The sequence below is a fragment of the Streptomyces shinuiensis genome, assembly GCF_043660855.1.
GTDB lineage: Bacteria > Actinomycetota > Actinomycetes > Streptomycetales > Streptomycetaceae > Streptomyces.
Genome location: NZ_JBIHML010000001.1, coordinates 57,672 through 115,342 on the forward strand (window position 1 = coordinate 57,672; position 57,671 = coordinate 115,342).

The 57,671-nt window shown below is 72.7% G+C and carries 43 protein-coding genes and 3 pseudogenes (2 of these 46 cut by a window edge); 19 read left to right on the plus strand and 27 right to left on the minus strand.

The features are described 5' to 3' along the window. The 3 genes in view from ACGRHY_RS00215 to ACGRHY_RS00225 are tightly spaced (each overlapping or abutting the next) and all read right to left on the minus strand, a layout consistent with a single transcriptional unit that may run on beyond the window. Window positions 1–951 carry the 5' portion of an MFS transporter gene (locus ACGRHY_RS00215; protein ID WP_394633336.1) on the minus strand. It extends 429 nt beyond the left edge of the window, so only the first 951 of its 1,380 coding nucleotides appear in the window; its start codon is at window positions 949–951; its stop codon lies beyond the left edge, outside the window. After that, entirely contained in the window at window positions 948–1,847 is a 900-nt protein-coding gene (locus tag ACGRHY_RS00220; RefSeq protein WP_394633337.1) for an SDR family NAD(P)-dependent oxidoreductase, read from the minus strand. Before ACGRHY_RS00220 ends, ACGRHY_RS00215 begins: the two co-directional genes overlap by 4 nt. Next, complete coding sequence (locus ACGRHY_RS00225; protein WP_394633338.1) at window positions 1,844–3,280, minus strand: flavin-containing monooxygenase; 1,437 nt, start codon at window positions 3,278–3,280, stop codon at window positions 1,844–1,846. The genes ACGRHY_RS00220 and ACGRHY_RS00225 overlap by 4 nt, the downstream gene beginning before the upstream one ends. A 236-nt stretch (window positions 3,281–3,516) precedes the next feature. On the opposite strand from ACGRHY_RS00225, the gene ACGRHY_RS00230 reads away from it, so the two are divergent. Together ACGRHY_RS00230 and ACGRHY_RS00235 are read left to right on the plus strand one after the other, a co-directional pair. Further along, window positions 3,517–4,665: a helix-turn-helix domain-containing protein gene (locus ACGRHY_RS00230; RefSeq protein ID WP_394633339.1), complete on the plus strand. Its 1,149-nt coding sequence runs from the start codon at window positions 3,517–3,519 to the stop codon at window positions 4,663–4,665. Window positions 4,666–4,789: 124 nt separating this feature from the next. Next, on the plus strand, window positions 4,790–4,921 hold the full coding sequence (locus ACGRHY_RS00235) for a hypothetical protein (RefSeq protein WP_394633340.1): 132 nt from the start codon (window positions 4,790–4,792) through the stop codon (window positions 4,919–4,921). Window positions 4,922–5,097: 176 nt separating this feature from the next. Here ACGRHY_RS00235 and ACGRHY_RS00240 read toward each other — a convergent pair whose 3' ends face one another. The 3 genes and pseudogenes from ACGRHY_RS00240 to ACGRHY_RS00250 form a co-directional block, all read right to left on the minus strand. Further along, entirely contained in the window at window positions 5,098–5,226 is a 129-nt protein-coding gene (locus tag ACGRHY_RS00240; protein WP_394633341.1) for a hypothetical protein, read from the minus strand. A gap of 111 nt (window positions 5,227–5,337) precedes the next feature. Beyond that, a complete protein-coding gene (locus tag ACGRHY_RS00245) occupies window positions 5,338–5,967 on the minus strand; it encodes an esterase/lipase family protein (protein ID WP_394633342.1) in 630 nt (209 codons plus the stop codon). 356 nt (window positions 5,968–6,323) lie between these two features. Further along, window positions 6,324–6,484: pseudogene (locus tag ACGRHY_RS00250) on the minus strand (imine reductase family protein); the annotation flags it as partial. Window positions 6,485–6,781: 297 nt separating this feature from the next. On the opposite strand from ACGRHY_RS00250, the gene ACGRHY_RS00255 reads away from it, so the two are divergent. Both ACGRHY_RS00255 and ACGRHY_RS00260 read left to right on the plus strand, forming a co-directional pair. Further along, window positions 6,782–7,306 (plus strand): RICIN domain-containing protein, encoded by a 525-nt coding sequence (locus ACGRHY_RS00255; RefSeq protein WP_394633343.1) that lies wholly within the window; start codon window positions 6,782–6,784, stop codon window positions 7,304–7,306. A gap of 626 nt (window positions 7,307–7,932) precedes the next feature. Further along, window positions 7,933–8,577 (plus strand): hypothetical protein, encoded by a 645-nt coding sequence (locus ACGRHY_RS00260; RefSeq protein ID WP_394633344.1) that lies wholly within the window; start codon window positions 7,933–7,935, stop codon window positions 8,575–8,577. 20 nt (window positions 8,578–8,597) lie between these two features. Here the strand turns inward: ACGRHY_RS00260 and uppS are convergent, their stop codons facing one another. Then, on the minus strand, window positions 8,598–10,214 hold the full coding sequence (uppS, locus tag ACGRHY_RS00265) for a polyprenyl diphosphate synthase (RefSeq protein WP_394633345.1): 1,617 nt from the start codon (window positions 10,212–10,214) through the stop codon (window positions 8,598–8,600). 499 nt (window positions 10,215–10,713) lie between these two features. Here uppS and heR point away from each other — a divergent pair, with 499 nt between their 5' ends. Further along, window positions 10,714–11,496: a heliorhodopsin HeR gene (gene heR, locus ACGRHY_RS00270; RefSeq protein WP_394633346.1), complete on the plus strand. Its 783-nt coding sequence runs from the start codon at window positions 10,714–10,716 to the stop codon at window positions 11,494–11,496. 100 nt (window positions 11,497–11,596) lie between these two features. Here heR and ACGRHY_RS00275 read toward each other — a convergent pair whose 3' ends face one another. Beyond that, complete coding sequence (locus ACGRHY_RS00275; protein WP_394633347.1) at window positions 11,597–14,311, minus strand: cation-translocating P-type ATPase; 2,715 nt, start codon at window positions 14,309–14,311, stop codon at window positions 11,597–11,599. Between the two features lie 6 nt (window positions 14,312–14,317). Beyond that, entirely contained in the window at window positions 14,318–14,503 is a 186-nt protein-coding gene (locus tag ACGRHY_RS00280) for a hypothetical protein (RefSeq protein ID WP_394633348.1), read from the minus strand. An 839-nt stretch (window positions 14,504–15,342) separates the two neighbouring features. On the opposite strand from ACGRHY_RS00280, the gene ACGRHY_RS00285 reads away from it, so the two are divergent. Genes ACGRHY_RS00285 through ACGRHY_RS00295 form a run of 3 tightly spaced genes read left to right on the plus strand, consistent with a single transcriptional unit; the run spans window position 15,343 to window position 18,804 of the window. Continuing rightward, a complete protein-coding gene (locus tag ACGRHY_RS00285) occupies window positions 15,343–16,188 on the plus strand; it encodes a carotenoid biosynthesis protein (protein ID WP_394633349.1) in 846 nt (281 codons plus the stop codon). After that, complete coding sequence (locus ACGRHY_RS00290) at window positions 16,185–17,309, plus strand: glycosyltransferase family 2 protein (RefSeq protein WP_394633350.1); 1,125 nt, start codon at window positions 16,185–16,187, stop codon at window positions 17,307–17,309. Before ACGRHY_RS00285 ends, ACGRHY_RS00290 begins: the two co-directional genes overlap by 4 nt. 1 nt (window position 17,310) lies before the next feature. Beyond that, window positions 17,311–18,804 (plus strand): phytoene desaturase family protein, encoded by a 1,494-nt coding sequence (locus ACGRHY_RS00295; RefSeq protein ID WP_394633351.1) that lies wholly within the window; start codon window positions 17,311–17,313, stop codon window positions 18,802–18,804. Between the two features lie 13 nt (window positions 18,805–18,817). On the opposite strand, the gene ACGRHY_RS00300 is transcribed toward ACGRHY_RS00295, so the two are convergent. After that, complete coding sequence (locus ACGRHY_RS00300; RefSeq protein ID WP_491630949.1) at window positions 18,818–20,881, minus strand: YhjD/YihY/BrkB family envelope integrity protein; 2,064 nt, start codon at window positions 20,879–20,881, stop codon at window positions 18,818–18,820. 219 nt (window positions 20,882–21,100) lie between these two features. Between ACGRHY_RS00300 and ACGRHY_RS00305 the strand changes: the two genes are divergently transcribed. Then, window positions 21,101–21,256, plus strand: coding sequence for a DUF6131 family protein (locus ACGRHY_RS00305; protein ID WP_394637867.1), 156 nt, complete (start codon window positions 21,101–21,103; stop codon window positions 21,254–21,256). A gap of 196 nt (window positions 21,257–21,452) precedes the next feature. Here ACGRHY_RS00305 and ACGRHY_RS00310 read toward each other — a convergent pair whose 3' ends face one another. Further along, a complete protein-coding gene (locus ACGRHY_RS00310) occupies window positions 21,453–22,088 on the minus strand; it encodes a TetR family transcriptional regulator (protein WP_394633353.1) in 636 nt (211 codons plus the stop codon). Between the two features lie 253 nt (window positions 22,089–22,341). On the opposite strand from ACGRHY_RS00310, the gene ACGRHY_RS00315 reads away from it, so the two are divergent. Beyond that, entirely contained in the window at window positions 22,342–23,544 is a 1,203-nt protein-coding gene (locus ACGRHY_RS00315; protein ID WP_394633354.1) for an alkane 1-monooxygenase, read from the plus strand. A 70-nt stretch (window positions 23,545–23,614) separates the two neighbouring features. On the opposite strand, the gene ACGRHY_RS00320 is transcribed toward ACGRHY_RS00315, so the two are convergent. The 9 genes from ACGRHY_RS00320 to ACGRHY_RS00360 form a co-directional block, all read right to left on the minus strand. Further along, on the minus strand, window positions 23,615–25,648 hold the full coding sequence (locus ACGRHY_RS00320) for a beta-galactosidase (protein WP_394633355.1): 2,034 nt from the start codon (window positions 25,646–25,648) through the stop codon (window positions 23,615–23,617). Continuing rightward, a complete protein-coding gene (locus tag ACGRHY_RS00325; protein WP_394633356.1) occupies window positions 25,645–26,541 on the minus strand; it encodes a carbohydrate ABC transporter permease in 897 nt (298 codons plus the stop codon). Before ACGRHY_RS00325 ends, ACGRHY_RS00320 begins: the two co-directional genes overlap by 4 nt. Next, window positions 26,538–27,452, minus strand: a complete 915-nt coding sequence (locus ACGRHY_RS00330; protein ID WP_394633357.1) for a carbohydrate ABC transporter permease — start codon at window positions 27,450–27,452, stop codon at window positions 26,538–26,540. Before ACGRHY_RS00330 ends, ACGRHY_RS00325 begins: the two co-directional genes overlap by 4 nt. Before the next feature lie 68 nt (window positions 27,453–27,520). Continuing rightward, the gene (locus ACGRHY_RS00335) at window positions 27,521–28,849 is read right to left on the minus strand and encodes an ABC transporter substrate-binding protein (protein ID WP_394633358.1); all 1,329 of its coding nucleotides are present in this window, start codon (window positions 28,847–28,849) and stop codon (window positions 27,521–27,523) included. 338 nt (window positions 28,850–29,187) lie between these two features. Beyond that, a complete protein-coding gene (locus ACGRHY_RS00340) occupies window positions 29,188–30,180 on the minus strand; it encodes a LacI family DNA-binding transcriptional regulator (RefSeq protein WP_394633359.1) in 993 nt (330 codons plus the stop codon). A 110-nt stretch (window positions 30,181–30,290) separates the two neighbouring features. Further along, window positions 30,291–31,526: an McrC family protein gene (locus ACGRHY_RS00345; protein ID WP_394633360.1), complete on the minus strand. Its 1,236-nt coding sequence runs from the start codon at window positions 31,524–31,526 to the stop codon at window positions 30,291–30,293. After that, window positions 31,523–33,763: an AAA family ATPase gene (locus ACGRHY_RS00350; protein ID WP_394633361.1), complete on the minus strand. Its 2,241-nt coding sequence runs from the start codon at window positions 33,761–33,763 to the stop codon at window positions 31,523–31,525. The genes ACGRHY_RS00345 and ACGRHY_RS00350 overlap by 4 nt, the downstream gene beginning before the upstream one ends. Before the next feature lie 215 nt (window positions 33,764–33,978). Beyond that, the gene (locus tag ACGRHY_RS00355) at window positions 33,979–36,750 is read right to left on the minus strand and encodes a glycoside hydrolase family 9 protein (protein WP_394633362.1); all 2,772 of its coding nucleotides are present in this window, start codon (window positions 36,748–36,750) and stop codon (window positions 33,979–33,981) included. A gap of 204 nt (window positions 36,751–36,954) precedes the next feature. Beyond that, window positions 36,955–39,228, minus strand: coding sequence for a glycoside hydrolase family 44 protein (locus ACGRHY_RS00360; RefSeq protein ID WP_394633363.1), 2,274 nt, complete (start codon window positions 39,226–39,228; stop codon window positions 36,955–36,957). Between the two features lie 1,301 nt (window positions 39,229–40,529). Here ACGRHY_RS00360 and ACGRHY_RS00365 point away from each other — a divergent pair. The 5 genes and pseudogenes from ACGRHY_RS00365 to ACGRHY_RS00385 form a co-directional block, all read left to right on the plus strand. Continuing rightward, entirely contained in the window at window positions 40,530–40,997 is a 468-nt protein-coding gene (locus tag ACGRHY_RS00365; RefSeq protein ID WP_394633364.1) for an SRPBCC family protein, read from the plus strand. A gap of 85 nt (window positions 40,998–41,082) precedes the next feature. Further along, window positions 41,083–41,223 (plus strand): hypothetical protein, encoded by a 141-nt coding sequence (locus ACGRHY_RS00370; protein ID WP_394633365.1) that lies wholly within the window; start codon window positions 41,083–41,085, stop codon window positions 41,221–41,223. Between the two features lie 144 nt (window positions 41,224–41,367). Continuing rightward, the gene (locus ACGRHY_RS00375; RefSeq protein ID WP_394633366.1) at window positions 41,368–41,865 is read left to right on the plus strand and encodes a DUF2975 domain-containing protein; all 498 of its coding nucleotides are present in this window, start codon (window positions 41,368–41,370) and stop codon (window positions 41,863–41,865) included. Beyond that, window positions 41,865–42,119 (plus strand): helix-turn-helix domain-containing protein, encoded by a 255-nt coding sequence (locus ACGRHY_RS00380; protein WP_394633367.1) that lies wholly within the window; start codon window positions 41,865–41,867, stop codon window positions 42,117–42,119. The genes ACGRHY_RS00375 and ACGRHY_RS00380 overlap by 1 nt, the downstream gene beginning before the upstream one ends. A gap of 137 nt (window positions 42,120–42,256) precedes the next feature. Further along, a pseudogene (locus ACGRHY_RS00385) lies at window positions 42,257–42,529 on the plus strand (alpha/beta fold hydrolase); the annotation flags it as partial. A 63-nt stretch (window positions 42,530–42,592) separates the two neighbouring features. Here the strand turns inward: ACGRHY_RS00385 and ACGRHY_RS00390 are convergent. Continuing rightward, window positions 42,593–44,314 (minus strand): acyl-CoA dehydrogenase family protein, encoded by a 1,722-nt coding sequence (locus ACGRHY_RS00390; protein ID WP_394633368.1) that lies wholly within the window; start codon window positions 44,312–44,314, stop codon window positions 42,593–42,595. A 23-nt stretch (window positions 44,315–44,337) separates the two neighbouring features. Next, the gene (locus ACGRHY_RS00395; RefSeq protein ID WP_394633369.1) at window positions 44,338–44,985 is read right to left on the minus strand and encodes a PadR family transcriptional regulator; all 648 of its coding nucleotides are present in this window, start codon (window positions 44,983–44,985) and stop codon (window positions 44,338–44,340) included. Window positions 44,986–45,167: 182 nt separating this feature from the next. Here ACGRHY_RS00395 and ACGRHY_RS00400 point away from each other — a divergent pair, with 182 nt between their 5' ends. After that, complete coding sequence (locus ACGRHY_RS00400) at window positions 45,168–45,908, plus strand: Type 1 glutamine amidotransferase-like domain-containing protein (protein WP_394633370.1); 741 nt, start codon at window positions 45,168–45,170, stop codon at window positions 45,906–45,908. A gap of 56 nt (window positions 45,909–45,964) precedes the next feature. On the opposite strand, the gene ACGRHY_RS00405 is transcribed toward ACGRHY_RS00400, so the two are convergent. Together ACGRHY_RS00405 and ACGRHY_RS00410 are read right to left on the minus strand one after the other, a co-directional pair. Then, the gene (locus ACGRHY_RS00405) at window positions 45,965–46,633 is read right to left on the minus strand and encodes a helix-turn-helix transcriptional regulator (RefSeq protein WP_394633371.1); all 669 of its coding nucleotides are present in this window, start codon (window positions 46,631–46,633) and stop codon (window positions 45,965–45,967) included. A gap of 167 nt (window positions 46,634–46,800) precedes the next feature. Next, on the minus strand, window positions 46,801–47,427 hold the full coding sequence (locus ACGRHY_RS00410) for a helix-turn-helix transcriptional regulator (RefSeq protein WP_394633372.1): 627 nt from the start codon (window positions 47,425–47,427) through the stop codon (window positions 46,801–46,803). 313 nt (window positions 47,428–47,740) lie between these two features. On the opposite strand from ACGRHY_RS00410, the gene ACGRHY_RS00415 reads away from it, so the two are divergent. From ACGRHY_RS00415 to ACGRHY_RS00425, 3 genes are all read left to right on the plus strand, one after another. Next, window positions 47,741–50,938, plus strand: coding sequence for a type 2 lanthipeptide synthetase LanM family protein (locus ACGRHY_RS00415; protein ID WP_394633373.1), 3,198 nt, complete (start codon window positions 47,741–47,743; stop codon window positions 50,936–50,938). A gap of 63 nt (window positions 50,939–51,001) precedes the next feature. Next, the gene (locus ACGRHY_RS00420) at window positions 51,002–51,250 is read left to right on the plus strand and encodes a hypothetical protein (protein WP_394633374.1); all 249 of its coding nucleotides are present in this window, start codon (window positions 51,002–51,004) and stop codon (window positions 51,248–51,250) included. 126 nt (window positions 51,251–51,376) lie between these two features. Beyond that, a complete protein-coding gene (locus tag ACGRHY_RS00425) occupies window positions 51,377–54,280 on the plus strand; it encodes an ATP-binding protein (protein WP_394633375.1) in 2,904 nt (967 codons plus the stop codon). 38 nt (window positions 54,281–54,318) lie between these two features. On the opposite strand, the gene ACGRHY_RS00430 is transcribed toward ACGRHY_RS00425, so the two are convergent. From ACGRHY_RS00430 to ACGRHY_RS00440, 3 genes and pseudogenes are all read right to left on the minus strand, one after another. Next, window positions 54,319–55,587, minus strand: coding sequence for an MFS transporter (locus tag ACGRHY_RS00430; protein WP_394633376.1), 1,269 nt, complete (start codon window positions 55,585–55,587; stop codon window positions 54,319–54,321). 85 nt (window positions 55,588–55,672) lie between these two features. Continuing rightward, window positions 55,673–56,926, minus strand: coding sequence for a cytochrome P450 (locus ACGRHY_RS00435; RefSeq protein WP_394633377.1), 1,254 nt, complete (start codon window positions 56,924–56,926; stop codon window positions 55,673–55,675). Next, window positions 56,923–57,671 (minus strand): annotated as a pseudogene (locus ACGRHY_RS00440) (amino acid adenylation domain-containing protein) (its annotated part continues 6,559 nt past the right edge of the window); the annotation flags it as partial. The pseudogene ACGRHY_RS00440 and the gene ACGRHY_RS00435, both read right to left, overlap by 4 nt.

Consider the following 57,671-nt stretch of genomic DNA (forward strand, 5'->3'; position numbering starts at 1 on the left):
CAGTCCGCGCTGCTTGCCCGTACGCCGCGACAGCCACAGCCAGCCGGGCCCGGCGATCACGGCCGGGGCGAGGAAGCCACCCATGAAGACGGTGGTGAGGCCGCTGTCCCCGAAGACGTACCGGGTGTAGAAGGGCAGCGCCGCGAGGAAGAGATGCGTGGTGGTCCCGGTGAAGAGGTAGGACAGCCCCAGCGACCGGAAGTCGCGGTCCCGCCCGGCCAGGCGCAGATCCCCCAGGACGGAGTGCGCGTGCCCGCCGGGCGGGCGGAAGCCGCAGCGGCCGGTGAGCCGCCGGACACCGGCGAGGCCGATCACCCCGGAGACGGCCATGCCCATCGCCAGCAGCACCGCCATCCGGGAGTAGTCCCCGCGGCCCCCCGACGCGACCAGGGCCGGTGCGGCGACCCCGGAGGCGAGCAGCCCCAGGGTCAGGAAGAGCATCCGGAACATGAAGACCCGGGTGCGCTCGTGGTAGCCGATCCGCAGGTCGGAAGGCGTCGTCAGATACGGCACCTGGAAACACGCGAAGAGCAGGTTGCCGGCGATGAACCAGCCACCGACCCACAGCGCGGCCCCCGGCCCGGTGAGGCCCGCGGGCACGGTGAACAGGGCCGCCAGGGAAAGCGGCAGCAGCAGTCCCCAGCGGAGCATGCCCCGCCGGTGCCCGGCGCGGCGGGCCTGCCGGTCGGAGAGCGTGCCCAGCAGCGGGTGGACCACAGCGTCGACGATCTTCGGCACCAGGAGCGTCAGTCCGGCCAGGAACGGCGAGACGCCCAGCGTGTGGGTGAGGAAGTACAGCAGGAGCAGCCCGGGGACGGTGACCCACACGCCCATACCGACCGAGCCGGTGGCGTACGCCACGAGGTCGTCGGCCCGCGCCCGCCGCAGGTGTCCGGCCCGCTCGGCGGCCTCCCGCGTCGGCGGGTCGGGAACAGCGGGGACGGCGGTCACGGCCGGCCTCCGTGGCGCCGGACGACGCCGGCGGCCGGCTCCGCGCCGTCGAAGGCGCCGGACCGGACGCGGCCGGCCAGGGTGCGGGCGACGATCCGGTCGGTCAGCGACGGCAGATGGCGGGCCAGGAGGAGTTCCACCGCTCCCCGCCGGGTGGTGGCCAGATCGCGGCGGACCCGGTGGCCGAGCCCGGCCCGGAGCACCGCCTCCACCACGCCCTCCAGCGGCTCGTACCTGCTCATCCCCTCCAGGGACAGCCCGGCCGCGGCGGTCGAGTCGTGGATGGGACTGCGCACCGCCGAGGGGTAGACGCAGCTGACTCCGACGTGGGTGCCGATCTCCAGGCGGAGCGCGTCGGCGTACGCCACCAGCGCACGCTTGGAGGCACCGTACGCGGCCGCCAGGGGCAGCTGCATGACGGCCATCCGGGAGGAGACCATGACGACCCGGCCCCGGGAGGCCACGAGGGCGTCCACGCAGGCGGCCGTCACGCGCCAGGTGCCGAGCAGGTTGATGTCGAGCTGGCGGCGGACCTCGGGGCCGGGCGGGAGTTCGGCGGGGGCGGGCCCGCCGATTCCCGCGTTGTTGATCAGCAGGTCCAGGCCGCCGAGCCGGGCGAGGGCCTCGGCCACCGCGCCGGACACGGCGTCGTCGTCGGTGATGTCGCAGGCCAGGACCTCGGCCCGGTCGTCCGGCCCGGGGGCGATGTCCAGGCCGACGACGTGTGCGCCGAGCGCCGCGAGCCGTTCGCAGAGTGCCCGGCCGAAGGTGCCGGAAGCGCCCGTGACGAGAACGCGCAGGCCGCGCGCGTCACGGCGGCCGCCGCCCAGCAGGGCGGCGAGGGCGGCCCCGGGAGAAGTACGGAAGGTCGCGGTGGTACGGGGGCCGGTGTTCATACGGTGCTCTCCTCGGTGTTCTCCGCGCGGGTGGCCGGGGCGGCCCGGCGGCCGGCGGCGCGGCGCACGCGGGCACGTCCGGCCTTCGTCTCCCGGGACAGGTCGGCGAGGTAGCGGTCGAAGTCGATCCGCATCCGCGGCCTCCGGTCGATCCCCCAGCGGGCGGTGGCCTCGCGCAGATCGCGGTCGGTGGAGCGCCGCCGCTCCGCCGCCGGGGGAAGGGCGTAGGCGCCGGACAGGCGGGCGGCGGCCAGTTTGGCCTGTGCCTCGACGACGGGGAGGGCGGCGCCGGTCGACTGCATCAGCCCGACGAAGGCGAGCCCGGGGTCGTCCGGGTGGAACACCCTTTTGTACAGGGGCAACTGCTCGGGGTCCCCGCCCGTCCAGCGGGCCGAGAGGAAGGGGATGGTGACGCGGTACCCGGTGGCCCAGACGACGATGTCGACCGGGTCGGAACGGCCGTCGGTGAAGACGACCCTGTCCCCGTCGAAGCGGTCGATGCCGGGGCGTGCGGCCACCTCGCCGTGGGTGAGGCGGTGCAGGATGGTGTCACTGACGGTGGGGTGGTTCTGGAAGAGGCCGCCGGCGGGGGCGGGGAGCCCGTAGCGCTGCGGGGGGCCCACGGCCAGCGTGAGGAGGGTCTCGGCGATCCGCTGGCGGATCCGCCAGGGCAGGACGGACAGGGCACCGCCGGTCGCGTCGGCCGGACGGCCGAACAGGTACTTGGGGACGATGTGCACCCCGCGGCGGGCCGAGAGCAGCACCGGGCCGCGGGCGGTGTACGAGGCGTCGACGGCGATGTCCATGGCGGAGTTGCCCATGCCGACGACGAGCACCCGGCGATCCCGGAAGGCCTCGGCGGTGCGGTATTCGTGCGCGTGGATGCGGGTTCCGGAGAAGCTTCCGGGATAGCCCGGTTCGGGCAGCCGGGGGTCCCAGTTGTGGCCGTTGGCGACCACGACGGCGTCGTAGCGGGCGGTGTCGCCGGTGTCGGTGGTGACGAGCCAGGCGTGCCCGGTGCCCGGCGGGCCCCCGGCCGCGGGGCGGGCCGGTCGCGGATGCCCCGCGGCGGTTCCCGTCCCGTCCTCGCGTTCGACGGAGACGACCGTGGTGCCGTAGCGGATGTGTGCGATGAGACCGAAGGTCTCCGCATAGTCGGCGAGGTAGCCGGCCACGAGGTCGGCCGACGGGTAGTCCGGCCACGAGGCCGGCATGGGGAAGTCCGCGAACTGGGTGCGGCCCTTGCTGGTGTTGAGGTGGAGCGAGGCATAGGCCGGCGAAAGACCGCTGCTGTTGCCGCGGGCCCACAGCCCTCCGGGCCGGTCGCCCTTCTCGTAGGTGACGGTGTCGAGGCCGGCGTCGAGGAGTGCCTTGGTGGCGGCGAGACCGGCCGCTCCGGCGCCGATCACGGCGACACGGCGGGGAGGGGTCATGGTGGCGTCTCCTGGGGCGGTACTGGAGGGCGGCGGGGGTGAGCGCCGGTTCACCGCGCCCGGTCGGGGAAGCGTCGGCGGGACCGGAGACGTGCCCGGGGCGGGCGGGGCGGTGGTGGCGGCCGGTTTGTGGTGGGACCCAACCGTAGGTGCGGCCCACCGGCCGGAACATGGCGTGCGTCACCCGATTCGGCCCCAGCGTTGTTCCCGGTCACAAGGACGGGCAGGATGGCCGGATGCACACTCGCGGCGACTGGCCCCCGGTGGTCGACCTCATCGAGCGGGTCGTCGGCGAGGACGACCTGCTGCCCTCGGTCGTGGCCGCCGTCCGCACGATGGTGCAGGAGATCGCCGCCCTGCCCGCCGCCGACATCGCCGGGCACACCCGTGCGCTGCTGGCCGCGGCCACCCGGGCGCTGGCGGCCCGCCGGGGGCCGACGGAGGCGGAGCTGTCGTTCGTGGAGGAACTGGCGGTGACGCGCGCCCGCCAGGGCGTGTCCATCGAGGCCGTGCTCGCGGCCGTGCACGTGGCCGAGCGGGCGATCTGGTCCCGCGCCCGGGAACTGGCGGGCGCGGCGGGGGTGGCGCCTGAACGACTCCTGGACGCAAGGGAGTTGTACGACGACTGGGCCGAGGCCGTAAGGGTTCGGCTGATCACCGCCCATCGCGCCACCGGGACCGACCAGGAGCCGCCGAGCAGCGAGCGGGACGCGGCGCTGCTGCGGCGGCTGTTCGCCGGCGGCTCGGCGGCGGCGCTGGCGGCCGCCGAGGCGGGCCTGCCGACGGCGGGCGGGTTGTGGGTGCTGGTCGCCCGGCCGGAGGACGCCCAGGTCGCGGCCGCCCCTGACCGCGCGCCCCGCGCCCCGCGTGGCCGGGCACTGTCCGCGCTGGTGGACGGCCTGCTGGTCGCCGTGCACGCCCGGCGGCCCCCGGCCCGCACCGCCCGCGCCGTGGTCCGGGCGGGAGCGGCGGCCGGGCTCGCCGGCCCCGGTGACCCGGAAGGGCTGGCTCTCGTACGGCGTCTCGCGGTGGACGCTCTCACGGCGGCCGAGTCGGCGGGGCGGTCCGGCGTGGTGCACGTCGCCGAGGTGGCGGCCCTCGCCGCGGTGGTGGACCGGGCCGATCTGGCGACGGTGCTCCTCGACCGCCACGGGGCGGCGCTGGCCGGGCTGGGCGCGAACGCCGAGCCGGTCGCCCTCGCCGTCCGTGCCTGGCTGGAGGCCGACCGGGATGTTTCGGCGGCGGCCGAGCGGCTGTTCGTCCACCCCAATACGGTGCGCAACCGGATTCAGCGCTTCTCCGGCGTCACCGGGATCGACCCGGCCGGGACCTTCGGGGCCGTCGACGCCTGGTGGCTGTGCCGGGCCTGGCTCGACCGGTCCTGACCGCCGCCGGTCCCGTCGGGCCGGGAACGGCGTCGCCCGGTTCGCCCCCGGCGGCCCGGGCCGCCGGGGGCCCTTCACGTTCCAGCCACCGCAGGAGGAGGGCCGGGGCGCCGACGACGGGCCGGTGGACGCATTCGCCGCCGAAGGCACCACCGTCGAGCGGGCGCCGGCCGACAACGCCTGGGCCTACGCCAGTACCACCCGGCAGCAGACCCGTCATGAGCCGGGCATCAGTACTCGCTGGACAAGGCTCTGACGGCCGCGGACGAAGGACGAGGTCGAACGCTTCCACCTCACCCTGCCGGAGGAGTGGGCCTACGTCCGGCCCCACACCTCGGACCACGAGCGACAGGCCGTTCCCGGGCCGACCGGACTGGTACGGCTACCACCGGCCCCAAACCGGCATCGGCGGCCGACCGCCCACCGGCCGCGTCACCGGTCACCGGCGGCCGGTGCGACGCTGTACTCGTCATCGGTCATGTCCTGCATGGCGCCTCCGAAGTGGTCGGGCTCGGCGACCTCCGGCATCAGCGCCGGCTCGTCCGGCCGCTGCGAGAGCACCAGCCGGCAGGCCGGATTCCGGCCCCGGAGAGGAGCACCGGACCGGCCGGCAGCCCGCTCCGGAGCCGGTTCGGCCTCGGAGCGGGCTGACCGCGGTGCGGGCGTACTTACTCAGGAGACGACGTCGCGCACGGCATTGACGACCCCGGTGTTCGAGATCATCCCGATGTGCCCGAGACAGGCGGTCCGGCGGTTGTCGGCGCCGTCGAGGATCGTGCTGCTGATCGGGTAGATGACGAGGTCGCAGGGCGAGCGGAAGGTCGTGTAGCTGACGTTGCCGGGAGTCGGGTCACCGGCGTTGAGGTTCCAGAGGAAGCTCGACCAGGGGTGCATCTCCGCGCAGGAGATGATGAGGAGGCTGCACCATCCGGCGACTGTGGTCCCGTTGTTCGGGCCGCCGATCGATACCCAGTCGTCGACCCGGTTGATGCCGCCGAGGTTCTTTATGTAGTAGCGCGAGGAGAGGCCTCCCATGGAGTGGGTGACGATGTCGACCTTGCTCGCGCCGGTCTGGCGCCGGACGTCGTCGATGTAGTCGGACAGCCGGTGCGCGATGGTCACGTTGGAGAGGTAGGAGTTGTATCCGAAGACGTGCAGCTGGTCGTCGGAGTAGCCGTTCGCTCTGAAGTTGTCGACCATCGTGGAGAACTGGCCGCTCTTGCCGGAGAAGCCGTGCACGAAGACGACGGGTTCGGAGGTGTTGGCTTGTGCGGCGGTCGAGGTGAGAGGTACGGCCAGCACGGCGGCCAACAGAACGCAGAGGGAAGTCAGGGCATGGCGAAGGCGCATCTGAACTCCTGTCAGGCGGGCAATGGGGACTGCTGTGTGGGAGGTTCCAGGGAACGCGCACCCCGTACCAGAAGCAGGTCCGTGCTTCTGCGGACGTCAGGTTACTCACACGTAGCCTGGCGTTGACATCACGGGGACATCACGGTGTGTGATCTACGAAAGCCGCATGAAGGAAGAGATCGTGGAGTCGGCGTAGCCCTACTCCGGGCCGGGTCAGATGCCGGGGCACGGTCCGCCGAGGACGCAAGTGGGCGATGCGGTCCGGGCGGAGTCGCGGCCGAGCGTGTGTTCACCGGTTCCGCGTTCGGTCAGCGCGGTCCTCGGATGCTGTCGATGATGCGGGTCCAGTTGTCGCCGCCGTGTCCGTTCTCGATCGCGCGCCGGCAGTGGGCCTGTACGGCCGGGGGAGCGCGAGGCCGAGGCCGAGTGACGCGCTGGTCTCGACGGTGTGGTCGGACGTCGCGCCCCGGCCGCAGGTTCGGCTCCGGGGACCGGACGCCGGGGTGGCTGGTGGGCCTGGAGGCCGGCTATCACTCGATCGGCGGGATTGATCACCCCGAATGCGCGCCGCCGTGCACAGAGAGTGGCGCGAATGTACTCCCAGCGCGGTCGTCCGCGCTCTGACCGAGGCCGCGTCGGCGAAGGCAGGCTGTTCGCCACGGGGGCTGCACCGGGCAGCCGTCGAAATCGATCTTGGAAGGAGACGGGGAAGATCTTGCTGCTCCGAGGACGTCTTCGGGTTCTGCCGACCGCTGCGGTGGCCGCCGTGACCACCGTGGGACTGTCGGTGTCACCGGCCCACGCCGCGCCCCCGGTGGGCCAGGATGTGATCATCAGCAACTACGCCAGCAACTGGTATCTGTCCACCGACCACCAGACCGTGGCCGAGGGCCAGCGCGTCCAGGTCTGGGACGCCGACCCCATGGCCAACAACGGCGCCGGCAGCATCTGGCGCCTCACCCGCCGCGCGGACGGAAGCCACAGCATCTCCCCCAGCGAGCCGTACGGGAGCGCCCCTCGGTTCTGCCTGACCAACGAGAAGGCCCCGGGCAGCAGCGGCGAGGGGACGGTGTGGGTGAGGCGCTGCGCCGACGGGGACTCACGCCAGTCCTGGTGGATCGACGAGACCAGCAGCCGCTCCTACATCCACACCATCACCCCCGAGAACGACCCCGGCTACGCACTGGGCCCCCACCGCGGCCTGGCCGCGGCCGACGTCCACGTCAACGTCACCCGCCGGCAGGGCGGCACCCCCGCGACCGTCCAGATGTGGAAGATCAATCCCGCCTGAGCCCCGATCACCAGGGCCGCGGCCCGCCACGGCGGGGTTCCGCATCTCCATGGGCACGGAAGTGCGGAACCCCGCCTGTTGGGGCTCGGTACGGCTCAGGCCTCCGGGGCTCCGCGAGCACTCGTAGGTCGGTGACGGAGACACGCCGGACATGACGGAACCTTGTACGCCCTCGCCGTCCGGGGTGCGAGGTGCTGACGGGAAGACGACGGGCGCCACGCGCGCCGGCGCGCGTGGCGCCCGTCGTCTCCACCAGCGGCCCGTACAGGGCTGTGTCCGGTGACGGGCTCGCCGTACCCGGCGTTCAGGGCCTCCGCCCCGGAGTCGCCGAGGTGAGGAGACGGCCCGCCATGAACTGTCCCCCGGCGGGCCGGCGAGGCGACGCCGGGCCCAGCGCGGCACGGTCCTGGGCGCGGTGCGCCCGGGCGGGCTCCGCTTCGCGGCGGCTACGGCGGTCTGGGCGTGCGCTACCACCTCGGGCGTCCCTCAAGTCCGGATACACCCAGCAGGGCGCCCCTATCACCCTTTCAGGTGGTTTCCGGTCGTTCCGCGGCCTGGGCATACCGGCGGTCGGATGATCCTCCTGGGCCGTGCCTGCGGCCCGGGAAGGAATGGTGCGTACAGCGATGAGTGCGACACGACGAACGGTCCTGGGCGCCACCGCGGCCGCGCCCCTGCTGGCCCAGTTCACCGGGACGGCCTCCGCCGCCGCGGACGACAGGTGGGGCACGATCTCCGGCGGCTGGGCCGAGGTCCGCTGGACCGAGCAGGTTCAGGCGGAGCTGGGCCGGTTGAAGGCCGTGGTGGAGGCAGTGGCCCCAGCCCGGATGGTTGAGGACTCCCGGGGACAGGCGGTGCGGTTCACCGCACCGTCCGGCAAGGGCAGCCTTTCACTGAAACACCTGCCGGAGGCCGCGGGCAGCGGCACCATGGAAGGTGGGATCGCGATCCGCACGCAGGCCGGCGGTTTCCGGGTCGTCAATCCCGAGAGCGTTCTGCGGGATGGGGTGGCCTCCGGAAGGTGCGTTGTCAACGGCGTCGAGGTCGGGCACCGTTCGGTGTTCCGGTGCGCTCTGGCCGAGGGGCTGCTGACCACCGACGGCGCACCGGCGGGCCGGCCGCTGAGGGTCCGGATCGGCGAGGTGCCGCTGCGCCCCACCCCCGAGTTGCTGGAGGTGTACAGCGCCACCTTCGGCACCCCCGTGTTCACCGCCGACACGGTGGTGGCGTATGTGACCGCCGAGGGCCTGTACACCCCGCCGAAGCCGTGAGGCACGGGCCGGCCCCGGGCTCAGGAAGCCGGGGCCGGCTCCCCAGGGCGGTCGTCCTCGGGAAGGCCGCCGCCGAAGCGGCGCCGGCGACCGGCGTACGTGGTGACGGCCTTCCTCAACTGCCCCAGGCCGAAGTCGGGCCAGGGGGCCGGGTCGAAGACCAGCTCGGCGTAGGCCAGATGCCAGGGCAGGAAGTTGCTGATCCGCTGCTCACCGGAGGTGCGGATCAGCAGATCGACGTCGGGAAGGCCGGGCACGTACAGATTCCGGGCCAGGTCGGCGGGGCCGATGTCCTCGGGCCGAATCGCCCCCGCGGCCACTTCGGTCGCCAGCGCGCGGGCGGCTTCGGTCAGTTCTTCCCGTCCGCCGTAGTCGACGCAGACGGTCAGCGACAGCACATCGTTGTTCGAGGTCAGGCTCTCCACCAGCTCCAGCGCGGAGGCGAACGACGGCTCGATGCGGTCGCGCCGCCCGCACCAGCGCACCCGCACACCCAGTTCGTGCAGCCACTCGCTGCCCTGGGTGATCCCGTGGCCCAGGGTGTCGAACAGGGTGGCCAGTTCGCCCTGGGAACGGCTCCAGTTCTCGGTGGAGAACGCGTAGACGCTCAGGTGCCGCACTCCCAGCCGCAGAGCGGCGTTGACCAGGCGCATCGCGGCCCACTCACCCGTCTGATGGCCCTGGGAGGCCGGCAAGCCCTGCCACGCGGCCCAACGCCGGTTACCGTCCATGATCACCGCGACGTGGTCGGGCACCGCACCCGCGTGCGGCCAGGCCGGGCGGCGAACCGTCCCTCCGGCTGACACCAGTGGTTCGACGCCGCCGGTGAAGACCTGGGCCTGCCGGAGCACGACCTCGTCGAACTGCATTTGTGCGCCCAGGAGCAGGGTGTGCAGGAACGGCCGGTACTCCGGGGCCACCATCCCGGTCACCGGCACCACCCGCCGCATCAGGCCGTGCCAGCGCCCGAGCTGGATGCTCACCAGCTCGTCCAGCGCCTGGCACCGTTCACCGCGTGCGAGATCGCCGACCTCCAGCCCCAACCGCCGCAGGTCGGCGCGCGGCAGGTAGCACCGGCCGGCGGCGAGATCGATCGGCAGGTCCTCGAAGATGTCCACCAGTTGGCACACTTCGCCCAGCAACGAGATCAGCGACGGCACTTCCCGCCTGCTCGGCTCCAGCAGCGGAGCCCACATCTCGAAGACCGTCCCCCCGGCCCCTCGCAGATAGCGCCGCTGTTCGGCGAACGTCTCGAAGTCGGGCGGGGAGGCGCAGTCGGCTTTGATCGCGTCGAGGAACTCCTCGATCACCGCGTGGTCCAGCCCCTTCCCCAGCACGGTGTCCACGAACGCCCTCCGCAGCGGGTGCTCACCGCGCCCCGCACGCAGCTCCCGCAGGGTCTCTGAGCTCCACCGGGCGATCCGCTCCTCCCGGTCCCCCTGCGTCCCACGCTCGTCGGCGAGGCGATCGGTCCGCACCATGAAGCCGTGCACGGCCAGGACGTGGGGACGGATCGCGGCGGGCAGTACCTCGGCCGCCTTCCACATCGGTGCCAGAAACCGTCTGGTCTCGGCCGCGCACAACTCGTAGGACTCACGCAGTCCGGTCGAACCGGAAGCGGGCTCGTTCCCCACCATGTACAGACCTCCCCTTCGGCCGAGCCGCCGTCACGAGATCCGCGGCGCGGCAGACGGTGGCACCCCCCGACCCGTGGTCGGGGACCCCCGCCTTCATCAACGACACGCCGATCGATCGGTACCGGCCGGGGTGACAATCCGCTCGCGGGGTTGACCATCGCCGCCCACGAGAGGATCAGCAGGGCGAGCGCGAGACCGGTGACCGGAACCGTCCGCCCACCGTCCGGCACGTGCCGCGCCGAGTGCGCCCGGGAAGAACGCGACGAGCCCGCGTGCCAGGAAGAGGCCTGCCCGAACAGCCCGCCGAGTGACGCGACGACCTGCCTGCACTCCACAGGCGGGCCGGGGCACTCCTCTGACGGGGGGCGGCGGTCCGGCTGCGGCGGTTCCCTGGGCCACTCCGGTGACTTCCGGCGGGGCGGTGCCGTGACTGCCGTGGTTCTCGCCCGGACCGGTACGACCATGCAGATGTGCGGCGGCGTCGGACCCGGGAGGAACCGTGAGCAGACAGGACGACACACCGGTGGCCACCGGTGTCACCGCCGAACGCCTGGCCGGGCTCCGCGCGTGGAATCTGGGGCTCACGCTGCTGCACCTGATCCAGGCCGTGGCGGTCGTGCTCCTCGCCGGGAGCTTCTCGATCACCGTCACCTCCTCCGTCCCCGAGGGGCCGCCGGGAACGGACGCGCCCGCCCCCGAATCGCTGTTCGACGTGCCGATCGGCTGGGCCGTCGCCGTCTTCCTCGCCCTGGCGGCGCTGGACCACCTGCTGACGGCGACGGTGTTCCGCGGCGTCTACGAGCGCGATCTCAGGCGTGGAATCAACCGGTTCCGGTGGCTGGAGTACGCGCTGAGCGCGACCCTGATGGTGCTCCTCATCGGCTTCTACTCGGGCATCACCACCATCAACGCCGTCATCGCCGTCATCGGAGCCAATGTCGGGATGATCCTGTTCGGCTGGATCGAGGAGATGATGAACCCGCCGGGACGGGTGGCGACCACGATGCTTCCGTTCTGGTTCGGGACGCTGGTGGGCGTGACGCCGTGGATCTCGATCGCGTACAACATCGTCGCGGCCGAGACCGTCCCCGGTTTCGTGTACGGGATCGTCCTCGTCCAGGCCGCTCTCTTCTTCAGCTTCGGTCTCAATCAGTGGCTCCAGTACCGCGGAGTCGGCCGGTGGTCCGACTACGCGTACGGCGAGAGGGCCTATCTGGTCCTCAGCCTCGTGGCGAAGTCACTCCTGGCCTGGCAGATCTTCGCCGGCTCACTGGCCGACTGAGCCCGGAACACCTCGGGGCCGGGGCCCGGCCGGCCCCGTGGGAGAGCAGGACGGCGACGGGGAGAAAGGCCGCGCCGGTGGCCGCCCGGGCTCGGATGTCTCACACGCCGCGCCGCGCCGCGTGGCCCCGCCCCGCCCGCAGGACACGCCAGAGGTGCTCTGTCAGCAGCACGGTGGAGGCGGTGGCCAGGCACACGGCCCACTGGACGGGCGTGAGGGAGACGGTGTCGAAGACGCCGTGGGCGAAGGGGATCTGCACGGCGACGATCTGGAGCGCGAGGACGGCCGCCAGGCTGGCCCACAGGGTGCGGTTGCGCAGTTGGTGGCGGCCGAGGACGGGACCGTCCTCGCTGCGTGCGTTCAGGGCGTTGAACAGCTGGAAGAGTACGAACGTGGTGAAGGCCATGGTCGCGGCGGTCGCGGGATCGGTGAGGTTCCGGGCCACCGCGAAGACGGCCAGTGTGCCGGTGGCCATGACCGCGCCGGCGCGGGCGATGGCACCCAGCCTGCGGGCGCCCAGGATGCGCTCGCCGGGCGGCCGGGGCGGACGGCGCATGATGCCGTCCCGCGGCGGATCGATGCCCAGGGCCATGGCGGGCGGCCCGTCCATGATGATGTTGACCCACAGCAGCTGGATCGCGGTCATGGGGGCGGGCAGCCCGGCCAGCACGGTGGCGAGCAGGGTGAGGATGGCACCGACGTTGGTGGACAGCTGGAAGCGGACGAAGGTGGTGATGTTGTCGTAGATGGAGCGGCCCTCGCGCACCGCCCGGACGATGGTGGAGAAGTCGTCGTCGGTCAGCACCATGTCGGCGGCTTCCTTGGCGACATCGGTGCCGGTGATGCCCATGGCGACACCGATGTGCGCGGCGCGCAGGGCGGCGGCGTCGTTGACCCCGTCGCCGGTCATGGCCACGATGTGGCCGCGCTGCGCGAGGGCGCGGACGATGGTGACCTTGTGCTCGGGGGCGACGCGGGCGAAGATGCCGATGCCGTCGATGCGCGACGCGAGTTCCTCGCCGCTCATCCGGGCCAGTTCGGCGCCGGTGACGACGTCACCGGTGATGCCGAGTTCGCGTGCGATGGCGGCGGCGGTGTCGGCGTGGTCCCCGGTGATCATTTTGACGGTGACACCGGCGTCCTGGGCCAGGGCGACGGCGTCGCGGGCCTGTGCTCGGGGCGGGTCGGCGATCCCGGCGACCGCCGTCAGGGTCAGTTCGGCCACCTGTCGCGGGTTCGACCGGCCGGCGGTGGCGGTGGCCGCGCCCAGGACGCGCAGGCCCTGACCGCCCAGCCGGGTGGCGGCGGCGACGACCTCCCGGCGCCGCTCGTCGTCCATGGGGACCGGTCCCTGCTCGGTCAGGACGTGGGTGCAGCGGTCCAGCAGGACGTCGACGGCACCCTTGGCGTGGACACGGGTGGATCCGTCGGCCTCGGTGTGGAAGGTGGCCATGTACTTGGCGGCCGGGTCGAAGGGCACCTCGCCGGTGCGCGGCGTGCGGGTGCGCAGCGTCCCGGGGTCGAGGCCGGTCTTGGCTGCGAGCACGAGTACGGCGGCTTCGGTGGGGTCCCCGATGATGCCGTCGCCGGTGAGGCGGGCGTCGTTGCACAGTGCGAACGGCAGGACCGCGTCCCGTGGGTCCGTGGCCGCCGGTCCTGTGCCGGACGGGCGCACGCTGCCGGCGGTGTCGTAGCCGTCACCGGTCACCTCGTAGAAATGTCCGGCCGACCACAGGGCTCGGGCGGTCATCTCGTTCAGGGTCAGGGTGCCGGTCTTGTCACTGCACACCACGGTCGCGGAGCCGAGGGCCTCCACGGAGGCCAGACGTTTGATGATGGCGCCCCGGCGGGCCATCCGGTGCACGCCCAGGGCCAGGGTGAGCGCGAGGACGGCGGGCAGGCCTTCGGGGATCGCGGCGACCGCCAGTGCGACAGCTCGCAGAGCGAGGTCGGCCAGGTCCTCTCCCCGCACCAGGGACGCGATCGCGTAGGCGGCCACCGCGATGCCGCTGATCAGGGCCAGGCGCCGGCCCAGGCTGTCCATCTGCACCTGCAGCGGGCTGGGCGGTTCGGTGCCGGTGCGCAGGGCCGCGGCGATCCGGCCGACCTCGGTACGCATGCCGGTGGCGGTCACGATCATCTCGGCGCGGCCGCGGGTCACGGCGGTGTTCATGAACAGCATGCCGGTGCGTTCGGCGACGGGCACCGGGTCCTCGGCGTCGGCCGGGGCGGGGGCGGTCGACTTGGCGACGGGGTGGGATTCGCCGGTCAGCGTGGCCTCGGCGGCCTCGACGGACTCCGCGACCACCAGGCGGCCGTCGGCCGGGATGCGGTCGCCGGCTTCGAGCAGGACCACGTCGCCGGGCACCAGGGTGCCGGCCTGGACCACCTGCACCCGGCCGTCACGGCGTACCCGGGCGGTGGGCACCAGCATCTGCCGCAGTGCCTCCAGGCTGCGCTCGGCACGGCGTTCCTGCAGGTAGCCGATGACGGCGTTGAGGACGAGGACGGCGGTGATGACGATGGCGTCCTTGATGTCGCCGATGATGCCGGCGACGACCGCGGCGGCGAGCAGGATGCCGATCAGCCAGCTGCGGAACTGGTCCAGCAGGCGCAGCAACTGCGACCGGCGGGCGGGTTCGGCCAGTGAGTTGGTGCCCCAGACGGTGGCCCGCCGCTGCACCTCAGCCGCGGACAGGCCTGCGGACGGGTCCACGCCGAGGAGCCCGGCCACCTGCGCGGCACCATGCAGGTGAGCGTCGGCCACCGGTTCGAAGGTGTGCGGCGGGGCCGTACCGGGCGGCTGGTGGACCATGATCGGTTACTCCTTCACGCGCAGGGCAGCGGCGGGGGCGTGGTGCGGCAGGACCTGGCCGGCCGGGCGGCGGATGCTTCGAGGGCGGCCGACGGCGTACACGTTCCACGGCGGTGTCGCGCGCAGGCGCGGTTTCCGGGCCACGGCGACCGCGTCAAGGCCGGCGGTGGAACCCTCCCCTTCGGCGGTCATCGGATCGCTCCTCTCGCTCTCCCGTCCCGGAAGGCCGCCGCAAGCGGCATCTCGTCCCCCAGCCTCGGCGACACCGCTCACTTCGGCCAGGGACCAGCAGGCTCATCAAGGGGCCGGTCGGCCCTGTCGGCCCCGAGAGGTCCCAGGCGCCGGCTCCGGCGCGCACCGACCGGGAGAGCGGCGGCGCCGCTGCTCGAATACCCGTCGGCTCCTGCCGGATACCCGTGTGCGGCCCACCGCGGCAGAGGCATCCGGTCCGGTGCGGCCGCGGGCCGGGCCGTCGCGGTTCAGCCGGGGCGGGCTTCTTCCCACGTCTGGAGGAGCGCTGCGGGGACGCGTCCGCGGTCGGGGGGCCGTAGCCGTTGTCGCGGGCCCACGCGCGTACGGGCCGGGAGCCGATGCGCTGCCCGCGGTCGAGGCACGACGCCGGTGTGCCCCGGCGGAGCGGCCGGCCGCACGGGCGAGTGCGGCGTCTTCCCCACCCATGGCACGCGGTCGGCCTCACCGTACGTTCCGCCGCGGCCCGACCGGCCGCCGCGCAGTGGCCGGCTAGCCAGGACTTCGATGCGCGCCTCGGGCCGGAGTGCGGGCGAGGTGCTCGTGCGAGCCCTGTCCGGACGCCTGTGCGGCGAGACGGTGCGCGTCGGGGGCGTTCCGGACCGCTTTCCCGCCGCTGTCGCCGACCGGACGATGAGGCGCCGTGCGGTTCGCCCGGTCCCGGATCCGTGCGGAGGGCGTTCACGGGTGCCGCGCCGTCGTGTGGTCCGTACCGGTGAAGCCCGTGGTGCCGGTCTCGCCGCCTCGGCGGTGGGACCAGGTCGTCTCCCTATGCTCGTCGCATGGTTCAGGTACAGGAACGGCCGGCGCTGCGCCGTGGGCTCGGAACCGGTCGGCGGACAGCCTGGTCGCTGGCCGCGGCCGCCGTACTGTGCCAGATTCCCTATCCGCTCGTATCCGGCCCGTGGCGCGATGCGCTCACCGTCGTCGGCGTGGTGGTCTTCTGCCTGGCGTCCGTCGCGGCCGCCGCGCTGCGGCACGGTGTGCGGGGCCCGCTGGCGCTGTTCACGGTGGCGGGGCTGGGGGGCCTGGTGGTGGAGGCCGTGGGGGTGCGCACGGGTTTTCCGTTCGGCGCTTACCACTACACGGGCTCTCTGGGTCCGAGCGTGGCGGGGGTGCCGGTGGTGGTGCCTCTCGCCTGGATCATGATGGCCTGGCCCGCCCTGGAGGCGGGGCGTGTGCTGGCCGGGAGCCGGAAGCGTGCCGGGACGATCGCGGCCCGGGTGCGGACGGCGGTGATCGGAGGGTGGGCGCTGGCTTCCTGGGACGTCTTCCTCGACCCGCAGATGGTCGATGCCGGCCGCTGGGTCTGGTCGGACCCGCATCCGGGGCTTCCCGGCGTGGAGGGCGTACCGCTGACCAACTTCGCCGGGTGGGTGGCCGTGTCCGTGGTCATGGTCGCCGCCTTGGACGCCACCTCCCGTCGCTCGGTGCGGCCGCACGCCGGGAACGGCACACCCGGTGGTCCGGCCGTCGTGCTGTACCTGTGGACCTACGCCTCCTCGGTGATGGCCTGCCTGGTGTTCTTCGGCCGCCCACAGGTGGCACTGGCGGGGGGAGTACTGATGGGCCTGGTCGCCGTGCCGCTGGCCGTACGGGTGGTGGGCGCCGCCGGGAGACGGGGGTGAGCCGGCCCGGTTCCGCGCGGATGGCGGTCGCGGCGGGATCGGTGCTGGCGGTCGCCGGTGCCGTGCACAGCGTCTGGAACAGCAGGGCCTTGCGGATTCCGCCGACGGATCCGCCGCCGACGGCCGAGCGCGTGTCCCTCCTGATGCCGGTGCGCAACGAGGCCGGGCGTGTCGGCCCCGCGCTGCGGTCCCTGCTGGCGCAGGAACGGGTGCCCCGGGCAGAGGTCATCGTGCTCGACGACCAGTCCACCGACGACACCGGTGACGTGATCCGCCGTCTGTGCGGGCCGTACCGGCACGCCCGGGTCGTGCGCGGCACGGCACCGAAGCCCGGCTCCCCGGGCAAGGCCCATGCCTGCCAGCAGCTCGCGTCGCTCGCGCGGGGCAGCGTACTGGTCTTCGTGGACGCGGACGTGGTGCTCGCGCCGCATGCGGTGGCGTCCTCGGTGGCCCTGCTGCGCTCGGCCGGACTCGACCTGATCTCCCCCTTCCCCCGCCAGGTCGCCGAGGGATCCGTCAATCGGCTCGTCCAGCCGCTGCTGCAGTGGTCCTGGCTCACGGCGCTGCCGCTGCGGCGGGCGGAGACCTCGCCGCGGCCGGCGCTGTCCGCGGCGAACGGCCAGTTCCTCGTCGTGGACACCACTGCCCTGCACGGCTGCGGCGGCTTCGCCGCGGTCACGGACGAGGTCCTTGAGGACATGGCGCTCATCCGGGCGCTGAAGCTGGCCGGCGGCCGGGGCGGGGTCGTGGACGGCAGCCGGGTAGCGAGATGCCGGATGTACGACGGCTGGCGTGATCTGCGTGAGGGATACGGCAAGTCCCTGTGGGCGGCGTTCGGATCCGGCGTCGGCGCGGCGGCGGTGTGCGCCCTCCTCCTCTGGGCTTATGTGGTGCCCCCGTTGGCGGTGCTGCGGGGGTCGCGCTGGGGTGCGGCCGGATATGCCGCAGCCGTGGCGGGGCGGGCGCTGACCGCGCGGCGCACGGGTGGGCGGTGCTGGCCGGACGCGCTGGCTCACCCGGTGTCCGTGGGCTTGCTGGTGGCGCTGACCGCGCGGTCCTGGATCGGTCACCGCCGCTCCACGTTGACGTGGAAGGGCAGACCGCTGCGAGGGGGGTGCTGAGGTGGCCCGTGTCGCCGTGATCGGTGCCGGTATGGGCGGGCTGGCGGCCGCCGCCCGGCTCGCCGGCCAGGGGCACCAGGTCACCGTGTACGAGCGAGCGGTCGCGTGCGGGGGCAAACTCGGTACCGTGCGCCGGGACGGTTTCGTCTTCGACACCGGGCCGTCGCTGCTGACCCTGCCCGAGGTCTACCGCAGGCTGTTCGCGGACACCGGCGCGCCCATGGAGCGCTGCGTACCGCTGAGGCCGGTGGAGCCGGCCTGCAGCTACCGGTTCGCCGACGGAACCGGCCTGGCGATGCCCGGTGACCCGCGCCTGGTGCCCGGCGCACTGGACGATGCCCTGGGCGAAGGGGCCGGATCGCAGTGGGCCCGGCTGCACGCGGCCTCCGGCGAGCTGTGGCGGCTGGTGGGCGAGAACGTGCTGCGGCGGCCGCTCGACGGCCCGGCGGGACTGCTGCGCCGCTCGGTCCGCCCCGGCGACCTGGCCGCCGTCGCCCCCTGGCGCACCCTGCGGGGCACCGGCCGGCGGTACCTGCGTGACCCCCGGCTGCGCATGTGGCTGGAGCGCTACGCCACCTACAGCGGCTCCGATCCCCGGCGCGCCCCCGGCGTCATGGCGGTGGTCTCGTACGTGGAGCAGCACTACGGCACCTGGTACGTTCCCGGCGGTCTTCGCCTGCTGGCCGAGGCCGTGGAGCAGCGTTGCGCCGAGCTGGGGGTGCGGTTCCGCTACGGCTGCGAGATCGCCGCGGTGGACACCTCGGGCGGGGGCGTCACCGGGGTACGGCCGGCGGACGGCGGCACGGCGGCGGCAGATGTCGTCGTCTCCGGCGTCGACGCCGCGGTCCTCTACGGACGCCTGGCAGCGGACCGGCGCGGGCGCCGGCCCCTCGCCGCCCTTGCACGTGCCCGGTCCTCGCTGGCCGGGTTCGTCCTCCTGCTCGCGCTGCGCGGGCGGGATCCCCGGACACCGCACCACCGGGTTCTGTTTCCGGTGGACTACGACGCGGAGTTCGACGCGGTTTTCGGTACCCCGGCCCGTCCCGCCGCCGACCCGACGGTGTACATCAGCGCGCCGGACGACGCCGCGCTGCGCCCCGGTGACGCGTATGAGGCGTGGTTCGTTCTGGTCAACGCCCCCCGGCACGCACCGCGGGGGGAGCCCGGCACCGTCGACTGGACCGTTCCGGGGCTCAAGGAGTCCTACGCCGAGCGGATCCTGGACATCATGGCCGCCCGCGGCACGAACGTGCGCCCGCGCCTGCTGTGGTACGAGGCCCGCAGCCCCTTCGATCTGGAACGCGAGACCGGGAGCCCGGGCGGCGCCATCTACGGCACCTCGTCCAACGGCGTCCGCGCCGCTTTCCTGCGGCCGGCCAACCGCTCCCCCATCCCCGGGCTCTTCCTCGTCGGCGGGTCCGCCCACCCCGGCGGCGGCCTTCCGCTGGTGGCGCTGTCGGCGGAGATCGCCGCGGCGCAGATCGGCGACGCCTGACCCCGCGGAGCCGCTATCTCAGCGCCCGCGCCACCCCGGCCACCAGTTGCAGAAAGCCGACGGCTCCGGTCGCCGTCCAGCACACCACGCACACCACCGCCCAGTCCCACCCCGTCCCCGGCGTGCCGTCGGGCAGCAGACCGCTTCCCAGGCACGCGACCGCGCACAGCACCACCCGCAGCGGCCGTTCGGCGACGCTCAGCACCCCGACCCCGCGCATTCCCGCCGCGTTGGCCCGGGCCCGCACGTACTCGTGCAGCTGAGCCAGGAACGCGGCCGCCAGGCACCAGGAGGCCGGCGCCCCCAGGACGTACAGGACCGCGACGAGCAGAAGGTCCGCCACCCGGTCGGCCAGGGCGTCCACCACGGCTCCCAGAGGGCGGGCCCGGCCGGTGATCGCGGCGACCGCGCCGTCCAGCCCGTCGAACAGGCCTGACAGGACGACGAGCGCGCAGGAGGCCAGCGGCCATCGGCCGCCCGCGGCCGCCGGTCCCACGGCGGCGGCAACCGCGACGGGTCCTGCCAGCGAGAGGAGATCGGGCGGCAGGGCACGGAGCGGACGCATGGAGGCGCAGCGCTGAACCAGCAGCACCCACATCGAGGCCGGAACGCTGCCGGAGGGGTCGTGCCCCCCGTGGAGCTCGGCCCACCGGGCCAGGGCGTCGTCGCGGCCGTGCCCCCCGGGTCCTGTGGACACCGTCCCGCGTCCGCGGAAGCGCTTCCCCGCGACCGCGGGCGCTCCGGACCGCGGCCGAGAAGCCGGCTCACCGTCCGGGCGATCGCCCGGTACCCGGCTCCTCCGGGGAGGGCGGGGCATCGCGAGAAGGGATCCTGTACGGCTGTCCAGGCGGAGCATCAACTGGTAGCCGACGAGCAGGACCGCGTGCAGCAGGTACAGCCACAGTCCCAGTGCCACGGTGACTCCGGGGGCGACGAGCCCGCCGAACGGCAGGCTCCAGTCGACCGGGATGGCCAGGAACACCACGAAGCCGCAGAGGAAACCGCACAGGAACGCCCCCGTCACGAAGGCGGCCGGGACCACCGCCCGGGGAGCGGCGGCGCCGACGCCGACGAACCGGAAGACCAGGAGCACTTCCGTGGAGAGCAGGACCCACAGCAGGTGGAAGGCCAGAAAGGCGGACAGGGCGGCGTGCCGGCCGCCGGCGTCGGCCAGCCGGGCCAGCGCCGGGCCGGCGGACAGGGCGGTGCCCATCAGAAGCGGGGCCGCCACCAGTGCGGGCACCAGCCCCAGCCTGCCCCGCCAGGCGGTGAACGTGTCGTCCTCCGCCGCCGCCGGGGACAGGTGGAGGAAGCCTCGGCGCAGCCCTTCGCCGTACACGGTGGCGGGCACCAGCACGATGGCGAGAGCGGGCCAGGACAGCCCGACCGCCGCCTCGGCCAGGGTCCGCAGTCCTGTCTGCACTCCGTGCCCCTGGGGAAGCACGTCCGCGATCTGCGCCACGGCCCGCCGAGTGTCGTCCGCACCGAGCACGAACGCGCACAGCCGGAGCAGGAGCAGTGCCAGGGAAACGACGGAGACCATTCCGAAGAAGGAGATTCCCGCAGCCACCAGGGCCACCTGCCTGCCGTGCAGACCACCGCGCACCTCGCGAACGAGTACGCGCAGCGCACCCCGCCTCGTGTGCGTAGCACCAGTCGGCACCGGCCGCTCCCCTACATGCGTTCTGAGGCATATGCGCGCTTCGCGGTGACGATACACAGGACACCGCGCGACAGCGGTCCCCCCATGGGCACACGCGCCTTCGCCGTCACCTCGGCGCGGAATCGCGGAACGTTCGACCCTGTCCCGCACTCTGCCGACCCCGGGCAGAACCGAGGAGTCGCCGGTGCCCGGCGACGAACGCCTGTGACGCCGGTGGCCGTGGCCTTGGCTGTGCCGGGCACTTCCCGGCGGTCGGTTCCCGCACCACCGTCCGACTCCCCCGGGCGGGTACACCGGACGAACGGCAGGAGCTCCACCAGCAGTGCGCCGGCCCGCTCCCGGTCCCCTCCCGTCGCCGCGGCGTGGAGTTCCAGGACCCGTCGCGGGACCAGGACGACGCACCCGCGTCGCCACGCTTGGGCCGGGTTCCCTCTTCCTGATGCGGGGGCGCAGTCACCGCGGCGCGACTGATGGAGCACTTCCTCGCCCAGTGATGAACCGGGACGAGAGGGAGGTCCGCCTTGCCCCGCCACCGGTTCACGCCCTCCTCACCGGCCCCCAGTGGTCGATGAATACCTTTTTCATGAATTTCGATACATAATGATATGAGTAGCTTTGTGCATGGGAGATGTCATGATCATCCTCGGTGTCATTCTGCTCGTCATCGGCTTCGTCGCCGATATATCGATCCTGTGGACCATCGGGATCCTCCTCCTGGTGATCGGCGCGGTCTTGTGGCTCCTGGGCGCCACCGGACACGCCGTGGCAGGACGCCGGCACTATTGGTGACCGGGCTCCGCACAGGCGATGAACAGACGGGAGGCTCTTTCGGTCAGCGGCTGACAGATCAGTCCCGGCCGCCGGGCCGGCCCCGGCCGGCGTCTCGGCGTGCCGTACGTCGGCGTCCGCACGAGGCCCCGCTCGCGCCTCCGCGGACGTGCGGCGGTATCCGCCTCCTCCCGCGCGGCCGCGAACTTCCCGCACCTCAGGGCTCGCGTGCCACGCCCAGCACCGCGCAAGCGGCCCGGGCCACGGTTCCGGGCGCGTCCGCGGTCAGGGAGGAGGGCAGCAGCATGTGGCTGACCGTCAGCCGCACGGCGAGGTCGGCCGCCTCCGCACGCCGATCCTCCGACGCCTCCGGCACCGCCTCGCCCAGCCAGTCCGCCAGCAGGCGCCAGGCGCTCGTGAAGACGGGTTCGGGCCTGCTCGTCAGGAACGGCAGCAGCGCGTCCGTGCCGCCGCGCACCGCGGTCAGCACCGCGCCGACGAAGGGGTTGGCGCCGGCTTCGGCCAGAGCGTGGGCGACCGCGGCCTCCAACGCGGCGGCGACGTCGTTCCGGCGCTCGTCCAGCACCGCGGCAAGGCCCATGAGGAACACCTCCGCCTCAATCCGCACCAGCGCCCGACCTATGCCCGCCCGGTCACCGAACTCCTTGTAGATCGAGGGCCGCGACACCTCCGCCCGCAGGGCGAGATCGGCCACCCGGACACGGTCCCAGCCGCCCTCGGCGGCCAGCGCACGGGCCTCGGCCAGCACCCGCTCCCGCATCTGCTTGCGCCACGCCACCCGGGGTGGATCGGCACGGGGCTCGGGCGGAGGGGGCGAGCGGCGGTTGCGCACAACGGCATTGTGCCATCGCGCCCTTGCTCGGTCACGGCAGCCGCAGCCGCCGTACGCGGAGGACCGGGGTCCACCCGCCTGGTCCCGGGCCGGGAAGTCACCATCGCGCCGGCTGACGCCGAGTCAGAATGTTTACACCGCGCCCCCTTTGTCAGCGCTCTCACGTCATGGCACTTTCGGTCCACCCCTCGTGCGCACTTCCGCCGTTCCGGAGCCGGCGCGCGAAAACGCGTCCCATCGTCAGGGAGGCCCCATGAAGCCAGCACCGTGTGACCCCCGCACCTGGCGGGATCCCAAACGCCGTCTGTGGCCGCTCGCCCTCGCCGTTCCGACCCTGCCCTTCCAGGCAGGCGGCCTCGTCTCCCTCACGGGGATGAACTCGTTCTGGTGGTGGGGGCCGTTCTTCGCCTTCGTCATCATTCCCCTCGTCGACCGGCTGGTCGGGCCGGACGGCTCCAACCCCCCGGACCAGGCCGTGCCGCGTCTGGAAGCCGATCACTACTACCGCTGGTGCACCTACCTGTATCTGCCGATACAGTTCGGCGCCCTGGTGTGGGCGTGCGGCCAGTGGGCGAGCGGCCGTCTGTCGGTCGCCGACGGTCTGGGCCTCGCCGTGACGACGGGGGTCGTGGCGGGCGTCGCCATCAACACCGCCCACGAACTCGGCCACAAGCGGGAGTCGCTGGAAAGGCGCCTGAGCCGTATGGCACTCGCGCAGACGTGGTACGGGCACTTCTACGTCGAGCACAACCACGGCCACCACGTGCGGGTCGCCACACCGGAGGATCCCGCGAGCAGCCGCGTGGGCGAGAGCTTCTGGCGCTTCCTGCCTCGCACCGTCCTGGGCAGCCTGCGTTCGGCATGGCACCTCGAGCGGCGCCGGCTGAGCCGGCGCAAGCGACCGGTGTTCGGCCCGCACAACGACGTCCTGACTGCGTGGGCGCTGTCGGCCGTGCTGTTCACCGCGCTCACCGCGGCGTTCGGCTGGCGGGTCCTGCCCTACCTGGCCCTGCAGGCCGTACTCGGCTTCTGCCTGCTGGAGACGGTCAACTATCTGGAGCACTACGGCCTGCTGCGGCAGCGGCGACCGGACGGCCGTTACGAGCGGGTGGCTCCCCGCCACAGCTGGAACAGCGACAACACGGTCAGCAACCTGTTCCTCTTCCAGTTGCAGCGGCACTCCGACCACCACGCCAATCCGCTGCGCCGCTACCAGACCCTGCGCCACTTCGACGAGGCGCCCCAGCTCCCCTCGGGCTACGCCACCCTGATCGTCCTGGCCTGGTTCCCGCCCCTGTGGCGGAAGGTGATGGATCACCGGCTCCTGGCGCACTACGACGGCGACCTGACCCGGGCCAACATCCATCCGCCCCTGCGACGCCGCCTCCCGGGCGGCGCGGAAGCGGACCGGGACACACCGTCGGACGCCCGGCGGAGTGTCCGGAAGACCGGCTGACCACCGCTCCGGCCCGGTTCCCCGTCCCGCCGCCCCGGACGCTGGTGCGAGCGGGGCGAGGGCGTGCGGGTCAGGACCCGCGCACGGGCGTCTCCTCGCGCACGACGGCCACTCCTCCGGCCGGGATCTGCACACGGGAGCCGTCGACCGCGGCATCCAGGAGCCCGGTCCCCTCGACGGCGGCCTCGACGCTGTCGTCGGTGTGGTTGACGAGGAAGAGGTAGGAGCCGTCCGGGCCGGTCCGGCGCACCGCCTCGACTCCCTCGGGGACGACGGCGGCGGGGCGGAGACCGGCCTCCTGACCGAGGCGCCGGATCAGCTCGCGCAGCGTCGCGACGGACGCGCGGGTGGCCACGTACCAGCCCGTTCCCTCGCCGTAGGCGTGCCGGGTGGCGGCGGCCCCGCCCCGGGCCGGGCCGCCGTCGGGGGCGTCCGCGAAGCGGAGCACCGGGGTGCAGCCGTGCGGCTCGACGCGCTCGGCCCACTGCCGGGCCTTCGAGTCGTCGCTCAGGCGGATCGTCTCCTCCGGCCGCAACGGCAGGTACTCGTCGACGCGGAGCCCGAGTACATCGCGCAGGGCACCGGGGTAGCCCCCCAGGCGCACCCGGTCGCAGGCGTCCACCACACCGCTGAAGCAGCCGACCGCGAGGTGTCCGCCCCGGCGCACGTACCGGGTGAGGTCGTCGGCGTGCTCGTCGGCGAGGAGGTAGAGGTTGGGCGCGACGACCGCCTTGTACGGTTCCAGATCGGTCCCGGGCGCGACCACGTCGCAGGTGGTGTTCGAAGTCCACAGCGCCTCGTACCAGTCGCGCACCGCGTCGAGGTAGCGCATCCGGCCGCAGGGGCGGGCCTCCAGTTCCAGCGCCCACCAGTTGTGCCAGTCGAAGATCAGCGCGACGTCCGCCCGGACCCGCGTTCCGGTCAGCTCGCCGAGCGCCGCCAGGTCCGCGCCCAGCGCGCGCACCTCGCCCCAGATCCGGGTGTCCGTGCCTCCGTGCGGGAGCATCGCGCTGTGCCATTTCTCGGCGCCCGCCCGCGACTGCCGCCACTGGAAGAACATGATGCCGTCCGCGCCCCGCGCCAGGTGTGTCAGGCTGTTGCGGCGGGTCTCTCCGGGTCGCTTCGCCACGTTGACGGGCTGCCAGTTGACGGCGGAGGTGGAGTGCTCCATCAGCAGCCAGGGGCGGCCGGCGGCCATGCCGCGGGCGAGATCCGCGTTCAGGGCCAGGTCGATGTGGCCGTCCGGGTCGGCGGCGGGCAGGTAGTGGTCCAGGGAGACAAGATCGCACTCGGCTGCGAAGGCGTGGGCGTCGACCTTCTTCTCCAGTGTCCCCAGGTGGTTGGTGGTCAGGGGTGTGCCGGGTGCGATGCGGCGCAGCAGGGCCGCCTCGGTGCGGTGGCGGGCCAGGAGGGCGTCGGAGGAGAAGCGGCGGTAGTCCAGGTCCTGCCCCGGGTTACGGAAGGCCGTCGTGTCGCGGGGCGGGTCGATCTCCTCCCAGTCGCCGTACCGCTGGCCCCAGAAGTCGGTGCCCCATGCCTCGTTGAGGGTGTCCAGCGTGGTGTGGCGGGCCTTGAGCCACCGGCGGAACATGGCGGCGCTGGTGTCGCAGTAGCACAGGGCGTTGTGGTTGCCCCACTCGTTGTGGACGTGCCACAGCACGACCGCGGGATGGGCGGCGTAGCGGGTGGCCAGTGCGGTGACGACGGCGTCGGCGGCCGCGGCGTAGGCGGGGTGGCTCGGGCAGAAGGCCTGCCTGCTGCCGTGGGCCAGCCGGACGCCCGCGGCGGTGACCGGCCGGGCGTCGGGGTGCAGTCGCGTGAACCAGGGCGGCGGCGCGGCGGTGGGCGTGGCGAGGTCCACGGCGATGCCGTGGCCGTGGAGCAGGTCGAGCACCTCGTCCAGCAGACTCCAGTCGTAGACGTCCGGGCGCGGCTGGATCCGGGACCAGGAGAACACCCCGACGGTGACGAGGTTGACGCCGGCTTCACGCATCAGCGCGACGTCCTCCCGCCACACCTGCCTCGGCCACTGCTCGGGGTTGTAGTCGCCGCCGTAGGCGATGCCGCCGAGCCGGCGGTTCAGGGCGGTCAGGGGGTGGGTCACGACTTCACCGCCCCGGCGCTGAGCCCGGCGCGCCAGTAGCGCTGGAGTATGAGGAAGGTGAGGACGATGGGCACGACGGAGACCAGGGCTCCCACGATGGTGAGGGTCTGCAGCCCGGGCAGGCGGCTGATCTGCGACTGCCAGGTGAACAGGCCGAGGGTGACGGGGTACAGGGTGTCGTCCTGGAGCATGACCAGAGGCAGCAGGAAGTTGTTCCAGATGACGACGAACTGGAACAGGAAGACGGTCACCAGCGCCGGGGACATCATGCGCAGTGCGATGCCGCAGAAGATGCGCAGCTCCCCCGCGCCGTCCATCCGGGCGGCCTCGACCACCTCGTCCGGGACCGACGCCGCGGCGAAGATGCGGGAGAGGTAGACGCCGAAGGGGCTGACGACGCTGGGCAGGAACACCGACCAGAACGTGTTGGTCGCGTCCACCTCGGCGAAGAGCAGGAACAGGGGCAGGGCCAGGGCGGTCGCCGGCACCAGGACGCCGCCGAGGACGACGGAGAACAGCGCTTCACGCCCTGTGAAGGTGTACTTGGCAAGTGCGTATCCGGCGGCGGCGGCCAGGAAGGTGGCGATGGCCGCGCCGGCCCCGGCGTAGAGGAGGCTGTTGAGGAGCCACCGGCCGAAGACGCCGTCCTGCTGCTCGAAGAGGGCGGTGAGGTTGTCACCGAGGTGCCAGCCGGCGGGCAGTAGCCCGGGGGTCGAGACCAGGTCGCTCTGGCTCTTGGTGGCGGAGACGAGCAGCCAGTAGACCGGCAGCAGCATGTAGCAGGCGGCCAGCGTCATGAAGGTCACGGCGGCGGCCACTGAGAGCCGTCCGGTCGCGGTGTGCCGCCCCGGAGCCGTGGCGTGAGCGCCTTCGGTGCGGGTGAGGAAGCTCATCCCTGCCTCCTGGAGGTGAAGTGCAGAAAGGCGAACGACAGCAGGAACGTCACGGCGGCCAGCAGGACCGACAGGGCCGCCGCCTCGCTGTAGTTGTCGCCGGAGGCAAGGGAGTACGCCGCCAGGTTGGGCGTGTACGTGCTGGTCACGCTGGTGGAGATGGACCGGAAGACCTGCGGTTCGGTGAACAGCTGGAAGGTGCCGATGATGGAGAAGACGCCGGTGAGGACGAGCGCCGGGCGGATCAGCGGCAGCTTGATCCGCAGCGCGATGGCCCAGTTGCCGGCTCCGTCGACACGCGCCGCCTCCCCGATGTCGGCCGGAACGGCCTGCAGAGCGGCGTAGAGGATCAGCATGTTGTAGCCGGTGTACGTCCAGGTGACGACGTTGCCGATGGAGAACAGGATGGTGTCGGCGCCCAGCGGGTCGACCCGGACGCCGGCCGACCCGAACAGGTCCACGATCGGCGAGAGCCGGGGGTCGTACAGGAAGGCCCACATCAGTGCCGCGACCACGCCCGGGATGCCGTACGGGACGAAGTACACCAGGCGGAAGAAGCGCTTGAGCCTGGCCACGGCTGAGTCCAGCAGCAGGGCGAGGGCCAGGGCGAACAGGAGCATCACCGGGATCTGCACCAGGGCGAACAGGCCGACGCGCACGACGCTGTCGGCGAAGAACGGCTCGCGTATGACGTCGGCGTACTGATCGAGTCCGGCGAACACCGAGTGGGTGCGCCCGAAGGTGCCTCCCACCCGCTCGGTCCTGTGCAGGCTCTGCCAGAAGGCGTAACCGACGGGGACGAGGGTGAACAGGACGAACGGGATGAGGAAGGGGGCGAGGAACGCGTAGGGGGCGAGGGTCCGGCGCGGGGGCCTGCGGCGTGTGCGGGGCGGGGCGGCGGTGGGTGTCACGGGAGGGCCTTCGGCGTGGTGCGGTCCCCGCCGCGGGCGCGGCGGGGACGCGGGCGAGAGGTGATCGGTCAGTCGGTCACGTCGAGGGACTGCTTGCGCAGCGAGTCCACGCTCTGGGACTGGGTCCGCTCCAGGACGTCGCCGAGCGTCCCATCGCCGCCGACGGCGCCGGCCGTACCGTCGCTGAGGAAGCGGTAGGTGTCGGTCATGGTCGGCCCCCAGGTGAAATCGGTGTCCACGTCGGCCGACGCCTGCGCGAAGACGTCGAAGATCTTCTGCTCGCCGTAGAAGTCCACCGGCTGCTTCAGTGCCGGCAGGTCGAGGCCCGCCGTGGCCGCCGGGTAGAGGCCGCCTTCGCGGTTGAGGATCTCCAGCGCCTCGGGGTCGGTGTTGAGCCACAGCGCGAACTCGGCCGCCTCCGCCGGGTGTTCGGTGCCGGAGAGCACCGCCGTGGTCGAACCGCCCCAGTTCCCGGCCCGTTGGTCGCCGGCGTTCCACTGCGGCATGGGAGCCACCGCCCACTTGCCCTCGGTCGACTTGGCGTTGTCCCGGATGGTGCTGTAGCCCCAGGCGGCGCTGACCCAGGTGACGACCTCGTCGGAGTTCCATGCCTTGTAGAGGGCGGGTGAGAAGCCCTGGAGGTCCGTGGCGACGAGCTCGTCGTCGATCAGCTTCTGCCAGTAGTCGGCCACCTGGCGGCTCTCCGGCCGGTCGATGGTGACCTTCCAGACGTCGCCGTCCCGTTCGAACATGGTGGCCTGGTTCTGCCACAGCAGGCCGGTGAACCAGTTCGGGTCGGTCTGCGAGAAGTGGGTGATGTACTTGCCGTCCTGCTTGATCTCGCGGGCGGCGGCGGCGTACTCCTCCCAGGTGACGGGAGCCTTGAGGCCGAGCTTGTCGAAGACGTCCTTGCGGTAGAACAGGGCCATGGGACCGGTGTCCTGCGGGACGGCCCAGATACCGTCCTCGCCCCCGGCCCCGAAGTCCACCTGGGAGCGGGTCCAGTCGACGAACTCCTGCTGGGCCTCGCTCACGCCGGGGCACTCGGCTATGTCGCGCAGACCTCCCTTGAGGCGGAAACTGGCCAGGGAGTCGTACTCGATCTGACCGAGGTCCGGTGCCTTGTCGGCCTTCAGGGCGTTGGACATGTTCTGGTAGGTGCCCGCGTTGCCGGCGGGGGTGGTCTTCAGCTTGACCTGGACGTCGGGGTTCCGCCCGTTCCACAGGTCCACCGCTTCCTGCATGCCCGGCACCCAGGACCAGTACCGCAGCGTGACCTTGCCCGAGGACGGCCTGCAGGACGCGTCGGCCGCGGCGTCGTCCCCGCCGCCACCGCCACAGCCGGTGGCCGCTGTGAGGGCCACGACCGCCGCACCGATCATGCAGCGTCTGGCCATGGGTGAAGTGTGATCGCGCATCGCCATGAGGTTGCTCCTTGGGCTGAGAGTCCGCTCCGACGAAGCGGTGGGCGCAACCTTCACAACAGGAATCCGCAGAAGTCAACGGCTCGAACACATTCCGTCGGCTCCGAGTTCGCTTCGTGACCGCCCGGGCCGATGCGAGGAGACCCTTGTTTCCCCGCTTGAACTGCTGTTTCGCTTCGGCCGCCACCTCTGGACCTGTCAGGGTCTCGTCACGCGGAATCGATTACGCTACGGTGGCCCGGCAGACCATGGCGGCGCCGCCCGAGAGGGCGGGAAGGCCGACGAGAAGGAGGACCGGCCGGGAAGGCCGGTCAGGCCGAGGCGCGCGCGACGAACTCCGCCCTCACCCGGACGGTCCGGTGCACGCTCCGTCCGTCGAGTCTTCCCTCGAGCAGCCGGGCGGCGGCCCGGCCGACGTCCTCGGCGGGATAGCGGATCGTCGTCAACCGCGGATGCACCAGAGAGGCGAAGGAGGCGTCGTCGTGCCCCACCAGCGCCACATCACCCGGAATGTCGATGCCCAGTTCGCGCGCTTTGTCCATGGCGCCGACCGCGATGACGTCATTGGCGCAGAACACGGCGTCCGGCCGGTAGCGCCGGCGCATCAGCTCGGCGAATCCCGCGGCCCCCGCCTCCCTCGTGTGCTCGCCCCTGATCACCAGTTCCCCCGGCAGGGAGGTGCCGAACTGCCGGGCGAGCCCTCTGAGGAGCTCCAGCCGCGGATCGCCCCCCGTCGCGTCCCGCGGCCCCGCGATCATCGCGATACGGCGCCGCCGCGCCGCGGTGACCCTCGCCAGCGCCTGCCGGGTCGCGGCCCGCGCGTCGGGGGTCACCAGGTCGACGGGGCCGAACGGAACGTCCGCGCTCACGACGGTGGGGATCCCGGCATCGGTGAGCGTCCGGACGTCCCGGGGCAGCAGCCGGAACGGTGTGATCACGACACCGGCGAAGCGCTGCTGCACCGCCTCGGCCAGCAGCGCGCGCTCCTCCTCCCGGCGAGCGCGGGTGTCGCAGACGACCACATGGATGCCCAGGCCCCGCAGCTCCTCCTGGAGGATCGCCGCGAGCTGCGCGAAGAACGGGTTGGCGATGTCGGGCACGATCAGCGCCACGAGGCTCGACCGGCCCGTCCGCAGGCTGCGGGCGGCCGTGTTCACGGTGAACCCCAGCTCGTCGACTGCGCTCTCCACCGCCGCCCGGGTCGCGGGGGCGACGGGCCTCTTGCCGGACAGGACGTAGGAGACCGTGGCAGAGGAGACTCCCGCCACACGGGCGACGTCCGCCATGGTGACCCGTTCACGCACTGCTCACGCTCCCTTCGCGCCGTCACCCTACTTCAAGGGCGGCATCCGGACGGAAAGCGCTCTCACCCGCCGGGTTCCATCGCCGCTCGTCGATGAACGGTCACCGGCGTTCACGACCCGCGACGAGCGGGACTGGACGCGATGTGCTCGGCGAGCCGGCTCACCTCCCGCAGGATTTCCGCCGGGCGGCGGCTGAGGTCCAGGGCGCGGACGTCGATGGTGATACCCGCCTGCCGGATCTCGTAGGGCCGGGGTACGCCTCCGTTTCCCGCCGTCGCGTGGACCAGATGGGCCTGCCGCACGCCGAGGGCCACGCAGTAACCCACCATCTGGTATATGTCCTCACGCTTGGGGGTCTCCCCGAGGATCTTGTACTTCGCGTCGACGGCCGCCAGGGGGTGCCCGCCCCGGTAGCACAGTACGTCGGGGTTCATCCGCAGGCGTCCACGGGTGTCCAGGTGGTGTGTCTCCTGCATCCTGCATTTGATCCCGTGAGGTTTCGTCGTCTCCCGCAGGGCATGGCCGAGGAAATGCTCGAAGACGGCCGACAGGTCCAGCAGGATGCCGCTGCCGACCAGCGGCGGGGCGGTGGCCCCGTAGTCCGGTGAGAGCGATCGGTCGGTCAGGACCTGCTCGGCCAGCCTTAGGGCCGGGACGTAGCGGGCGTTGAACCGTGTCGGGGTCCAGGGTGGCAGCGGCGTCCCGGTGCGCAGCGGTGTGACATTCGGGAGCCGGTCCACGAGATGCCGCAGTGCGCTCCGAAGCCGCCACGGCACGTCCGGCAGGCGTTCCAGCCGGTGCAGGGCGGTGAGCAGGATGCGGTTCTCCGCGATGTCGGCGGTGAAGTCGTCGTATGCGACCGCTACCGGCAGCGGCAGTCCGGTGCGCCGGGCCTGATCGGTGGTACGCACCCGGCCGCGCACGAAGGGCAGGTCCTCCTCCACAGCCCGGTAACCGTGCAGTACGCCTCCGTTCAGGGACCTGCGCACAGATCTCGCGTACACACCCGCCATGGCGGTCTCCAGGCCGCTCCCCCAGCTCCAGTCGGCTTCCTCCTCCCACCACGGATCGCCTGAGGCATAGCCGATGAGGAACATCAGCTTCGAGATCTTCAGCTTGGGCTCGATGCGCAGGTCGACGGTTCCCCGTCCGTGTCCGAGCCGGACCAGGCCCACCCGCTGTTTGCCCGTGACACGCCAGTCGTCTTCGCCGAGGCGTTCCACTCCGACCACTTTGCCGTACTTCTTCAGCGTCTCGGCCTGGGCGGTGCGCAGCCGGCACCTCACTCCCTGGCCTGTCTCCCGGAGGTGGATGGGCTCCTCGGGGCCGAGTCTGGCCCCGGTCACCACGGGGCCTGCTCCGGGCCGTCCGGGAAGACGGCGGCCCGGAGTGCCTCCAGCCCGTACTCCTGCTCCACGTCCGTGGCCGTCCCGTGGAACTGGTCCTCCAGAAGGGGCAGTATCTGGGTGCTCCACACCAGTTCCAGGCCACCCGGGTCGGCCACGCACCGGTTCATCAGATAGGACGGCCCGATGGCGCGGTCGGGGTCGGCGAGCCGTGCGTTGAGTTCGTCCAGGAGCCGGGCCGGGAGATCGGACAGTCCTTCCCCGGCCAGCCAGCGGCGCAGCAGCCCGGCGACCGGCGGCTGGTCGGGCGAGAGCCGGCGGAAGACGAAGCGGCGTCGCAGTGCGGCGTCGATCAGGGTGATCGACCGGTCGGCGGTGTTCATCGTGCCGATGACGAAGACGTTCTCGGGCAGGTCGAAGTCCTGCTCGGGCGAGTACTGGGTGGTGATCGGCTTGTTCCGGTACTCCAGCAGGAAGTAGAGCTCACCGAAGACCTTGGCGACGTTCGCCCGGTTGATCTCGTCGATGACCAGGACGTAGGGGTTCGCCGGGTCCTGCCGGGCGCGGTCGACCAGCAGCTTGAAGGGGCCGGGTACCACCTCGAAGGTCACGGCACCGCTCTCACCGCGCACCGGGCGCAGCCCCTCGAAGAAGTCCTCGTAGGTGTAGGAGGGGTGGAACTGCACCAGGCGGACGCGGTCCTCACCCGCCATGTGCGCGGCCAGCCGCTGCGCCAGGTAGGTCTTGCCGGTGCCCGGCGGGCCGTAGAAGATCATCTGCCGGGTGTGCTCCAGCTGATGGGCGGTCTGGCGGAGCCAGTCCAGCGGCATCAGCAGTTCGTCCGCCAGTTCCCCGGTGACCGGCGCCGGCTCTACCGTGCCGGTGGCGTCGACCTCGCGCAGATCCTCTTTCACCTCTCCTTCCATACCTGCCGCCGTGGCGAGTTCGGCGGCGACGGCGCTGATGTCGTAGACGGTCGTCTGCCCCTGGAGTTTGCTGCGGGCCTGCCCGGAGAGCCGTTCGCGGCGCAGAGGACGCTGGGCGGTCGCCCATCTCACGGGGCGGCGGCGCGCACGGTCCAGGCCTTCTTGCGGGTCGTACACGGCCGGGCCGTCCACGGTGCCGACGTGGACGTCGTCCTGGGCGACGGTCACCACCACGTCCCCGGGCCGCATCAGGGTCAGGAAGCTGTGGAGCTGGGCGACGGCCTGCCCACGGGCGATGGCGCTGCTGTCCGGCATGCCCCGGGACACCGCCTCCTGGACGACGGACTTGCCGACGCCTGCGGGGATCTGCGGTACCTCTTTCCAGGACACGGAGCAGTAGCCGCGTGCCAGCCAGTCCGGGACGAAATTGCGGCCGTCGACATTCGATCCCCGTACCAGCCAGCCGCGCTGTCCTTCCTCTGCCTGTGCGGTGGGCCGCCACTGGCTCACCCAGGGCTCGGCGAAGAAGTTCACCGGGCGGCCGGACTCCCGTCGCAGCAGGTCTCGGAGCGTCAGCAGGTCCCGGTCCTCGTCTCCGGTGGCCTCGGGCAGCCGCTCGCGGTAGCCGGACAGGATCTGCTGCTTACTCTGTCCGCTGGCGATGGGCAGGAAGGTGTCGGGGAAGAGCAGCGCCTGCAGGACGTGGATCTGGGATCTGGCCGTGTTGTTGCCCATACCGTCACGAACCTTGAGGCACTCGTCCCGGAAGACCCAGGGATCGTCCAGGACAGCCTGGCGTTCGTCCGGGGACAAGCTCGCCAGCCGCTCCACGAGCAGGACCAGGAACTGGAACTGTGCCCACCGGTAGTTGAGGAAGGCCTGTCCGCCCAGGATGAAGCCCGTCAGGGCCGCGTCGAGGTCGTCGGGTACCTCGACCCCGTGCCGGGCCCAGGAAAGAACCTCGGCGAGGATCGACCGCTTCCGGTGGATCCCGATCTGCTCGCGCCGAAGCGGCACCAGGTTGACGTAGAGAAGCTCAGCCGCCAGCACGATCGTCTCATCGGGAGACCCTTCCAGCTGACGCCGCAGCTTCACCAGGAAGGTGTCCGACGAGGTGTCGGGCCGTTCGACGAACCTGGCCCGCAGATCACTCGCCGTCTCCCTGCTCCACGGCACCAGGCCGGGAGCGAAGGACGAGACACCGTTCAGGAGCCCGCCCCTGAAGACACGTTGCACCGCCTCCACCACAGGCACGGCGCCCGGAACCATGTCGTCGTCCCCGCTGCCCCGCCAGACCGCTCCACCAGCCATACGCCCTCCCTGCGGTATGCCAACTCGCTTTACATGCTATGGAGTTGCGGTGGATCGAGCATCTGAACGCGCTGGTCGCCCTTCTGGACGGGAGGCGTCCCCAACGGCCTCTCAAGGAGCCGGACGGTGGTGCGTCGTCCGGGTGGCTCCCGGTCACGTACCGCGGCCTTCCCCGCGAGCGGAGGGCGGACGGCCCGGCGCCTCCTGCCGCGCGGTCAGGCCGGTTCCCGGCCGGCGACCAGGTCACCGTCCACGTAGACGGTGATTCGCGGATTCTCCTGGTAGGACTGCGCGTCCGGCCGGTATGACCAGTGGCCGCTCTGGTCGAAGGAGCGCCAGTCCGCGCGGTTCATCCGCAACTGGATCTCGCCGGTGGAACCGTCGGCCGCCAGGGTGCCGCGCGCGAAGCCCAGCTCCAGACAGCCGTCGGCGTCCGGCCCTGCCGGTACCTCGCGGACCGCGTGGCCGATGGCGCCGCAGTCCATCGCGGCCCAGTCGCAGTGAGTGGTCCACCGGTCGGGGGCCAGACCGTCGCGCTGGAACCAGTAGCGGACGGTGACGCGGGAGAGGTCCACGGCCTCGTCTCCGTCGTTGACCAGGTTCAGCTGGGTCCGGACCGAGGTGGTCACCGGTTCGCCCTGTGTCCGGTGGAGCACGGTGATTCCGCCGTCGGCCGGGTCGGGGTCGCCGTCGCCCGTCCGGGTGGTCACCCGGACCGCGCCGGATGGAGCGGAGACGTTGCCGGCTCCGTCCCTGGCCCGGACGGTGAAGGTGTACTCCGTGCCGGGTTCCAGACCGGAGACGGTGGCGTGCGTACCGGTGGTGGACACCACCGGGTCACCCGAGCCGTCCGCGGAGCCGTGCACCGTGTAGCCGGCCACACGGTGGTCGTCGTCGGCGGGTGTCCAGGCCAGGGTCACGCCGGTGGCGCCCACCTCCTCGGCCGCCGGCGTGCCGGGCGCGGTCGGCGCCCGGGTGTCGGGGGTGACGTCGGGCAGCTGCCCCCACTTCAGGTCCGTGCCGTTGTGGAGGGTGATCCGTCCGGTCCGCACCAGGCCGGTGGAGTCCAGCCCCTGGTGGGACCAGTCGTTGTCCGGATTCCAGCCGGCCCCGCCGGTGATGCGGAACTGCACCTCGGCGCGGTGCTGGGACTGACCGCCGGGGAAGATGTCCCGGCTGCCGCAGTCGATCTCGACGTAGTACAGGTCGCCCTCGGCCTGGAAGGGGCCGCGCAGGGGCGAGGCGCACTCGGAGTACCCGGACGACAGGGTGATGTCCTCCGGCTCCACACCCTCGTCGAGGGTGAACCAGTAGCGGAACCGGCCGTCGTCCAGGTTCTCGGCGGGGAAGCCGGAGCGGTTGCGGACGATGGCCTTGACCTCGGTGAAGCCGGCGCCCGAGGAGTTCAGCCGGGCCTCGACGTACGTCTGCGGCCCGTCGGGCACCTCCTCGGGCGGGAAGTCGGCCAGTGGAGTGCCGCCGTACCGTGCGGTCAGATGGGCCAGGGCTCCGGAGAAACCGGCGTTGTAGTCGGTGGCGACCTCATTGGCCACGTAGTCCTGGCGGCTGTCGGTGTAGGCGTCGTTCGCCGAGCCGGGACCGCCGACGAGGGCTCCGTAGAGCACGTGCCGGGTCTCGGCGGGCGAGGTGATCTGGTCGGTCCACGACCCGTGCGCGGTGCGGTGGTGCGGATTGCGCGGCGGGTTCTCCCCGAAGCCGACCACGTAGCTGGAGCCCCGCGGGTTGTCGCCCAGGGCGTAGTCGATCTGCCGCTCGCCGAACTCCCGGTACCGCTGGGCCCGGGTGGAGTCCCGGGACTGGAGCCAGTCGGAGTACACCAGTGCCGCGAAGGAGGTGTTGGCGGCGTACCTCAGCGAGCCCCAGGTGTCCAGGACCGCCTGTCCGCCCGGGGAGTACGGCACGCGCCGGCCGTCCACGCCCGTCGTCCAGTAGTCCAGCCACCGGTTGGCGTCCTCGACGTACCTGGCGTCACCGGTCTCCATCGCCAGCAGGATGTAGGCCCCGTACTGCTTGTTGTCCCAGGCGAGGGTCCAGCGGTACTGGCGGGTGGTGGTCTGCTGCTCGGTGCCCAGCCGGTCGTACTCGCTCTCGGCCTTGTCCAGGTACGCCCGGTCGCCGGTGGCCCTGTAGAGCCAGTAGGCACCCCAGACCAGTTCGTCCTGGTAGCCGGACCAGGAGCGGTAGAAGTCACCGGCCGGCACGCAGTCGGAGTACTTGCCGCGGTAGGTGTCGGCGAAGGTGTACAGCTGTCTGGCGTGCCGCACCAGAGTGGCCGCGTAGTCCGGGTCGTCCTCGGCGAAGAGCATCGAGGAGGAGGCCATCGCGGCGGCCGTCTCCGCGGCCACGTCCGAGCCGGGGCAGCCCGGATGCACCCGGTAGGCCGGTCTCTCCATCGGCATCACCTCGGCCGGGCCCCACCACTTGTGGTCGGCGTCGCCGTCACCGACCTGGGCGTAGAGGACGTCGGGCTCGGGGTGGGCGCGGATGAAGTAGTCGTTGACCCAGCGGAGGTTGTCCTTGAGGTACTCCGTCTGCCCCGACCGCTCGTAGCCGTCGGCGGCCGCCAGGCCGCCCCAGGCGAGGAGGGTGGCGGTGGCGGCCATCGGCAGACCGAACTTCACATGGTCTCCGGCGTCGTACCAGCCGCCGGTCAGGTCCAGGCCCACGTCGGAGCCGTCGTCCAGCGCCGAGTCCCCGCGCCAGGCGACGCGGTTGTCCTCCGGCAGATCGCCGGAGCGCTGCGCCTCGTAGAAGTACATCGACTTCTGCAGCGCCTCGGCGTAGTCGAACGCCGCGGTGGGCGACGCGGTCTCGTCGGCGTGGGCGACACCGACGGTGGCGGGCAGCAGAAGTCCGGCGGCCGTCAGGAAGGCCGCCGCGGCGGTGGCGATCCGGCGCCGGCCGCGGCCGCGGGGACCGGGGCTCGGCCCGTCGGGAGGTAAGGACATCGTTGCGGAGGTGGGCATGGCACCGTCCTTCTCGAACTGCGGGCAGGGGAGGTCATTGACATGGGAGCGCTCCCATGTGGTGGTCTGTACATGCTCAGCGAGTCGCCGGGAAGCGTCAATCGGTGTGGCACCGTTGTTTGCCGGACGACACCGGAAAGCGGTGCCGCGGGTACCGGGACGGCTCCCTCCCGGTACCCGCGGCCGCGTGGAGCGGGGGCCGGGTCAGCCGCCGCACTCCTGCCCGTTGAGGGTGAACGCGGTCGGTTCCGGGTTGTCCGAGGTGCTGCTGCCGTTGAAACCGATCGTGGTGGACGCGCCCGGCGCGAGTCTGCCGTTCCAGCTGAGGTTCTTCGCGGTCACCGTCGCGTCCTGCTGGCTCCACTGGGCCGACCACCCCTGGTCGACCCGCTGTCCGGCGGTGAAGTCCCAGCGCAGTCGCCAGCCCTCGACGGCCTGGTCACCAGTGTTGGTGATCTTGACATCGGCCGTGAAACCACCGGGCCAGCTGTTGGCCACGGTGTAGTCCACCCAACAGGTCTGTGCGGGCCGGGCCGCCGTGCGCACGACCGCGGCGGGCGATGCCGGTGAGACGTTGCCGGCGGCGTCCCGGGCGGTGACGGTGAAGGTGTACTCGGTGTCCGGCCGCAGCGAGGTGACGGTGTACGAGGTGCCGGTGGTGCTCGCGATCCTGACGGGCTCGCCCCCGTCGAGCCGGTGGATGTCGTAGCCGGTGACGCCCCGGTCGTCGGTCGCCGCCGGCCAGGTCAGTTCGACGCTGTCGGTGGTGACGGCCGAGGCGGCGGGCTTCCCCGGCGCGGTGGGCGCTTCGGTGTCGCCCTCTCCGCCTCCACCGGCCGGCAGGACCAGGTGCGTGATGGAGTCGGCGGGGAAGCTCGCGGTGAACCCGTCGGCGGCCACCGCCTGGTCGGCCTCACGGACGATGCCGTCGAGGTTCGCCGCGCTGTAGCGGTAGACCTCGGCCGATCCGGCGGATGCTCCGGTGACCTTCACGGGGCTGGTGAGGTCCTCGCCGGTCTTGTTGACCACGACCACGGTGAGGGCCTCGTCCGAGTCCCGCCGGGCCGCGTAGACGGCCAGCTCGTCCTGGTCCTCGCTGACCGCGGGGAGCGAGGTCTCACCGAACGCGCCGCCCTCACCGTCGTAGTTGCGGTAGATCCGGAAGGCGTGCGCGACCGGTTCGTCGCTCTCCGGGGCGGTCCACAGCGTGGCGAGGTCCAGGCCCTCCCGGCCGAAGATGCCCAGGACGTCGGACTGGGCCAGTGCGCCGTTGATGTGGCCGTATGCGCCCCAGTTGTACTCGGTGATGGCGAGTTTGGTGCCGGGGTAGTGCTGGTCCACCAGCGACCGCATCCGGGGGATGAACTGGACGGGCCGGTTGATCCAGCTCTCGTCGACGTAGGTCGGGTCCCACAACTGCCGGGTGGAGCGCAGTCGGCGCTCCTGGGTCGGGGCGTCGCCCGCTTCCTTGTTGTGGACGCCGGACTGCTGCGGATAGATGTGGATGTCGAAGTAGTCCAGGATGCGGGTGCCGTGCTGCTCCTCGTAGGCGCGCATCTGGTCCAGGTACCAAGGCCCCAGGTCCTCGCCGCCGTGCGCGGCCTTGTCCGGCGGGTTGCTCCAGCAGCCGGTCCGGCCGCAGACGTCCTGGTCCAGGCCCGAGTAGAAGATGGAGTTCAGGCCCCAGCCGACCGGTCCGAGCGTCTTGGCACCCGGGTCGGCCGCCTTGACCGCGGCCGCGTACTCGTAGGTGAGGTCCCGCAGTTCGTCGTAGCCCAGTCCTCCGGGACGGACGTCGCGGTGCGTGGAGTGCCACAGGTCGGGTTCGTTGTCGAGGTTGTAGAACCGCACACCGCCGTCGGCGGCGCCTCCGTAGCGGCCCTTGAGGTGTTCGATCCAGTCGGTGACGTACTGCGGACCGACCTCGACGCTGGTGTCCGCCGGGTCGTTTCCGGTGATCCTGGTGCCGTCGGGCTTCTTGCCGTTGCCGCAGTCCGGGGACCACGGATCGGTGGACTGCTGCGGGCCGTACTTCTCGACGCTGAAGCCGCACGCCCTGGCCCGTTCCTTGGCCACCCAGCCGATCATGGGAATGGTGAGGATCGTCTGGGTGTCCGTCGCCAGGTTCCGCTCGACGAAGTCGTCGGTCTCCGATCCGTTCGGCAGACTGCCGGGGTCGGGGTTGTCGTTGGGGAGGTTCTCGAAGTACCAGTCCGAGGCCCGGTTGGTGGTGTCGTTGCGGAAGTTGTAGCGGGTGGTGTGGTTGCCGCCCCAGCGGTGGACCGGCAGCCGCAGATCGGCGGCCAGGGCCTCGTCGGCGAAGTTCATGCCGTAGATGTGCGGGCTGATGGAGTGTCCGGCCGCGGTCGCGTCGACGGTGAGAGCGGGACCGGCGGTGACACCCACCGCCGGTGGCGAGAGGGTGGTCGCGATCACCCCCGCGATCGCGACGGGCAGGAGAGAGGTTCTGAGGCGCACGGGTTTCCCTTCGTGGTTACCGTGAGTCATACGGGAGCGCTCCCAGCGTCGAATGACTATCGAACTGTCATGACTCCTTCACGAAGTGTCAAGCATTCCCGCAACCGCTTTCCCCCTGAGGGGGGAACTTCGGCCACGCCGCCGCCCGAGCGCGCGACGCCTTCGCCGACCCGACCCGACCCGACGCGCACGGGCGAACCGTCGGGCGTCGTCCACTCGCCGCGATGACGGCGTCCCGGAGTCAGGGCCGGCGGCCTCGGAGCAGGAGCGCCCGGCCATGAGCGGGGCTCCCGCGGGGAAGCCGGCGACGGCCCCGGCAGGAGAGGGGCACGGCGCAGCCGGGCACCGGGTCCTCACAGCCCCCGCACGCCACGGAAGCCATTCTCCGGATGGCCGAAAAGGATTCATCTCGCCCCGGCGCCAGGCTCGGTCAGCCCGCGAAGCCGAGAGGCAGAGGGACGGCACCGCGCGGTCGCGGAGTTCACGCCCGCCCCTTCCCAGGGGAGGGGCCGCCAAATCGATGCGGCCACAAACATGGAAAATATTCTTGTCCATGAACGCGATGAAGCTGTTCCACAGTTGGCGAGAGGCCGCGTTCAAGGGATTGACCGTCAAACACGGGAACGGGATGTTCGACGGCTCGGGAGAGAAGGTGGAGCAGTTCCGGCGACCACACCGAACGGCCCCTCCAACCGCCCGCCTCCGCAGCACGAACGGGGCCCACCGGAGCGGTCGTCGCACACATCGAGCCACGGTGAATCCGTTTGTGGATGTGCGCGGCGAGAGGCCCGGCGGCTGCCACCGGCCCCGTACCGCGTACCCCGCGCCTCTCAGCCGGTCCGGCGGCCGCCGGACCTCCTTGCGTTCCTTGCCGGGAATATTCCCTCGCGGGAATACTCACTTTCCGTGGACGTACTTCTCACCGCGCTGGCCGACCCGGCCCGCTGGCGGCTGGTGACCCTGCTTGCCGGGCGGCCCGCCCGGTCGGCATCCGGGCCCAGCTCGCGGAGGCGCGCCAGCCGCAGAAGACCAAGCACCTGCAGACCCTGGAACGCACCGGCATCGTCACCTCCCAGCGCACCGGACAGCACCGCGTCTACGCGCTCCGGCCGGCCGCCCTGAGGGACCTGGCGGCCGCGCTCGGCCGACTCGCCGATACCGCGGACCGGGCCGGCGGCCCCCGCACGACCTACGACCGCTACGGACCGGGCCTCCACACGGAGCGGCTCGCCGCGCGGGAGCCGGGGTGGGCCGACGGTCGCTCGTTCAGGTTCATCCAGTCGCTGGTGAGATGCCCCGAATTGGTCTGGCGTCACCTGACCGAGCCGTCCCTGCTCGCCCGGCGGTGGACACCCGACGACCTCCACGTCTCCGAGCCGGCCCTCGATGCACGGCCCGGTGGGCGGATCGTCCACGAATACCGCGATACGGAAGACGCCGACGGATCCACCCCGACCGCCGGACGCGCGGAAGGCGTCGTCGACGACGCACGTCCCGGTGAGCATCTCGCCTACCGGCTCTCCCCGCTGCTTCCCGACGGCAGCCTCGCCTTCACGGCCCACGTGGAGATGGACCTGCGCCCCACCGGCGCCGGTACGGATCTCGGCGTCCGCTACCGGATCACCGACAGCACCGTCGAATCCGCCGACTTCGCCGCGGGCATCGAGGTCGGCTTCGGTCAGAGCCTCGACAAGCTCGCGACGGCCCTCGCCTCGGACTCGCACGGCGCCGACAGCGCTGACAGCACTGACACGAGGAGTACGAAGTGACAGAGCAGACCGCCGGCCGCAGGGTCGTCGCCAACATGGGCCTCTCCCTCGACGGCCGCTACGCCGGGCCGGAAGACCGCTGGACATGAGCTGGGTGACGCCGTACGCCCACAGGGCCACCGAGGGCGGCGACATCCTGGCGCTCTCCGGCACGAGCGTCATCAGGGCACTGCCGACCGCCGACGAGGTCGACCGGCCGGCCCTCGTCCACGACCGGGTCCGCTGAGCAGGGCGGTGCCCGCCGGGTCGGCCACCGAGCGGATCGTCTGGATCCGCTCGCCGGGCACATCGGGCGCCAGGGCGCCGAGCGCCTTGCCGGATCTATCGAGTATCGATAGATTAATATCGTTGCTCGACAAGAGGAGATGTGATGGGAAAGTCGGCGGTACTCGCCCTACGTGCCGTACTCGCGGCGTTGCTCACCGGCTCGGTGTTCGTGCAGGCGGTGATGGTGCCGCTGCTGGCCGTCGACCTGGAGGAGCTCGGCCCGGAAGTCGCCCACCTGCGCGCTCCGTTCCTGGTGATCACGGTCCTGGGCATCGTGACGGTCCAGGTCGTCCTGGTCTGCGTGTGGCGGCTGGTGACGATGGTGCGACGCGGGACGGTGTTCTCCCACGCCGCGTTCCGGTACGTGCACATCGTGATCGGTGCTTTCGTCGCGGCCGCGCTCCTGGTGTTCGCGCTCGGGGTGGTTCTCGCGCCGGGTGAGGCCGTGGCACCGGGCGTCGTCCTCCTGCTGGGCGGGGTCTGCCTGGCCGTCTTCGGAGTGGCACTCGTCGTGCTCGTGCTGCGGATGCTGCTCGCCCAGGCCGTGGCGCGCGATGTCGAGGCGGCGCGGATGCGGGCCGAACTGGAGGAGGTGATCTGATGCCGATCACCGTCGACATCGACGTGATGCTGGCCAGACGGAAGATGTCCGTGGGTGAACTCGCGAACCGCGTCGGGATCACACCCGCCAATCTGGCGGTGCTCAAGAACGGCCGGGCCAAGGCGGTGCGTTTCGCCACACTCGCCGCGCTCTGCGAGGTGCTCGAGTGTCAGCCGGGAGACCTGCTGCGCTGGGAGCCCGCAGAGACCGGGGCCGCCGCGGACGGCGCTGCGCGCGGAGACGGGCACCCGTGACCGGGGACACGGGCCGCCCGCTGCGCGGGACCGCACCGCACGGACCCGCGCTCCCCCGGCCCTCCCCCTCCGCCTGCCGCATACCGCCGTACGCCACGGCGGACCGCGCCGAAGCCCGTCTCCGGCGGCATGGGCGAGCGGGGCGGGCGGCGTTCTACCGTCAGATCGCCCAGGCCGACCAGCGTTTCACCGACGAGATCCAGGGGCTGTACCCCGAGATCACCGTTCCCGTCACCGTGTGCTGGGGCGAACAGGACACCTGGATCCCCGTCGCGAAGGCCCATGAGCTGGCCGCCCTCGTCCCCGGCGCCCGGCTGCGCCTCATCCCCGACGCGGGCCATCTCGTTCCGCTGGACGCGCCCGCCCTGCTCCTGGCCGAGCTGGTCGGCTTCCTCACCGCGGCCGGATGAGAAGGCCGGGACCGGCCGGCGGTCGCACCGCCCGGCCGGGACCGGACCACGGCGCCGTACCGCTTACGGAGCCATCTCGTAGGCACCGGCGAGGGCCTCGACACGCTCCCACACGCGCGCCGACCGGGTGTCGTCGGCGACGGGGCGCCGGACCGCGCCCAGGGCCCAGGTCTGCTGCCGGGCCGTCGCGGAGCCCTTGCCGTGCAGCTCGACCGCGTGCGCGGAGAAGTCGCGGACGAGCACGGCGAACAGCTCGTCGAGCACGTCCTCGTCCACACCCGTCAGGCCCGCCTGCTCCAGGATCAGCTGGCCGTGGACGACCAGGGCGAACAGTTGGCCGACCGCGAGGAGCAGATCGAGGTCGCGGCTCTGCTCCTCGTCGGGGGCGGCGGTGGCGACGAACTCGCACAGGGCGTCCGCCTGCTCGCGGAAGCGGCCGACGTTGGGCAGGTGGGCGCAGGCGTCGAAGGCGGGACGCCAGTCGTGGAAGCGGACGGAGCCCAGACCGCGGGCCGGTCCCTGCCGGAAGAGGAAGGCGTCGTCCGCGGCGTCGAGGCGGGTTGGCACGGGCTCGTAACCGGCCGGTTCCAGCAGGTGGTTGCGCATGAACTTGAGGATCAGCGCGAGGTTGACGTGGACCGTGCCCTCCAGCTTCGGCAGGCTCCGGATCTCGACCGCGGCCTGGGCGAAGTAGGTGTCCTTCTCGAAACCCTTGGCCGCGATGACGTCCCACATCAGGTCGATGACCTTCTCGCCCTCGGTGGTCACCTTCATCTTCGTCATCGGGTTGAAGAGCAGGTAGCGGCGGTCGTCGGGGCCCGCGGAGCGGAAGTAGTCGGCGGCTCGGTCGCTGAACAGCCTCATTCCGGCCAGGCGGACGTACGCGTCCGTCAGCGCCCGCCGTACGTGCGGGAAGTCGGTGACGGGACGGCCGTAGAGGATCCGGTTGCGGGCGTGGGTGACCGCCTCGTACATCGCGTGCTCGCAGATGCCGACCGAGGCGGTGCAGAGGTTGAACTTGCCGACGTTGACGGTGTTGAGCGCGGCGTCGAAGGCGGCCCGCCCGGTGTGCAGGACGTCCTGCGGACCGACCGGGTAGTCCTCGAGGCGGAACTCGCTGACGTACTTCGAGGAGTCGACGACGTTCTTCACGACGCGGTAGGCCGGATGGCGGCTGTCGGCCGCGAAGAAGACATAGGCGTCCGCGCCTTCGACATCGGTACGGCGGCCGAAGACGGAGACGAGGCCGGCGGCGTTCCCGTTGCCGATGTAGTACTTGGAACCGTTCGCCCGGAAGCCGCCCTCGCCGTCGGGCTCCAGCAGCATGTCGGTGGAGTAGATGTCGGCGCCATGGGCCTTCTCCGACAGGCCGAATGCGAACACCTCGCCCTGCGAGAGCAGTTCGGCGGCACGGGCGCGGGCCTCGGCGTTGCCGCTCTGCCAGACCGGTCCGAGGCCGAGGATGGTGACCTGCCAGGCGTACCAGTAGTCGAGGCCGTAGAACCCGAGGATCTCGTTGAGCGCGGCGATCCGCGCGGTGTCCCAACGCACGTCCTGCCGGCCGCCGCTCTCGGAGGCGGGGGTGAGGAAGGTCGCGAACAGCCCCTCCCCGGCTGCGAACGAGAGGAAGTCAGCCAACCAGGCGCGGCTGCGGTAGTCCTCGGTCAGCCTGCGCTTGCCGCGGGACTCGAACCAGTCGACGGTGGCGCGCAGCAGCCTGCGGGCCTCGGGGTCGAAGTGCTCCGGGTCGTAGGTGCGGGGGTTGAACAGCAGCGGGTCGGCCATGGGTGCTCTTTCCGGTTCGGGGTTCAGGGGGCTGGGTCGCGGGCGGGGCCGGTGTCGGCGGGCTGCCCGCCGGCCGGCCCGGGGCGTCGGCGGGAGGCGAGCCGGTGGAGGGTGGCGAGCACGTCGTCGAGCCAGGCGATCATCATCCGCTCGTAGGCGATCCCTCCCCGGAGGACCGCGTGCTGGAGCTCCCGTCCGGCATCGGGAGTTCCGGGGCCGAACGCTCCGGCGCCGGGATCTTCGGCGGTACCGCTCCCGCCGAAATCCCGCCGCTCTCCCGCCCGGTAGTGCGCGAGCCGGTCCCGGTGCGTCCGCTGATGCCGTTCGACCTCGCCGATCAGGGCGGCCGGGTCGCCGAAGGCCGCTCCGCGGACCTTCACCGCGAGTTCGTGCCGGACACTCTCCGGCTGGACCGGCTCGTGAAGCCACCCGGTCAGGGTGGACAGGCCGGCGGCCGAGACCGAGTACTCCTTCTTGTCCGGCCGGCCCTGCTGCCGTACGTCGCGCACATCGACCCAGCCGGCGGCCTCCATGCGCTTGAGAACGCGGTAGATCTGCTGGTGGGTGGCGGTCCAGAAGTATCCGATGGACCGCTCGAACCGCCGCGCCAGCTCATAGCCGGAGCCCGGCTTCTCCAGCAGGGAGACGAGGATCGCGTGTTCGAGCGCCATAACGCGATCCTGATATGCAACAAGTTGCATAGGCAAGCGCGGGCCGCCCGGATGAGACGAAGTTCACGCCTTCGAAAAGATCTTCCGAGCGGCTTCGCGCGCCCGCGGGGGCGGGTCGGGTTCCGGCCACGATCCGCGCCGGGAGGCGGCCGGGACCGGGGCGGTTGCTAGGATCGCGGGCCATGAGCGCCCCGGAGCCCACCATCGTCGCCACCTCCGGCGGACACCGGCCCGGAGGCCGGACCGTGGTCGCGTTCGACTCCCTGGTGCACCATGCCGTGGAACTGTCCGGCGCTCACGGCCGCCGGCCCCGGATCATGTACGTCGGCACCGCCATCGGCGACGCCGAGCACTTCACCGCGCGCATGGCCGAGGCCGCGCGCGTGGCCGGATTCGACCTGACCCCGCTGCATCTGTTCCCCATGCCCAACCTCGACGACATCGAGGGCACGATCCTGGAACAGGACGTCGTCTGGGTCATGGGCGGCTCGGTGGCCAACCTGCTGGCGGTCTGGCGCGTCCACGGGCTCGATCGCGTCCTGCGCCGGGCCTGGCGGACCGGCGTCGTCCTCAGCGGCGTCAGCGCGGGATCGATCTGCTGGTTCCGGGGCGGCACCACCGACTCCTTCGGCCCCGAACTACGGCCGGTGACCAACGCGTTGGACCTTCTCCCCTACGGCAACGGCGTGCACTACGACACCGACCCCGGCCGCCGTCCGCTGGTGCACCGCCTGGTGGCGGACGGCACCCTGCCCACCACGCACTGCACCGACGACGGAGTGGGCCTGGTCTACCGCGGCACCGAACTGGTCGAGGCCGTCACGGAGGCGCCCGGCAAGGGGGCCTACCTCGTCACCCGCGAGGGGGGCGCGGCCGTCGAGGAACGCCTCCAGCCGCGCCGCCTGCCTCCCGTCTCCCACTGACGGCCCCGGACGGCGGCCGGGGCCGCCGCACCCGGACGAGGCAAAAGGCCCTCCGGTCAGACCAGTCCGCACCGCACCGCCCGGGCGACCGCGTGGGCGCGGTTGCGTACCTGGAGGCGGGCCATCAGCTCGTAGATGACGTTCTTGACGGTGTGTTCCGAGCAGGACAGCCTGCGGGCGATGACCGCGTTGCCGTGCCCCTCGGCCATCAGGCCGAGCACCGCCGTCTGGCGCGCGGTGAGGTTGGGCGGGGCCGACGGTGCTCCTCCCCGCCGGGGCCCTTCGGCCCCGCCGAGGAGCTGAACGAGGGTCGTGTAGGGGATGCGGCCGATCCCGTGGTGCGCGTCGTGCACGGCGGCGAGGAGCTGGTCGGGGGTGAGGTCGGCCGAACGCAGGACGGCCAGGGCACCCGCGCCGACGGCACGGCGCAGGGCGGTGGGCGAGACGGTGTCGCACACGGTCAGCAGCCGGTGAGCGGTCGGCGGCGCGGCGGCCAGGGCGTCCTCCACGGTCGCGGCGACGGCCACCACCACGGTGTCCCGGCCGGACACCGCGGTCAGCGGTGCGAGGGCGACCCCGGCCTGGTGCAGCATCGCGGTGAGCCGGGCAGGGGCCGGGCCCATGCGGGCGGCGACGACATGGACCCGCAGGCCGGTCGTCCTCGACACGAGCCGGGGGGCCGCGCCCACAGCGTTCTTCTCGCTCTCCCCCTGTGCCTTCGGCACGGTGGTACCCCCATCTCCGCCCACGCGGCACAACGCGGGCACCGCCACCGACTGCGGCCCGGCAGCCGCGCGTGCGACGCTCACCTTCTCCTCGTGAGCTTCTCCGCCCACGCGGCACAACGCGGGCACCGCCACCGACTGCGGCCCGGCAGCCGCGCGTGCGACGCTCACAGCAGGCCCGCCCGCAGCGCGTAGGCCACCGCGTGGGCGCGGTTGCGGACCCGGAACCTCTGTGTGATGTCGTGCACGATGGTTGTCACCGTGCGCTGCGAGTAGGCCAGGCACCGCGCGATCTCCCCGGTTCCGTGGCCGTCGGCGACCATGCGCAGCACCGAGCGCTCCCGGTCCGACAGGCCCGCGGCGGCCCAGGGGGCCGGCACCCCACCGGAGGACCGGCCGCCGTCGGCGGAACGGTCCAGCAGACTGTCGAGCAGGTCGGGAGGCAGGGTGCAGTCGCCCCGGGCCGCGGCGAGGACGGCGCGTGCCAGCCGGGGGGCGTCGGCCTCCCGGCGGCGCAGCAGACAGCGGGCGCCGGAGGCGAGGGCGTGCAGGGACTCGCCCCGGTCCAGTTCACCGGCGACCAGGACCACCGCGGGCCGGGCCCGGGTGTCGCGGACGGTGCGCAGCACGTCCAGCTCGGCGCGGGCGAACCGGTCGACGGTCATGACAACGACCCGCGGCTCCTCCCCCGGCACCACCACGGAGACCTCCGGGCAGAGGGACAGGGCGCTCACTGTGCCGGCCTCCAGCACCGGGTCGAGTGCGACGACGCTGACAGGTACGGGTTCTCCCACCGGATCCTCCGAAAGTCATCCGCCGCCGGGTCCGCGGCGGGCGGGCGAGCAGGGGCAGTGCACAACAGGCTGCGCCGATGGGGCGGGGACGGCATCGGGTCCTGTCCCCCACCTTTGCCGCCGGCGCCCGCCCACCGTGCGCAACCGGTGCCTCCGGGCCCCGGACGGGCGGGCTCGCCGGGGCTCGCGGAAGGGTCAGGCAGGGGCGCGGCGGGCCCTGCGGCCCTGGGGCAGGGCCCGGTGGGGGCGGCCGGAAAGAATATGGGGGCTCTGCCCCCATGTGGGGGTTCCGAAGCTCTGCGACGTTGGTCCTGTGACTGATTCCGCCGTTCTGCGAGAGACCCCGGCCACGTCCCTGCCGCGCTGGTGGTGGGCGCGGGGGCTGACCCTGCGCGAGCGGCTCGCCGCCCCGGGGCCGCCGGCGGGCGGGCGGGCCGCGGCCGACCGGGGCCGCCGGGCGCCGTGGGCCACGGGGGACGACGCGGGGTTCGCCGCCCGACTGGCGGACCTGGGCCTGGACGGCGGCCTCGCGTGCGCCCTCGGGGAGGAGCTTCCCGAGCGGCTGGGCGCACGGGCCGCGGAACCGGAGTGGGCCGGCTACATCGAGCGTGCGGTCGCCGCGGCCCCCGTGGAGCCGGAGGGCCCGGCCGGCCTCGACGCTGAGGGGCCCGCGGTGTTCCTGCCCGCGCTGCGCCCCCTGCTCTCGCTCGCCTGGTCCCAGGTGGCCGCCCGCACCGGTCGGTCCGCCGCCGAACACTCTCCGGCGCGGGCGGCGTTCGAGGAACGGCTCGGGGACCGGATCGCCCGCCAGGCCGGCCGGACGCTGGTGAGGGAACTGCACCGGGCCCGCGCCGCGGGACGGCTCCCGGGCGCCACCCCGCGGGACCGGTTCGCCTCCTTCACCGCGGACCTGGGCACCCGGCGGGGACTGGCCCGGCTGTTCACCCGCTACCCGGTCCTGGCCCGGATGCTCGGCCAGAGCTGCGCGGACGCCGCCGACGCCATGGCCGAGATGCTCGACAGGCTCGGTGCCGACCGTGCCGTCCTGGTCTCCGAGCTGTTCGCGGGGGACGACCCCGGTCCCCTGGTGCGGATGGACCTCGGTCGCGGCGACGCCCATCAGGGCGGCCGGTCCGTGGCCCTGCTGCACTTCGCCTCCGGTGCCGCCGTCGTCTACAAGCCCCGTCCCCTGGACCAGCACTCCCTGCTGGACGAGGCGGCGGACTGGCTCAACGGCAAGGTGCCGGGCCTGGGCCTGCGCACCCCCCGGTCGGTAAGCGGCGAGGGATACGGCTGGCTGGAGTTCGTCGAGCACCGGTGGTGCGCCTCGGTCACCGAGGCCGACCGGTTCTACCGCCGGCAGGGCGCGTTGCTGGCCCTGCTGTACGCGGTGGACGGCGCGGACATGCACTACGAGAACGTCATCGCCTGCGGCGACCAGCCGGTCCCGGTGGATGCCGAGACCCTCCTCCACTCCGGACTGCCGCAGGCGGAGACCGCGGGGCACGACCCCGCCGCGCGAGCCCTGTACGCGTCGGTGCACCGCACCTGTCTGCTGCCGCACCTGCTGATCGGGGAGGACGGCGCGCTGGACATCTCCGCCCTCGGCCGGGACGGGGCCGGCACGTGCCCCGGCGACGGGGTGCGGTGGGAGGGTGCGGGAACGGACGGGATGCGCGTGGTGCGCGGCCCGGTGGAGAGCTCCGCGGGGCAGAACCAGCCGCTGCCGCCCGGCGGGGGAGCCGGACGGGCCGACCACCGGGCCGCGCTGCTGGAGGGGTTCCGGGCCGGGTACGACGCGATCGCCGGACACCGGGACGAACTCCTCGGCGTCCACGGGCCGCTGGCCCGCTGGGCCCACTGCCCCGCCCGGCTGATCGTGCGCTCCACCCGGCTCTACGCGACCCTCCTGGAGGAGTCCGCCCACCCCGATCTGCTGCGCGACGCACTGGCCAGGGAAGCGGTTTTCGCCTTGCTGTGGACGGAGTCGGCCTGCGACCCGGCCCGGCAGCGGCTGATCGAGCACGAGATCGAGGACCTGTGGCGCGGCGACGTACCGCTGTTCTTCCACCGGCCGGACCGCACGGCGGTGTGGACGTCCCGGGGGGCACGCCTGGACCGGGTGCTGCCCGCCTCGGCCCTGGCGACCGTCCGGGAGAAGATCGCCGCGATGAGCGAGGTGGACCGCTACGACCAGGAGTGGGTCATCTCGGCGGCGCTCGCCGTCACCGGCGCCAACGCGCCGGTGCGCGGGCCGCGTTCGGCACTGGCCGTACGTCCGGCCCCGGCTGTGGTGCCCGAGCCGTCCCGGCTGCTGGCCGCGGCGTGCGGGATCGCCGACGAGATCGCGGCCCGTGCGGTCCGCGACGGCGGCCGGGCCAACTGGCTGGGGCTGGAGCAGGTCACCGGCACGCACTGGGCGGTGCTGCCGATGGGCGGCTCACTCGCACAGGGGTACTGCGGAGTCGCCCTCTTCCTGGCCCAGATCGGCTCGCTCTCCGGAGCCGACCGGTACACGGCACTGGCCCGGGAGGCCGTACGGCCGCTGCCGCCGCTGCTGTCCGCGCTGGCGGCGGACCCCGAGCTGAGCGCCGCGGCCGGCCCGGGCGCCCTCGACGGGCTGGGCGGCATCGTCTACACGCTGGTGCGGCTGACCGCCCTGCTCGACGGCGTCGGTGACTGTCTGCCCGCCGCCCTGACCGCCCTCGGACACGCCGTGGACGCCCGGCCCGAGGGCTCCGGCCACGCGTCACTGGCCGGCGGCCTCGCCGGAGCGCTGCCCGCGGCCGTCCTGGCGCACCGGGTGGCCGACGCTCCCGGAGCGGCCGGACTGGCCCGGCGCGTCGCGGACCGGTTGCTGCCCCTGGCCGGAGGGAAACGGACCGGAGGGCCGGGTTTCGCCCACGGTGACGCCGGCATCGGCTGGGCCCTGCTGCGGTACGCCGCCGCGCTGCCGGAAGCCGGGACGGACGGGCCCCTGCCGTACGCCCGTGCCGGGGCCGGTCTGCTGCGGTCGGCTCTGGACGCGTCGGCAGGTGAACCGTCCTCACCGGCCGGTGAGGACGGCGGGGCCCGTGACCTGTCATGGCACTCGGGACTGGCCGGCGTGGTGTCGTCCGCCGCCGACACGCTGGGCACCGTCGGACCGGCGGTCCCCGACGACGTGCTCGACCACTGTGTGCGGCTGCTGGCCGGCCCGGCGCGTACCGGCGACCTGAGTCTGCGCCACGGCGCCCTGGGCCGCCTGGAGGCGATGGCCGTGCTCGCCGGGCGGCACCACGCCGGCGCCGGGGAATCGCTCGGCCACCGTGCCGGAGAGGTCCTCGGCCTCATCGAGCAGCAGGGCCACCGCTGCGGCACCCCCGACCACGTACCGTCCCCCGGTCTGCTCACCGGCCTGTCCGGCATCGGATACGCCCTGCTCAGGCTGGGCTTTCCGGAGACGGTCCCCTCCGTCCTCCTGTTAGACCACTCCCCCGGGGCCTCGGGCCGTCCGCCCACCGCCCCGTGACCCACAGGCTTCTCCCGCCATTCCGCGTCAGCCCGTGCACAGCGACAGAAGGAGACCGTCCCCATGAACAAGCCGTCCGCCGAAGCCCAGTCGCCGCTCTCCGCCGACACCGACCTGACCACCTGCCCGGACCGGGAGCAGAACGGCCCTGAGCGGGAGGACCGCGAGCAGGACGCGGCGGGCCTGATCAGTCTGTCGGGGCGGAACAGAGCGTGCGCCCGCACCCGCGCGCTGGCCGGAATGGTGCTGACCAGCGGCATCGTGGTCACCCTCAGCTCGATGGACACCTCCGTCTCGGCGCCGGCGCACTGACGAGACCGGCTCCGGGTGCGGGTCCGCTCCGCCGGCGGGCCCGCACCGGCGCGTCACGCGGTGTGCGGCAGCACGTGCGTCGCATGGTCTGCCGCCACCAGCACGTATGAACTAGCATCTGCGTCCATGCGTTCGCATGCGCCGTACGTGGTCGGGCGGGACCCCCAACTGCGCGATCTGGACGAGGCGTTGTCCGACGCGCGGGACCGGCGCGGCGGGGTCGTCTTCCTGACCGGGGAGGCGGGCGTCGGCAAGTCCCGGCTCGCCGCGGAGGCTGTGGGCATGGCCTTCGAGTCCGGAATGCGGGTACTGCGCGGCCGCAGCAGCACGACGGGGCCCACCGTGCCGTTCCGGCCACTGACCGAAGCCCTGATGTCCCTGTTCCGCAGCGGCGAACCGGTGGACGACTCCGCCCTCGGCCCCTACCGGCCGGTGCTCGGGCGGCTCGTACCGGACTGGAACACCGGTGACCACGAGAGCAGTTCGATGGTCATCCTCGGCGAGGCGGTGCTGCGGCTGCTCATCGCCGCCGGCAAGGACCGGGGCCAGCTCCTGCTGCTGGAGGACCTGCACGACGCCGACCCGGAGACCCTCGCGGTGGTCGAGTACCTGGTGGACAACCTGGAGCACACGCCCGTGCTGCTCCTGGCCACCATACGCACCGAGTTCTGCGACGCGCTGGACCTGGCGTCCTCGGCCCGCAGGCGCGGCACGGGCACCGTGCTCGAACTGCCCGCGCTCAGCAGGTCCCAGGTCCGGGACATGGTCGCCGCCCAGCTGGGCACCGAGCCCGACCAGGTGCCGCGGGCGGCTCTGGAGCGCCTGTGGGACGACAGCGCCGGAAGTCCCTTCCTGGTCGAGGAACTGCTGCAGTCCATGATCGGCGGCGGGGCACTGGTGCAGGGCGGCGACGGCTGGCGGGTCGTGGGCGATCCGCGCGGCGACGTGCCCACCGCCCTCGCGCGGGGCATCCTGCGGCGCATCGACCGGCTGGGGCCCCAGGGGCTGACACTGCTGTCCGCCGCGGCCGTGGTCGGGCGGCGCTTCCCGCTGACGGTGCTCCAGCGGATGACCTGCATCGACGACCGGGCCCTGCTGAGCCACCTGCACGCCGGGGTCGCGGCCCAGCTCGTCGTCCCCGACGAGCCCTCCCCCGACTGGTACGCCTTCCGCCACCCGCTGACCGTGGAGGCACTGCTCACCCAGCTCACCCCCGGCAACCGGGCCGATCTGGCGCGGCGGGCCGCGGACGCGGCATCGGAACTCCACCCGGAGCTGGCCGGCCAGTGGTGCCCGCTGGTCGCGGAGCTTCGCTCCCAGGCGGGCGACCCGGCAGAGGCGGGACGCCTGTTCGCACAGGCGGGACGGCGGGCGCTGGCCGACGGCGCGATCGGTTCCGCCGTCACCCTGCTCGACCGGGCCGAGCGGCTGCTGTCGGACACCCGGGACGCCCTGCGCCGGGCCGAGGTCCTGGAGTGCCTGCTGCCCGCGCTCGCCGAGTCGGGCGACTTCGCCCGCGCCTTCGACCTCGCCGACCAGTTGCACACCCTGGGCGGGGCCGGCCTGAGCACGACGCGGCTGGCCGCGCTGCACACCCGGCTCGCCAAGGTGGCCCACACCGCGGGCCGCTGGGCCGACGGCAACCGGCAGGTCGTGCGGGCCCGTGCCGCCCTGGGTCCCGCGCCCGACGAGGCCGCCGCCGCGTCCGTCGACGTGGCCTCGGCCTACCTCGCCCTGGACACACCGGGCACGGACCGCACCCACCAGGCCGAGAAGCTCGCCCGCTCGGCGGTGGAGGCCGCGCAGCGGCACGGCCTGCCCACGGTCGCCTGCCAGGCGTGGGAACTGCTGGCCACCGTGGCCCGCGAACGCGACCCCGCCGAGTCCCAGGCCATGCTGGAGCGCGCCCTGGCCACGGCGGAACGGCACCGGCTCCCGCTGCGGCGCATGTACGCGCTGACCCGGATCGGCGGCAACGCCTGGCTGTCGGAGGGGGACACGGCCGGCCTGAGCGCCGCCCGCGAGGAGGCGCTGCGGCTGGGGTCGGCCACCATCGTCTACACCATCGACGGCATCCTCATCCTGGACTCCGTGCTGCGCGGGGAGTTCGGTGCCGCGCGGGACGCCGCCGAGGAGTGCCTGGCCGTCGTGCGGCGCCTGCGGCTGGCCCCGGCCGTCCGCTACGTGCTGATGGCCAGGGCGGCCCTGGCGGCCCATCAGGGCGAGAGGGCTGCGATGGACGAGGCGCTGGCCGCGTTCGCCGAGTGGGACGGCGCCGGCTCCCAGGAGGAACCGCTCACCGCGGGCCTGGCGAGGGCGTTCTGCGCGCTGCTGGAGGAGGACGGGGAGCTGGCCCGGCGCGAACTGCGGGCCGTCTGCGAACTGGAGCGCGACAATCCCAGCACGTACTACCTCGGCGGGCGCAGCGGTATCGGGTTGCTGCTGGGCGTGCTGACGGGGGACGTCGGCCGCCCCGGGCAGGAGGAGGCCGCCGCCACCGCGCCCGGCCGTCTGCGCTGGAACCGGCAGTTCGTCCTGCTGGCCGATGCCGTGCTGCTGGGCCGGGAGGGCAGACCGCGGGAGGCGTCGGCCGCGGCCGGTGAGGCGCTGCGCGCCGCCGAGCCGTACCCCACCGCCCTCCACCTGGGCATGCGGCTCGTCGCCGAGGCGGCCCACGAGAGCGGGTGGGGTGAACCGGTGGCCTGGCTGCGGCGCGCCGAGCACCACTTCCACCAGCAGGGCGTGCCCGCCGTCGCCAACGCCTGCCGAGCGGCGCTGCGGCGCCTGGGCGCGCCCGTCCACCAGCACCGCAGCGGGACCAGCCGCATCCCCGAGGAACTGCGGGCCCGGGGCGTGACGGTCCGCGAGTACGAGGTGTTCGTGCTGCTGGCCGAGCGGCTGGGCAACAAGGACATCGCCGGCCGCCTCCACATCTCGCCGCGCACCGTCGAGAAGCACATCGCCAGCCTCGTCGCCAAGACCGGCCGGTCCAACCGGGCCGCCCTGTGCGCCCTTTCGGCCTCCCTGTGACCCGGCCCCTCCCGTCCCGGCCCGCCGGAGCACTCCGGTCACCGCATCGCGCGTACGGAGCCGGACGCGAGCACGCCCAGCGCGGTCAGCGCCAGGACCAGGGCGACGCCGGCGAACATCACTCCGGTGCCGATCTGGGCCAGGGCGCCGCAGGCGATCAGTGACACGGGCGCGACGGCGTAGCCGAGGACCATGTCGACCGAGATCACCCGGCCGAGGACCGACTGCGGGATGTTGCGCTGGATCCAGCTCAGTCCGAAGACCCCCTGGAAGCCGATGGCGAACCCCATCACCAGCACCGTCCCCACCGCCGCCGCCGGGTGGTCCAGGACGCCGAGCAGGGCCATGCCCGCGGCCAGCCATCCGGCCAGCCCCGCGATCAGCAGGCCCACCCGGGGCCGCCCCCCGACGGCACCGCCCGCGAGGGTGCCCAGGATGGCCCCTCCCGCCAGCGCCCCGTTGAGCAGGCCCAGGGTCGCCGAGCCGCCGTCCAGGGAGGTCCTGGCCAGGGTGGCGAAGCCGATGGTGAACGGCCCAGCGTAGCAGAAGTTGACGGCCGTGTCGACGGCCAGCATGGTGCGGATGCGCGGGTCCCGCCACGCGTAGCGCACCCCGGCCCGTATCCGGGCGGCCAGCGAGTCCCCGGCGCCGGCCTCCGGCGAGGGGGCACCGGAGTCCGGGTCGGCGGCCTCCTTCTCGCGGGGGGCGGTGCGGATGCGGGCGACGCACAGTCCGCACAGGGCGAAGCACACCGCGTCGACGAGGAAGGCGACGGGCGCCTGGGAGAGGGCGACCACGAGGCCGCCGGTGGCCGGGCCCAGGACGGCGGAGACCCGGGCACCCGCGCCGAGCAGGGCGTTGGCGGAGGTGAGCGTCTCCTTGTCCACCACCGAGGGCAGGATCGAGACCCGGGCGGGCTGGAAGAAGGCGTCGACCGCGCCGAAGGCCGCGGCGGCCGCGCACAGCATCCACAGCTGGAGCGTGCCGGTCAGCCCGCCCAGTCCGACCGCCGCCATCAGGACGGCTCTGGCCCAGCTTGAGCAGACCATCAGGGTACGGGGGGACCAGGTGTCGCCGAGCGAGCCGCCGACCAGGGTCAGCAGGGCTCTGGGCACCGCCTGGAAGGCCAGCACGTAGCCGAGCGCGAGGGTGGAGCCGGTCAGGGTGAGGGTCATCCAGGAGAACGCGATGTAGCTGAATCCGTCGCCGAGCAGCGACAGGGACTGACCCAGCCACAGCAGGCGGAAGGAGCGCTGCCGGGCGGGGGCCCACAGCCGTGGGCCGGCGCCCGTGAGGGTGGTCGCCATCGTGGGACCTGTGCCTTTCGTCGGGCCCTCCCCGGACCGCCGGGCAGGGCGGTCCGGGGAGAGGGTCGGTGGAGTGCGGGCTGTGTCAGTAGCGGACGGGCAGGGCGGTCAGGCTGCGGTTGAGCAGCGAGAGCTGCCAGGTGTGCCGCGTCCCGTCCAGGCGCAGGTCCGGGTAGTCGCGGACGAGGACGCCGACGACCGCGCAGGCCACCAGCCGGGCGAGCGCGGCACCGATGCAGAAGTGGGCGCCGAAACCGAAGCCCAGGTGGGTGCCGCCGGTGCGCCGCACGTCGAAGGCGTCCGGGTCCGGGAAGCGGGCGGGGTCGCGGTTGGCGGCGGCGGTGACCAGGAAGATCCGGTCACCGGCGCGGAGTGTGTGACCGTCCAGCCCGGTGTCGCGGGCGGCGGTCCTGATGGACATCTTCGAGGGCCCGTCCAGGCGCAGGGTCTCCTCGACGGCCGCGGCGACCAGTTCCGGCTCGTCGCGTACCGCCTGGAGCTGGTCGGGTCGGTGCAGCAGGGCGAGCAGGGTGTTGGCGATGAGGTTGCCCGTGGTCTCGCCCCCGGCGAACGCCATCTGGGTGAGCATCCCGACGAACTCCTCCTCGCTGACGCCGTCGCCGATCCGGCCGCCGGCCAGGACGGAGCTGATCAGGTCGTCCTTCGGTTCGGCTCGGCGCTCGGCGACCAGGCCGGCGAGGTACTCCTCCAGGCTGACCAGGGACCGCAGCGAGGTGCGGTACTCGCTCTCCTCCTGGGCGGCGCCCAGGACCAGGTCGCCCACGCGGGCGTTCCAGTACCAGAAGGAGGGGGCGTGCGCCTGCGGTACGCCCAGCCAGCGGGCGAAGACCAGGGCGGGCAGTGGTCTGGCGATGTCCGCGGTGACGTCGCCGGTACGGCCGGGGGCGGCGCGGCGGGTGAGCATCGCGCGGGTGGCCCGCTCGGTGAAGGCGCTGTAGCGGGCGACGGCGCGGGCGGCGAACTGCTCCTGGAACACCTGCCGCAGGCGGCGGTGCCGCGGCGGGTCGTTGAAGACCATCCAGCGCGAGAGGATCGCGAAGGCGCGCTCGGCGTCGTCGCGGGCGCCCTGCGGGACCGCGTCCATCAGGGGGCGGACCCGGTCGGCGGAGACCGCCGGGTCACGCAGGCAGCGCATGACCTGTTCGTGGCCGGTGACCAGCCAGGCCCGGTGCATGGGGCTCCAGTGGACCGGGGCGTGGTCACGCAGGGCGTTGAGGTAACCGTAGGGGTCGGCGTTGACGGCGGGGTCGAGCAGGTACCGCTCGGTGAAGCGGGCCGCCGGGGCCGGGCCGGCCGTGGTGATCGTGGTGGAGGTCATCGCCGGGCCTCCGTCCCGACCGTGCCGAGCAGGTCGGCGACGCCGGCGACCAGCGGCTCGGCGAGCATGGACATGTGGTCTCCCTCGGTGACGTGGACGGTCAGGCCGCCCAGGGCCGTCTCGTGCCAGCGGGCCACGTAGGCGCGGTAGTCGACGTCGAGACCGGGCATGGGCTCGCCGTCGGGCAGCCCGGCGGCCAGGGTTCCGACCACGAGGTGGACGTGGCCCGGGTAGGGGCGCACCTCGTAGCCGGCCAGGGCGGTGAGCAGCGAGTGCCACACCTCGATCGGCGCCTTGTCCACCAGGGCGGCCTCGCCGGGGCTCATCCCCGCGCCCAGCAGCAGTGCGGTGAGTTCGGCCGCCGCCTTCTCGCGCTCGGGCGACGGCGGCAGGGCGCGCAGGCGGTCGCGCATCCGCAGCGCCCGGCGCATGTCCCGGCCGACTCCGGCGAGCCGGTCGCGCGCCGCCGGGTTGGGCAGATAGGGCTCGATCAGCACCAGGGGCTCGACGGTGTGGCCGGCCTCGTGGAGCTGGGTGGCCATCTCCAGGGCGATGTTGGCGCCCATGGACCAGCCCAGCAGCTCGTGGGGGCCCTGACCGCCGTGGCCGGCGATCTCGGCGACGTAGTTGGCCGCGATGCCGCCCACCGTGCCGGGGTCCACACCGCCCAGCAGGCCGCGGGCCTGGAAGGCGCGCACCGGGCGGCCCGGCGGCAGACGGCGGGAGAGCGGTACGAACCACGCGG

Coding starts and splice junctions, on each gene's coding strand:
- ACGRHY_RS00230 (WP_394633339.1), top strand. CDS start 3,517: ATGCACACTCGCGGCGACTGGCCCCCGGTGGTCGACCTCATCGAGCGG.
- ACGRHY_RS00350 (WP_394633361.1), bottom strand. CDS start 33,763: ATGGCTGGTGGAGCGGTCTGGCGGGGCAGCGGGGACGACGACATGGTT.
- ACGRHY_RS00305 (WP_394637867.1), top strand. CDS start 21,101: ATGATCATCCTCGGTGTCATTCTGCTCGTCATCGGCTTCGTCGCCGAT.
- ACGRHY_RS00335 (WP_394633358.1), bottom strand. CDS start 28,849: ATGGCCAGACGCTGCATGATCGGTGCGGCGGTCGTGGCCCTCACAGCG.
- ACGRHY_RS00390 (WP_394633368.1), bottom strand. CDS start 44,314: ATGGCCGACCCGCTGCTGTTCAACCCCCGCACCTACGACCCGGAGCAC.
- uppS (WP_394633345.1), bottom strand. CDS start 10,214: ATGGTGGGGAACGAGCCCGCTTCCGGTTCGACCGGACTGCGTGAGTCC.
- ACGRHY_RS00280 (WP_394633348.1), bottom strand. CDS start 14,503: ATGACCGCCGAAGGGGAGGGTTCCACCGCCGGCCTTGACGCGGTCGCC.
- ACGRHY_RS00220 (WP_394633337.1), bottom strand. CDS start 1,847: ATGAACACCGGCCCCCGTACCACCGCGACCTTCCGTACTTCTCCCGGG.
- ACGRHY_RS00420 (WP_394633374.1), top strand. CDS start 51,002: ATGAACAAGCCGTCCGCCGAAGCCCAGTCGCCGCTCTCCGCCGACACC.
- ACGRHY_RS00380 (WP_394633367.1), top strand. CDS start 41,865: ATGCCGATCACCGTCGACATCGACGTGATGCTGGCCAGACGGAAGATG.
- ACGRHY_RS00375 (WP_394633366.1), top strand. CDS start 41,368: ATGGGAAAGTCGGCGGTACTCGCCCTACGTGCCGTACTCGCGGCGTTG.
- ACGRHY_RS00285 (WP_394633349.1), top strand. CDS start 15,343: ATGGTTCAGGTACAGGAACGGCCGGCGCTGCGCCGTGGGCTCGGAACC.
- ACGRHY_RS00260 (WP_394633344.1), top strand. CDS start 7,933: ATGAGTGCGACACGACGAACGGTCCTGGGCGCCACCGCGGCCGCGCCC.
- ACGRHY_RS00315 (WP_394633354.1), top strand. CDS start 22,342: ATGAAGCCAGCACCGTGTGACCCCCGCACCTGGCGGGATCCCAAACGC.
- ACGRHY_RS00435 (WP_394633377.1), bottom strand. CDS start 56,926: ATGACCTCCACCACGATCACCACGGCCGGCCCGGCCCCGGCGGCCCGC.
- ACGRHY_RS00430 (WP_394633376.1), bottom strand. CDS start 55,587: ATGGCGACCACCCTCACGGGCGCCGGCCCACGGCTGTGGGCCCCCGCC.
- ACGRHY_RS00370 (WP_394633365.1), top strand. CDS start 41,083: ATGAGCTGGGTGACGCCGTACGCCCACAGGGCCACCGAGGGCGGCGAC.
- ACGRHY_RS00395 (WP_394633369.1), bottom strand. CDS start 44,985: ATGGCGCTCGAACACGCGATCCTCGTCTCCCTGCTGGAGAAGCCGGGC.
- ACGRHY_RS00400 (WP_394633370.1), top strand. CDS start 45,168: ATGAGCGCCCCGGAGCCCACCATCGTCGCCACCTCCGGCGGACACCGG.
- ACGRHY_RS00225 (WP_394633338.1), bottom strand. CDS start 3,280: ATGACCCCTCCCCGCCGTGTCGCCGTGATCGGCGCCGGAGCGGCCGGT.
- ACGRHY_RS00425 (WP_394633375.1), top strand. CDS start 51,377: ATGCGTTCGCATGCGCCGTACGTGGTCGGGCGGGACCCCCAACTGCGC.
- ACGRHY_RS00275 (WP_394633347.1), bottom strand. CDS start 14,311: ATGGTCCACCAGCCGCCCGGTACGGCCCCGCCGCACACCTTCGAACCG.
- ACGRHY_RS00355 (WP_394633362.1), bottom strand. CDS start 36,750: ATGCCCACCTCCGCAACGATGTCCTTACCTCCCGACGGGCCGAGCCCC.
- ACGRHY_RS00325 (WP_394633356.1), bottom strand. CDS start 26,541: ATGAGCTTCCTCACCCGCACCGAAGGCGCTCACGCCACGGCTCCGGGG.